53 protein-coding genes and 1 riboswitch (1 of these 54 only partly in view) are annotated in these 55,455 nt (G+C 68.4%); of the genes, 32 read left to right on the forward strand and 21 right to left on the reverse strand.

The features are described 5' to 3' along the window. Nucleotides 1-276: 276 nt before the first annotated feature. The 12 genes from AC1DMS_RS26400 (at nucleotide 277) to AC1DMS_RS26455 (ending at nucleotide 9,878) form a co-directional block, all read left to right on the forward strand. Nucleotides 277-1,014, forward strand: a complete 738-nt coding sequence (locus AC1DMS_RS26400) for an IclR family transcriptional regulator (RefSeq protein WP_307595618.1) — start codon at nucleotides 277-279, stop codon at nucleotides 1,012-1,014. Between the two features lie 8 nt (nucleotides 1,015-1,022). Continuing rightward, nucleotides 1,023-1,406, forward strand: coding sequence for a cupin domain-containing protein (locus tag AC1DMS_RS26405; RefSeq protein WP_412511967.1), 384 nt, complete (start codon nucleotides 1,023-1,025; stop codon nucleotides 1,404-1,406). A gap of 25 nt (nucleotides 1,407-1,431) precedes the next feature. Continuing rightward, a complete protein-coding gene (locus AC1DMS_RS26410) occupies nucleotides 1,432-2,445 on the forward strand; it encodes a Bug family tripartite tricarboxylate transporter substrate binding protein (RefSeq protein WP_412511966.1) in 1,014 nt (337 codons plus the stop codon). 130 nt (nucleotides 2,446-2,575) lie between these two features. Beyond that, the gene (locus AC1DMS_RS26415; protein WP_412511965.1) at nucleotides 2,576-3,802 is read left to right on the forward strand and encodes a CaiB/BaiF CoA transferase family protein; all 1,227 of its coding nucleotides are present in this window, start codon (nucleotides 2,576-2,578) and stop codon (nucleotides 3,800-3,802) included. Beyond that, nucleotides 3,799-4,968: an acyl-CoA dehydrogenase family protein gene (locus tag AC1DMS_RS26420; protein ID WP_015867473.1), complete on the forward strand. Its 1,170-nt coding sequence runs from the start codon at nucleotides 3,799-3,801 to the stop codon at nucleotides 4,966-4,968. The genes AC1DMS_RS26415 and AC1DMS_RS26420 overlap by 4 nt, the downstream gene beginning before the upstream one ends. A 13-nt stretch (nucleotides 4,969-4,981) precedes the next feature. Next, nucleotides 4,982-5,275, forward strand: a complete 294-nt coding sequence (locus AC1DMS_RS26425) for an acylphosphatase (RefSeq protein ID WP_412511963.1) — start codon at nucleotides 4,982-4,984, stop codon at nucleotides 5,273-5,275. Between the two features lie 139 nt (nucleotides 5,276-5,414). Continuing rightward, a complete protein-coding gene (locus AC1DMS_RS26430) occupies nucleotides 5,415-6,335 on the forward strand; it encodes a hydroxymethylglutaryl-CoA lyase (protein ID WP_018906166.1) in 921 nt (306 codons plus the stop codon). A gap of 4 nt (nucleotides 6,336-6,339) precedes the next feature. Beyond that, nucleotides 6,340-6,828 carry a YbaK/EbsC family protein gene (locus AC1DMS_RS26435; RefSeq protein WP_015867470.1) on the forward strand — a complete coding sequence of 163 codons (489 nt, stop codon included), beginning with the start codon at nucleotides 6,340-6,342 and terminating at the stop codon, nucleotides 6,826-6,828. Further along, nucleotides 6,825-7,103 (forward strand): DUF1289 domain-containing protein, encoded by a 279-nt coding sequence (locus AC1DMS_RS26440; protein WP_412511962.1) that lies wholly within the window; start codon nucleotides 6,825-6,827, stop codon nucleotides 7,101-7,103. Before AC1DMS_RS26435 ends, AC1DMS_RS26440 begins: the two co-directional genes overlap by 4 nt. Then, nucleotides 7,100-7,744: a 2-hydroxychromene-2-carboxylate isomerase gene (locus tag AC1DMS_RS26445; RefSeq protein WP_018906169.1), complete on the forward strand. Its 645-nt coding sequence runs from the start codon at nucleotides 7,100-7,102 to the stop codon at nucleotides 7,742-7,744. Before AC1DMS_RS26440 ends, AC1DMS_RS26445 begins: the two co-directional genes overlap by 4 nt. A gap of 166 nt (nucleotides 7,745-7,910) precedes the next feature. Further along, nucleotides 7,911-9,605: an MFS transporter gene (locus AC1DMS_RS26450; RefSeq protein ID WP_015867467.1), complete on the forward strand. Its 1,695-nt coding sequence runs from the start codon at nucleotides 7,911-7,913 to the stop codon at nucleotides 9,603-9,605. Between the two features lie 123 nt (nucleotides 9,606-9,728). Further along, nucleotides 9,729-9,878, forward strand: coding sequence for a hypothetical protein (locus tag AC1DMS_RS26455; protein WP_015867466.1), 150 nt, complete (start codon nucleotides 9,729-9,731; stop codon nucleotides 9,876-9,878). 22 nt (nucleotides 9,879-9,900) lie between these two features. Here AC1DMS_RS26455 and AC1DMS_RS26460 read toward each other — a convergent pair whose 3' ends face one another. Both AC1DMS_RS26460 and AC1DMS_RS26465 read right to left on the reverse strand, forming a co-directional pair. Continuing rightward, nucleotides 9,901-11,016 (reverse strand): ABC transporter substrate-binding protein, encoded by a 1,116-nt coding sequence (locus AC1DMS_RS26460; RefSeq protein WP_015867465.1) that lies wholly within the window; start codon nucleotides 11,014-11,016, stop codon nucleotides 9,901-9,903. A 135-nt stretch (nucleotides 11,017-11,151) separates the two neighbouring features. Continuing rightward, nucleotides 11,152-12,258, reverse strand: a complete 1,107-nt coding sequence (locus AC1DMS_RS26465; protein WP_018906170.1) for an ABC transporter substrate-binding protein — start codon at nucleotides 12,256-12,258, stop codon at nucleotides 11,152-11,154. Between the two features lie 169 nt (nucleotides 12,259-12,427). Between AC1DMS_RS26465 and uvrA the strand changes: the two genes are divergently transcribed. Beyond that, nucleotides 12,428-18,373 (forward strand): excinuclease ABC subunit UvrA, encoded by a 5,946-nt coding sequence (gene uvrA / locus AC1DMS_RS26470; protein ID WP_478181952.1) that lies wholly within the window; start codon nucleotides 12,428-12,430, stop codon nucleotides 18,371-18,373. A gap of 39 nt (nucleotides 18,374-18,412) precedes the next feature. On the opposite strand, the gene AC1DMS_RS26475 is transcribed toward uvrA, so the two are convergent. The 7 genes from AC1DMS_RS26475 to gabT form a co-directional block, all read right to left on the reverse strand. After that, on the reverse strand, nucleotides 18,413-19,891 hold the full coding sequence (locus tag AC1DMS_RS26475; protein WP_412511959.1) for an NAD-dependent succinate-semialdehyde dehydrogenase: 1,479 nt from the start codon (nucleotides 19,889-19,891) through the stop codon (nucleotides 18,413-18,415). 218 nt (nucleotides 19,892-20,109) lie between these two features. After that, on the reverse strand, nucleotides 20,110-21,066 hold the full coding sequence (gene speB, locus AC1DMS_RS26480) for an agmatinase (RefSeq protein WP_412511958.1): 957 nt from the start codon (nucleotides 21,064-21,066) through the stop codon (nucleotides 20,110-20,112). A 15-nt stretch (nucleotides 21,067-21,081) separates the two neighbouring features. Then, complete coding sequence (locus tag AC1DMS_RS26485) at nucleotides 21,082-21,900, reverse strand: ABC transporter permease (protein WP_015867460.1); 819 nt, start codon at nucleotides 21,898-21,900, stop codon at nucleotides 21,082-21,084. A 22-nt stretch (nucleotides 21,901-21,922) separates the two neighbouring features. Then, nucleotides 21,923-23,167 carry an ABC transporter permease gene (locus tag AC1DMS_RS26490; RefSeq protein WP_374987760.1) on the reverse strand — a complete coding sequence of 415 codons (1,245 nt, stop codon included), beginning with the start codon at nucleotides 23,165-23,167 and terminating at the stop codon, nucleotides 21,923-21,925. A 31-nt stretch (nucleotides 23,168-23,198) separates the two neighbouring features. After that, nucleotides 23,199-24,227, reverse strand: a complete 1,029-nt coding sequence (locus AC1DMS_RS26495) for an ABC transporter substrate-binding protein (RefSeq protein ID WP_319439598.1) — start codon at nucleotides 24,225-24,227, stop codon at nucleotides 23,199-23,201. 52 nt (nucleotides 24,228-24,279) lie between these two features. Beyond that, nucleotides 24,280-25,374 carry an ABC transporter ATP-binding protein gene (locus AC1DMS_RS26500; protein WP_015867457.1) on the reverse strand — a complete coding sequence of 365 codons (1,095 nt, stop codon included), beginning with the start codon at nucleotides 25,372-25,374 and terminating at the stop codon, nucleotides 24,280-24,282. A gap of 23 nt (nucleotides 25,375-25,397) precedes the next feature. Next, the gene (gabT, locus tag AC1DMS_RS26505) at nucleotides 25,398-26,690 is read right to left on the reverse strand and encodes a 4-aminobutyrate--2-oxoglutarate transaminase (protein WP_015867456.1); all 1,293 of its coding nucleotides are present in this window, start codon (nucleotides 26,688-26,690) and stop codon (nucleotides 25,398-25,400) included. A 163-nt stretch (nucleotides 26,691-26,853) separates the two neighbouring features. Here gabT and AC1DMS_RS26510 point away from each other — a divergent pair, with 163 nt between their 5' ends. From AC1DMS_RS26510 to AC1DMS_RS26525, 4 genes are all read left to right on the forward strand, one after another. After that, nucleotides 26,854-28,263, forward strand: a complete 1,410-nt coding sequence (locus tag AC1DMS_RS26510; protein WP_015867455.1) for an aminotransferase-like domain-containing protein — start codon at nucleotides 26,854-26,856, stop codon at nucleotides 28,261-28,263. 162 nt (nucleotides 28,264-28,425) lie between these two features. Then, entirely contained in the window at nucleotides 28,426-29,475 is a 1,050-nt protein-coding gene (locus AC1DMS_RS26515) for an ornithine cyclodeaminase (RefSeq protein WP_015867454.1), read from the forward strand. Between the two features lie 8 nt (nucleotides 29,476-29,483). Further along, nucleotides 29,484-30,533, forward strand: coding sequence for a histone deacetylase family protein (locus AC1DMS_RS26520; RefSeq protein ID WP_026284186.1), 1,050 nt, complete (start codon nucleotides 29,484-29,486; stop codon nucleotides 30,531-30,533). Nucleotides 30,534-30,633: 100 nt separating this feature from the next. Then, nucleotides 30,634-31,608, forward strand: coding sequence for a tripartite tricarboxylate transporter substrate binding protein (locus AC1DMS_RS26525; RefSeq protein ID WP_478181953.1), 975 nt, complete (start codon nucleotides 30,634-30,636; stop codon nucleotides 31,606-31,608). A gap of 30 nt (nucleotides 31,609-31,638) precedes the next feature. On the opposite strand, the gene AC1DMS_RS26530 is transcribed toward AC1DMS_RS26525, so the two are convergent. Then, the gene (locus AC1DMS_RS26530) at nucleotides 31,639-32,466 is read right to left on the reverse strand and encodes an HAD-IIB family hydrolase (protein ID WP_412511953.1); all 828 of its coding nucleotides are present in this window, start codon (nucleotides 32,464-32,466) and stop codon (nucleotides 31,639-31,641) included. A 100-nt stretch (nucleotides 32,467-32,566) separates the two neighbouring features. Between AC1DMS_RS26530 and AC1DMS_RS26535 the strand changes: the two genes are divergently transcribed. From AC1DMS_RS26535 to AC1DMS_RS26545, 3 genes are all read left to right on the forward strand, one after another. Then, complete coding sequence (locus AC1DMS_RS26535; protein ID WP_412511952.1) at nucleotides 32,567-33,562, forward strand: ABC transporter ATP-binding protein; 996 nt, start codon at nucleotides 32,567-32,569, stop codon at nucleotides 33,560-33,562. Next, nucleotides 33,559-34,401: an ABC transporter permease gene (locus AC1DMS_RS26540; protein WP_412511951.1), complete on the forward strand. Its 843-nt coding sequence runs from the start codon at nucleotides 33,559-33,561 to the stop codon at nucleotides 34,399-34,401. Before AC1DMS_RS26535 ends, AC1DMS_RS26540 begins: the two co-directional genes overlap by 4 nt. Before the next feature lie 312 nt (nucleotides 34,402-34,713). Then, entirely contained in the window at nucleotides 34,714-35,517 is an 804-nt protein-coding gene (locus AC1DMS_RS26545; RefSeq protein WP_412511950.1) for an ABC transporter permease, read from the forward strand. A gap of 6 nt (nucleotides 35,518-35,523) precedes the next feature. On the opposite strand, the gene AC1DMS_RS26550 is transcribed toward AC1DMS_RS26545, so the two are convergent. The 3 genes from AC1DMS_RS26550 to AC1DMS_RS26560 all read right to left on the reverse strand — a co-directional run bounded on the left by AC1DMS_RS26550 (nucleotide 35,524) and on the right by AC1DMS_RS26560 (nucleotide 38,504). Beyond that, nucleotides 35,524-37,152, reverse strand: coding sequence for a peptide chain release factor 3 (locus AC1DMS_RS26550; RefSeq protein WP_412511949.1), 1,629 nt, complete (start codon nucleotides 37,150-37,152; stop codon nucleotides 35,524-35,526). Between the two features lie 77 nt (nucleotides 37,153-37,229). Next, nucleotides 37,230-37,721: a TIGR01841 family phasin gene (gene phaP / locus AC1DMS_RS26555; RefSeq protein WP_015867446.1), complete on the reverse strand. Its 492-nt coding sequence runs from the start codon at nucleotides 37,719-37,721 to the stop codon at nucleotides 37,230-37,232. 135 nt (nucleotides 37,722-37,856) lie between these two features. Then, complete coding sequence (locus AC1DMS_RS26560; protein ID WP_412511948.1) at nucleotides 37,857-38,504, reverse strand: hypothetical protein; 648 nt, start codon at nucleotides 38,502-38,504, stop codon at nucleotides 37,857-37,859. 117 nt (nucleotides 38,505-38,621) lie between these two features. Then, nucleotides 38,622-38,690: riboswitch (S-adenosyl-L-homocysteine riboswitch) on the forward strand. Nucleotides 38,691-38,756: 66 nt separating this feature from the next. Between AC1DMS_RS26560 and ahcY the strand changes: the two genes are divergently transcribed. From ahcY to AC1DMS_RS26580, 4 genes are all read left to right on the forward strand, one after another. Beyond that, a complete protein-coding gene (gene ahcY, locus AC1DMS_RS26565; protein ID WP_412511947.1) occupies nucleotides 38,757-40,196 on the forward strand; it encodes an adenosylhomocysteinase in 1,440 nt (479 codons plus the stop codon). After that, complete coding sequence (locus tag AC1DMS_RS26570; RefSeq protein ID WP_015867443.1) at nucleotides 40,196-40,987, forward strand: TlyA family RNA methyltransferase; 792 nt, start codon at nucleotides 40,196-40,198, stop codon at nucleotides 40,985-40,987. Before ahcY ends, AC1DMS_RS26570 begins: the two co-directional genes overlap by 1 nt. A gap of 9 nt (nucleotides 40,988-40,996) precedes the next feature. Next, nucleotides 40,997-41,821, forward strand: a complete 825-nt coding sequence (gene metF / locus AC1DMS_RS26575; RefSeq protein WP_018906181.1) for a methylenetetrahydrofolate reductase [NAD(P)H] — start codon at nucleotides 40,997-40,999, stop codon at nucleotides 41,819-41,821. Nucleotides 41,822-41,910: 89 nt separating this feature from the next. Further along, nucleotides 41,911-42,510: a septal ring lytic transglycosylase RlpA family protein gene (locus tag AC1DMS_RS26580; RefSeq protein ID WP_015867441.1), complete on the forward strand. Its 600-nt coding sequence runs from the start codon at nucleotides 41,911-41,913 to the stop codon at nucleotides 42,508-42,510. Nucleotides 42,511-42,531: 21 nt separating this feature from the next. On the opposite strand, the gene AC1DMS_RS26585 is transcribed toward AC1DMS_RS26580, so the two are convergent. Continuing rightward, nucleotides 42,532-43,482, reverse strand: coding sequence for a 23S rRNA (adenine(2030)-N(6))-methyltransferase RlmJ (locus AC1DMS_RS26585; protein WP_278875037.1), 951 nt, complete (start codon nucleotides 43,480-43,482; stop codon nucleotides 42,532-42,534). A 216-nt stretch (nucleotides 43,483-43,698) separates the two neighbouring features. Between AC1DMS_RS26585 and rplM the strand changes: the two genes are divergently transcribed. The 4 genes from rplM (at nucleotide 43,699) to mdtD (ending at nucleotide 46,612) form a co-directional block, all read left to right on the forward strand. Continuing rightward, on the forward strand, nucleotides 43,699-44,130 hold the full coding sequence (gene rplM / locus AC1DMS_RS26590; protein WP_015867439.1) for a 50S ribosomal protein L13: 432 nt from the start codon (nucleotides 43,699-43,701) through the stop codon (nucleotides 44,128-44,130). Nucleotides 44,131-44,142: 12 nt separating this feature from the next. Further along, entirely contained in the window at nucleotides 44,143-44,535 is a 393-nt protein-coding gene (rpsI, locus tag AC1DMS_RS26595; protein WP_015867438.1) for a 30S ribosomal protein S9, read from the forward strand. A gap of 179 nt (nucleotides 44,536-44,714) precedes the next feature. Beyond that, nucleotides 44,715-45,080 carry an iron-sulfur cluster insertion protein ErpA gene (gene erpA / locus AC1DMS_RS26600; RefSeq protein ID WP_007827949.1) on the forward strand — a complete coding sequence of 122 codons (366 nt, stop codon included), beginning with the start codon at nucleotides 44,715-44,717 and terminating at the stop codon, nucleotides 45,078-45,080. Nucleotides 45,081-45,181: 101 nt separating this feature from the next. Beyond that, complete coding sequence (gene mdtD / locus AC1DMS_RS26605) at nucleotides 45,182-46,612, forward strand: multidrug transporter subunit MdtD (protein ID WP_278875008.1); 1,431 nt, start codon at nucleotides 45,182-45,184, stop codon at nucleotides 46,610-46,612. 16 nt (nucleotides 46,613-46,628) lie between these two features. Here the strand turns inward: mdtD and AC1DMS_RS26610 are convergent, their stop codons facing one another. Continuing rightward, nucleotides 46,629-47,756 carry an anhydro-N-acetylmuramic acid kinase gene (locus AC1DMS_RS26610; protein ID WP_015867436.1) on the reverse strand — a complete coding sequence of 376 codons (1,128 nt, stop codon included), beginning with the start codon at nucleotides 47,754-47,756 and terminating at the stop codon, nucleotides 46,629-46,631. 31 nt (nucleotides 47,757-47,787) lie between these two features. Continuing rightward, nucleotides 47,788-49,128 (reverse strand): M23 family metallopeptidase, encoded by a 1,341-nt coding sequence (locus tag AC1DMS_RS26615; protein ID WP_015867435.1) that lies wholly within the window; start codon nucleotides 49,126-49,128, stop codon nucleotides 47,788-47,790. 157 nt (nucleotides 49,129-49,285) lie between these two features. Between AC1DMS_RS26615 and tyrS the strand changes: the two genes are divergently transcribed. After that, nucleotides 49,286-50,518, forward strand: coding sequence for a tyrosine--tRNA ligase (gene tyrS, locus AC1DMS_RS26620; protein WP_015867434.1), 1,233 nt, complete (start codon nucleotides 49,286-49,288; stop codon nucleotides 50,516-50,518). 34 nt (nucleotides 50,519-50,552) lie between these two features. On the opposite strand, the gene AC1DMS_RS26625 is transcribed toward tyrS, so the two are convergent. After that, a complete protein-coding gene (locus tag AC1DMS_RS26625) occupies nucleotides 50,553-51,170 on the reverse strand; it encodes an OmpA family protein (protein WP_018906187.1) in 618 nt (205 codons plus the stop codon). Then, nucleotides 51,167-51,535 carry a FecR family protein gene (locus tag AC1DMS_RS26630; protein ID WP_259347697.1) on the reverse strand — a complete coding sequence of 123 codons (369 nt, stop codon included), beginning with the start codon at nucleotides 51,533-51,535 and terminating at the stop codon, nucleotides 51,167-51,169. Before AC1DMS_RS26630 ends, AC1DMS_RS26625 begins: the two co-directional genes overlap by 4 nt. A 272-nt stretch (nucleotides 51,536-51,807) precedes the next feature. On the opposite strand from AC1DMS_RS26630, the gene AC1DMS_RS26635 reads away from it, so the two are divergent. After that, entirely contained in the window at nucleotides 51,808-52,722 is a 915-nt protein-coding gene (locus AC1DMS_RS26635) for a cation diffusion facilitator family transporter (RefSeq protein ID WP_027730707.1), read from the forward strand. Beyond that, nucleotides 52,719-53,159, forward strand: coding sequence for a D-aminoacyl-tRNA deacylase (gene dtd, locus AC1DMS_RS26640; RefSeq protein ID WP_018906190.1), 441 nt, complete (start codon nucleotides 52,719-52,721; stop codon nucleotides 53,157-53,159). Before AC1DMS_RS26635 ends, dtd begins: the two co-directional genes overlap by 4 nt. 18 nt (nucleotides 53,160-53,177) lie before the next feature. On the opposite strand, the gene ybeY is transcribed toward dtd, so the two are convergent. After that, nucleotides 53,178-53,636: an rRNA maturation RNase YbeY gene (gene ybeY, locus AC1DMS_RS26645; protein WP_478181954.1), complete on the reverse strand. Its 459-nt coding sequence runs from the start codon at nucleotides 53,634-53,636 to the stop codon at nucleotides 53,178-53,180. Between the two features lies 1 nt (nucleotide 53,637). Beyond that, nucleotides 53,638-54,588, reverse strand: a complete 951-nt coding sequence (locus AC1DMS_RS26650; protein WP_018906192.1) for a PhoH family protein — start codon at nucleotides 54,586-54,588, stop codon at nucleotides 53,638-53,640. A 20-nt stretch (nucleotides 54,589-54,608) separates the two neighbouring features. Between AC1DMS_RS26650 and ruvA the strand changes: the two genes are divergently transcribed. Then, entirely contained in the window at nucleotides 54,609-55,181 is a 573-nt protein-coding gene (gene ruvA / locus AC1DMS_RS26655) for a Holliday junction branch migration protein RuvA (RefSeq protein WP_018906193.1), read from the forward strand. A gap of 22 nt (nucleotides 55,182-55,203) precedes the next feature. Here ruvA and AC1DMS_RS26660 read toward each other — a convergent pair whose 3' ends face one another. Then, nucleotides 55,204-55,455: the final stretch of a Bug family tripartite tricarboxylate transporter substrate binding protein gene (locus tag AC1DMS_RS26660; RefSeq protein ID WP_155247881.1), read on the reverse strand. It continues 741 nt past the right edge of the window; the window shows 252 of its 993 coding nt (coding positions 742-993); its start codon lies off the right edge, out of view — the gene reads right to left on this strand; its stop codon occupies nucleotides 55,204-55,206.

The following is a 55,455-nucleotide window of genomic DNA, read 5'->3' on the forward strand; positions in this document are numbered from 1 at the left end:
TGCCACATTCCGGGGTGCTCGCAGGACTGCGGGTCCAACTACTGAACGGGTTCGCAACACCAAGCAAACGCCGACCTCGTCAGCAGTGCCGAGCTCCATCCTATGACCATGCGTCATCGATCGCCAGCCACGACCCACGCTTCATGCCCCGGGGTCGGGCCTGCCCGATGACAAACTACTGACGACGGCATGCGTTACCGGCGACTACGCTGAAAGGAGGCGCAGCCAGGGGCAAACCCTGAGGCTTTTGTTTTTCACATACGCGAAAATTTCTTCATGGTTGTGAAAACAGCGTTTCGCGTGATCGAGATCGTCGAGCTCTTTGCCCGGGAGAAGCAGCCGCTGGCGCTGTCCGAGATGGCGCGCCTGCTCGAGATGCCGGTGTCCAGCTGCCTCGGGCTGATCCGCACGCTCGAAGAGCAGGGCTACATGTACGAGACCGGCCGCCGCCAGGGCTACTACCCGACCGGCCGGCTGCTGGCCATGGCGCAGGTCATTGCGGCGCACGACCCGGTGCTCGACCGCGTGCGGCCCGCGCTCGAGGAGCTGCGCGACGGTGCGCGCGAGACCGTGCTGTTCGGCAAGTTCCGCGACCCGAACACGGTCGTCTACCTGGAAGTGCTGAGCGCGCCGCAGAGCATCCGCTATTCGGCCGAAGCGGGCGAGACGCGCCCCGCCTACGCCAATTCGATGGGCCGCGCGCTGCTCTCCACGCTCGCGCCCGAGGTGCGCCGCAAGCTGCTGGCCGCCACGCCGCTGGCGCCGCTGACCGACGCCACGCTGACCACGCCCGAGGCCATCGAGCAGGAGCTCGAACGCTCGCCCGCGCGCGGCTGGTACGGCAACCTCGGCGAAAGCATCCCTGACCTGGTCGGCCTTGCATGGCCGTTGCGCATCGGCGGCGAGGCCTACGCCATCTCGGTGGCGGGTCCGCGCTACCGGCTCGAGCCGCGCATCGACGAGGCGGCCGCCATGCTGCGCTCCGCCTGCCTGGCCATCGAACACAAAGGCTGATCGAAACAATGACCTCCCCACGCTACTTCGTCCGCGAAAGCGACATCGCCGGCTACCACCCGGCCAACCACACCGGCACGCTCAACAAGCGGCTGATCGGCCCCGAGACCGTGGGCGCGAAGCAGCTCGAGGTGCTGGTCGGCCATATCCAGAAGGGCAAGGGCGCGCTGCCCCATTCGCACCCGGGCATCGAGCAGGTCTGCTACATGCTCGAAGGCCGCGCGGTCGCCGAGGTGGGTGGCCAGCGGCAGGAGCTGCACCCGGGCGACAGCTGCTTTTTTCCGGCCGATGCGATGCACACCTTCACGGTGGTGAGCGACGAGCCGGTGCGCGTGCTGGTCATCTACAGCCCGCCGTACGAGGAATCGCCGGAGCGCGTGATCCGGCCCTGAACGACAACCCCCGGAGACAAGAACCATGCAGACGATGAAGAACGCGACAACCACGGTCGCGGTGGCAAGCCGCCGCCGTTTCATTTCCATCGGCGCCGCCGCGGGCCTGGCCGGCGCGGCGCCCTGGGCCTTTGCGCAGGAGGGCTACCCGAAGCAGCCGATCAAGCTGATCGTGCCCTTCGCGGCCGGCAGCGGCACCGACGCGGTGGCGCGCATCACGGCGCAGATGCTGGGCGAGGCGCTCAAGGCCTCGGTCATCGTCGACAACCGCGCGGGCGCCAACGGCGTGATTGCCGCCGAGTTCGTGGCCAAGGCGCCGCCCGACGGCTACACGCTCTTCATGACCACCAACACCACGCACTCGGCCAATCCGAGCCTGATGAAGTCGCTGCCCTACGACCCGGTGAAGGACTTCGCGCCCGTGAGCCGCATGGGCAACCTGCCGTTCATGCTGGTGGTCAACAACGAGCTGCCGGTGAAGAGCGTGGCCGAGCTGCTGGCCTGGGGCCGCGCGCACCCCGGCAAGCTGACCTATGCGAGCGGCAACAGCACCGGCATCGTGAGCGGCGCCACGCTCTCGCGCATGAGCGGCGTGCCGATGCTGCACGTGCCCTACAAGAGCACGCCGCCCGCCATTGCCGACCTGATCGGCGGGCAGGTGTCGATGATGGTGGTCGACCTGGCCGCGGGGCTCGCCACCGTGAAGGCCGGCAAGATGCGCGCGATTGCCGTGACCACGCAGGAGCGCACCAAGCTGTTTCCGGAACTGCCGCCGCTGGCCGAGACGCCCGAGCTCAAGGGCTTCGACATCACCTCGTGGAACGGCGTGTTCGCGCCGGCCGGCACGCCGCGCGATGTGGTGCTGAAGCTCAACAAGGTGCTGTCGGAGATGGCGAATGGCGCGGCCTTCCGCGAGCGGGTGGCGAAACTGGGCTTCGATGCCTTCGGCAGCACGCCGGAAGAGCTGGGCGCGTTCACCGTGTCCGAACTGGCCAAGTGGAAGAAGCTGATCCAGGCTGCGGGCATCCAACCGGAATGAGCGTGCTGTTGAATTTGAATTCCTCCCTCCCCTCTCGGGGGAGGGCAGGGGTGGGGGCCAGCGGCGCCTCCATCGGGCGCCCTCCCTGCCCCCATCCCCACCTTCCCCCGGAAGGGGAAGGAGCAAAGACATGAGCACCGCTGGACCACTCGACGGCATCCGCATCCTCGACCTCACGGCCGTGGTGATGGGCCCCTACGCCACGCAGACGCTCGGCGACCTTGGCGCCGACATCGTCAAGGTCGAGCCGCCCACGGGCGACAACCTGCGCGCCGTGGGTCCGATGCGCCACGCCGGCATGGGCGCGATGGCGCTGCACCTGAACCGCAACAAGCGCTCGATCGTGCTCGACCTGAAGCAGCCCGAAGGCCGCGAGGCGTGCCTGCGGCTCGCGGCGGGCTGCGATGCGCTGATCTACAACACGCGCCCCCAGGCGATGGCGCGGCTCGGGCTCGGCTACGAGGCCGTGGCGGCGGCCAATCCGAAGATCGTCTATCTCGGCGCCTTCGGCTATGGCGAAGAGGGCCCCTATGCCGGCAAGCCCGCCTACGACGACCTGATCCAGGGCGCGGCCGGCGTCGCCTCGCTGTTCGCGCAGCAAAGCGGCGGCGCGCCGCGCTACGCGCCTGTCACGCTGGCCGACCGTGCCGTGGGGCTGCAGGCGGCCATCGCGCTGCTCGCGGCCGTGCTGCACGCGCAGCGCACGGGCAAAGGCCAGGCGGTCGAGGTGCCGATGTTCGAGGCGCTCTCGCAGTTTGTGATGGGCGACCACCTGGGCGGCCACAGCTTCGAGCCGCCGCTCGGCCCCACCGGCTATGCGCGCCTGCTCGCTGCGCACCGCAAGCCCTACGCCACGGCCGACGGCTACCTCAGCGTGCTGATCTACAACGACAAGCACTGGCAGGCCTTCTTCGACCTGATCGGCCGGCCCGAGCTGCGCGCCTCGCCGATGTTCGGCACGCACACGGCGCGCGCCGCGAACATCGGCGCGGTCTATGCGTTCGTGGCCGAGGTGATGGCCACGCGCGGCAGCGATGACTGGATGGCGGCGCTGGAAGCGGCCGACATTCCGGTCGCGCGCCTGCACAGCACCGAGAGCCTGATCGACGATCCGCACCTGCGCGCGGTCGATTTCTTTCCCGAGTTCGACCATCCGAGCGAAGGCCGCATCCGCACGCTCGCGCCGGTCGGACGCTACAGCGCCACGCCCGCGGGCATCCGCCGCATGGCGCCGCGCATCGGCGAGCAGAGCGTCGAGCTGCTGCGCGAAGTGGGCTATGGCGATGAAGCCATCGACCACCTGCTCGCGCGCGGCGTCACGCTGCAGCCGGCTCCACCCAAGGACAACGACGAATGAACTTCTCCCTCAATGAAGACCAGCGCTCGCTGGTGGCCGCCATCGAGCGGCTGTGCGAAGACTTTCCCGCCGACTACTGGCGCGACCACGACGACCGCGCCGCGTTCCCGCACGAGTTCCACCGCGCCGTGGCCGACAGCGGCTGGCTCGGCATCGCGATGCCCGAGGCGCAGGGCGGCGCGGGCCTGGGCATCACCGAGGCGGCGCTGATGATGCGTGCCATCAGCGCATCGGGCGCGGGCATGTCGGGCGCTTCGTCGGTGCACATGAACATCTTCGGGCTCAACCCGGTGGTGGTGTTCGGCAGCGAGGCACAGCGCCAGCGTTTCCTGCCGCCGCTGATCGCGGGCACCGAGAAGGCCTGCTTCGCCGTGACCGAGCCCGACGCGGGGCTCGACACCACCCGCCTCAAGACGCAGGCGGTGCGCCAGCCGAACGGCAGCTACCTGCTGCACGGCCGCAAGATATGGATATCGACCGCGCAGGTGGCCGACCGCATGCTGATCCTCACGCGCACCACGCCGCTCGATCAGGTGAAGAAGCCCACGCAGGGGCTCACGCTGTTCTACACGCCGCTGGACCGCGCCAAGGTCGAGGTGCGCGAGATCCACAAGCTCGGCCGCGCGGCGGTGGACTCGAACATGCTCTTCATCGACGGGCTCGAAGTGCCGGAGGAAGACCGCATCGGCGAGGAGGGGCGCGGCTTCGAATACATCCTGCACGGGCTCAACCCCGAGCGCATATTGATTGCGGCCGAAGCCATCGGCATCGGCCGCGCCGCGCTGCGCATCGCGGCGCAGTACGCGCAGGAGCGCGTCGTCTTCGGCCGGCCGATCGGCCAGAACCAGGGCGTGGCGCACCCGCTCGCGCGCGCCTGGGCCAACCTCGAGGCGGCCGACCTGATGGTGTTCAAGGCCGCCACGCTGTACGACGCGGGCGAGCCCTGCGGCATCGAGGCCAACGCCGCCAAGTACCTCGCGGCCGAGGCGGCGCACGACGCCTGCCAGAACGCGGTTCTCACGCTGGGCGGCATGGGCTATGCGAAGGAATACCATGTCGAGCGGCTGCTGCGCGAGAGCTACATTCCGCGCATTGCGCCGGTCAGTCCGCAGATGATCCTGAACTTCATCGCGGAAAAGGCGCTCGGCCTGCCCAAGTCGTACTGATGCTGCCCCTGCCATGAATCCATCCGCCGTTACCCGCCATCTCGTTGTCCGCGGCCTGGTGCAGGGCGTGGGCTATCGCTGGTCGATGGTGCAGGCCGCGCGGCGCCTGGGCGTGCGCGGCTGGGTGCGCAACCGCCGCGACGGCAGCGTGGAGGCGCTGGCCTCGGGCCCGGCCGCTGCGGTCGATGCGCTGGTCGCATGGGCCCGCAGCGGACCGGAGGGCGCGCGCGTGGATGCGCTCGATGCCGTGGAGGCGCCCGCGCCCGCCGAGCCGCCATCGGATTTCGTGCAGCGCGAAACGGCGTGAACCGCGGCGCTGGCGCGATCTGCAACGCCGCTGGCAGGCATTGCAACCCCTGCGGCGGGCGCGGCCGAGCATGCAAGACGCAGACGGCCGACAATCGGCGGACGCTCTTTCCTTTCTCCAGCGAACCCAGAGACATCCCATGAAACTCCCCGCCAAGGTCCAGATCATCGACGTCGGTCCGCGCGACGGACTGCAGAACGAGAAGCAACCGGTCTCCGCCGAAATCAAGATCGGCCTCGTGCACCGCCTGCAGGACGCCGGCCTGAAGGAGATCGAGGTCACCAGCTTCGTGAGCCCCAAGTGGGTGCCGCAGATGGCCGACAACGCCGAGGTGATGCACGGCATCAAACGCAAGCCCGGCGTGCGCTACTCGGTGCTCACGCCCAACATGAAGGGCTTCGAGGCCGCCATTGCCGCGCCGCGCGAGGAGTGGCCCGACGAGATCGTGGTGTTCGGCGCCGCGAGCGAGGCCTTCAGCCAGAAGAACATCAACTGCTCCATTGCCGAGAGCATCGAGCGCTTCGCGCCCGTGGTGGCCGCGGCGCGCGAGAAGGGCATCGATGTGCGCGGCGCCATGTCGTGCACGGTGGGCTGCCCGTATGAAGGCGAGGTCGCGCCCGAGCGCGTGGGCATGCTGGCGAAGTTGATGAAGGACATTGGCGTGCAGCGCGTGGACGTGGCCGACACCATCGGCGTGGGCACGCCGCGCAAGGTGAAGGCTGCCATCGAGGCCACGCTGGCGCACTTCGGCGTGGACCAGATCTCGGGCCACTTCCACGACACCTACGGCCAGGCGCTGGTCAACACGCTGGCCTCGCTGGAGCTGGGGGTCTGGAACTTCCAGTCGTCCTCCGCGGGCCTCGGCGGCTGCCCCTACGCCAAGGGTGCGACGGGCAACGTGGCCACCGAAGACGTGGTCTACATGCTGCACGGCATGGGCATCGAAACCGGCATCGACCTGGACAAGCTGATCGACGCCGGCGTGTACATCAGCGAGGCGCTGGGGCGCGAGCCGAACTCGCGCGCGTCGAAGGCCCTGCGCATCAAACGGGCGGGTTGAAACGATGTGCGGCGCTGAACTTCATTCGCTGCCCGAGGGCGTGCAGCGCGTCTCGCGCATGCTGCAGGACGCGGGCCACCCCCATTCGCCGCGCATGCTCGACGACGCCTGCCGCACCGCCCAGCAGGCGGCCGACGCGCTCGGCATTTTGGTCGGGCAGATCGCCAAGAGCATCATCTTCCGGCGCAAGAGCGACGACGCGGCGGTGCTGGTCATCACCTCGGGCGACAAGCGCGTCGACGAGAAGAAAGTCGATGCGCTGGTCGGCAAGACCGGCCGCGCCGATGCGGAGTTCGTGAAGGCGCGCACCGGCTTCACGATCGGCGGCGTGTCGCCGGTGGCGCATGCCACGCCGCCGGTGGTGCTGATCGACCGCGAGCTGTTCCGCTTCGAGGAGATCTGGGCTGCCGCGGGCCATCCGCATGCGGTGTTCCAGCTGCGCCCGCAAGACCTCGAGAAGCTCACCGGCGCGCCGGTGGCGGACGTGGTGTGAACGCCGAGGCCGCGCTGATGCTGGCCGAACGCGCCCAGGCCGTGCAGCGCCCGGCCGCCGGCGATGCGCCCGATGTGCCATCGCCCTGCACCTCGGTCTGCCGCATGGACAGCCGAAGCGGCTTCTGCGAAGGCTGCCTGCGCACCCTCCCCGAGATCGCGGGCTGGAGCCGGATGGACGGCGTGGCGCGGCGCGGCGTGTGGCGCGCGATCGAGCTGCGGGCGCGGGCCGGCCTCTGGCGCATTCCGGAACCCTCAGGAGACAAGCACGCATGAAGCACATCGACTTCTATCTCGACTTCATCTCGCCCTACGCGCACCTTGCGTTCGAGCACCTGCCCCAGGCGCTCGAGGGCCTGAGCTGCAGCGTGGCCTACAAGCCGGTGCTGCTCGGCGCCATCCTCAAGCACCACGGCCAGCTCGGCCCGGCCGAGATTCCCGCCAAGCGCAGCTGGACCTACCGCCATGTGCTCTGGCTCGGCCATGCGAACGGCATCCAGATCGAGATGCCGGCCTCGCACCCCTACAACCCGCTGCCGCACCTGCGGCTCGCGCTGTCGACCTCGGACGACGGCAGCATCAGCCGCCTGGTGGCCGAGACCATCCTGCGCAACGTGTGGCGCGGCGGCGAGGAAGCCGGCGATGCCGCGCGCCTGGCTGCGCTGGCGGCGCAGCTGGCACCGAAGCGCGACATGAACGGCGACGAGAACAAGGCGCTGCTCAAGCGCAACACCGACGAAGCGCTGCAGCTCGGCGTATTCGGCACGCCGACCTGCAGGGTCGACGGCCGCCTGTTCTGGGGCTTCGACGGCCTCGCGATGCTGCGCGCCTACCTCGCCGGCGACGCATGGTTCGACGGCCCGCAATGGGCCGCGGCCGACCAGCGACCGTCCTTGCTGCGAAGCAGCAAAAGCTGAGCAGAAGGCCGATTTCTTACAAGCTGAAACGGACCCCGCGGGTTTCACCTTAATCCGTAAGCGCCGATTCAGTTTCGCGAAAGGCTCGGGTCAGTCGCGCCTCCAAGAATGCTTCACGGTCCCGAATGCCGGGCCCGATCGAACGCATACACAGGAGACGACGCAAATGGCAGCAACACTGGATTCGAGGGGGATGCCGCATCCGGCCCCCCGGCCCATGTCCGCGGAGGAAAAGAAGGTCATCTTCGCTTCCTCCCTTGGCACGGTGTTCGAGTGGTACGACTTCTACCTCTACGGCTCGCTGGCCGCGATCATCGCGAAGCAGTTCTTCAGCGGCCTCGATGCCGGCGCAGCCTTCATCTTCGCGCTGCTGGCGTTTGCCGCGGGCTTCCTGGTGCGGCCGTTCGGCGCCATCGTGTTCGGCCGGCTCGGCGACATGATCGGGCGCAAGTACACCTTCCTGGTCACGATCCTGATCATGGGCCTGTCGACCTTCATCGTCGGCCTGTTGCCCAGCTACGCCACCATCGGCGTCGCGGCGCCGGTGATCCTGATCGCGCTGCGCATGCTGCAGGGCCTCGCGCTCGGCGGCGAGTACGGCGGTGCCGCCACCTATGTGGCCGAGCATTCGCCGCACGGCAAGCGCGGTGCCTACACCTCGTGGATCCAGACCACCGCCACGCTCGGGCTGTTCCTGAGCTTGCTGGTGATCCTGGGCGTGCGCGAATGGCTCGGCGAAGCGGTGTTCAACGACTGGGGCTGGCGCATTCCGTTCCTGGTGTCGATCCTGCTGCTGGGCGTCTCGGTGTGGATCCGCCTGTCGCTGAGCGAATCGCCCGCCTTCCAGAAGATGAAGGCCGAGGGCAAGACCTCGAAGGCGCCGCTGTCCGAGTCCTTCGGCCAGTGGAAGAACCTCAAGATCGTGATCCTGGCGCTGGTCGGCCTCACGGCGGGCCAGGCGGTGGTCTGGTATTCGGGCCAGTTCTACGCGCTCTTCTTCCTGACGGCGCAGCTCAAGGTCGACGCGACCACGGCCAACCTGATGATCGCGGCCGCGCTTTTGATCGGCACGCCGTTCTTCGTGGTGTTCGGCACGCTGTCGGACAAGATCGGCCGCAAGCCGATCATCATGGCCGGCTGCCTGCTGGCCGTGGTCACCTACTTCCCGGTCTTCAAGATGCTGACCGAGGCCGCCAACCCCGACCTCGCCAAGGCGCAGGCCACCGCCGGCGTCACCGTCACGGCCGACCCCGCGACCTGCTCGTTCCAGGGCAACCCGGTGGCGCGCGAGATCGACTTCAGGAGCTCCTGCGACATCGCCAAGCGCTACCTCGTGCAGAACTCGGTGAGCTATGAGAACGTGGCCGGCGCGCCGGGTTCGAAGGCGGTCGTGAAGATCGGCGACAAGTCGGTCGAGGCGCCCGTGGGCAACGTCGTGAACCTCAAGTTCGACGAGACCTCCGCCAAGGAAATCGCCGCCTTCAAGAAGGGCGTGGCCGAAGACCTGAAGGTCGCGGGCTACCCGGCCAAGGCCGACCCCGCCAAGATCAACAAGCCGCTGACGGTCGCGCTGCTGTTCTGGCTGGTGCTGCTGGTCACCATGGTCTACGGCCCGATCGCTGCCATGCTGGTGGAACTGTTCCCCACCCGCATCCGCTACACCTCGATGAGCCTGCCCTACCACATCGGCAACGGCTGGTTCGGCGGCCTGCTGCCGACCACTGCCTTCGCCATCGTGGCCTCGACCGGCAACATGTACAACGGCCTGTGGTATCCGATCATCATCGCGGGCGTCACGCTGGTGGTGGGCACGCTGTTCATCCGCGAAACCAAGAACGTCGACATCTACGCGAACGACTGACGCACGTTCGGCAGTGCAGGAGGGCGGCGGGAGCCGGCCCTCCGTTCAACAAAGGGGCTTCATGCCGTCGGCATGAGGCCTTTTTCTTGAACCCCCGCATTCCATCCCCAGGAGACAGAACCCATGTGGAAACTCGTTGTCGGCTTCGTCGTCTTTGCCGCCATTGCCCTGTACGTGATCTCGAAAGCCGGCGACAAGATCGACATGTCGGGCGAGAAGCATGGCGGGGACGCGGCGCAGCACGAGCCCGCGCCCGCCGCCGCACCCAAGTAGGCAAGCCGCCGCGCGGCGGCGATCAGCGCTTGAATCGGCCTTCGCTGATGATCGACAGGTCGACGTAGTCGATGCCCGTGTGGTCCGTCGGCGAATAGCTCACGTCGATGTTGCCGCCCAGGTCGTACTGGAAGCTGTTGAGCGTGGCAATCAGCCGGGCGCGCGTGGGCTTGGGGCCCGTGCGGCGCAGCGCCTCCACCATCACCTTGGTGGCGACGAAGCCTTCGAGCAGCGCGGGCGACAGCTCGGTCTGCCCCTTGGCCTTGGCGAGCGCCATCGCCTCCTTGATCAGCGGATGGCCGAACGAGCGCTCGTAGGGCAGCACCTGCGTGACGATCACGCCGGCGCTGGCCGAGCCCAGCTCCTTGATGAAGCCCGAAGCCGCATTGTTCGACAGCGTGATGATCTGTGCCGCCGAACCCGCGGCCCGCAGCGCCTTCACGCCTTCGGTCACCGCGGTGCCCGAGCCGATCCACAGCACCGCCTGCGCATTGGCCTTGACCAGCTGCGGCACGATCGCCGAATAGTCGGGCTTGCTGCGGTCGGCCAGCGCCAGCACCGCCGGTGCGAGCCCGGCCTTCTCGAAGCCCTTGCTCGCGCCTTCCATCGCGTCCTTGCCGAAGGAGTCGTCGGCCTGCACCACGGCAATGCGCTGGATGCCCGTGGTGTGCAGGTGCTGCACCGCTTTTTCAGCCTCGCGCTGGTAGGTCGAGCGCACGTTAAAGATGTTCTTCTGCAGCGGCTTGTGCAGCGCCATCGCGCCGGTGGAAGGGCCCACCAGCGCCACGCCGTACTTGTCGAGCAGCGGGATCACGGCCAGGGTGTTGGGCGTGCCGCGGTTGAGCAGCAGCGCCAGCACCTTCTTGTCCTCGATCAGGATGCGCGTGTTCTCCAGCGAGCGCTTCGCGTCCAGGCCGTCGTCGAGCCGGATCACCTCCACCTGCTCGCCGTTGATGCCGCCCTGGGCGTTGACCTGGTCGATGACCAGCTGCGAGCCCATGATGGTTTCCTTCACGCTGGCGGCCACCGGGCCCGACAGGTCGGCCGACTGGCCGATCACGATCTGCGCCGACGCGCCGAGCGCGGACAGGGCAAAGAGCAGCGCAGCAGCGCGGGACGTGGACAACATCTTCATCATCGAACAGCCTTTGGGCGAAGCGGATGCTTCTGTCAGAAGATGTGTAATGTGTTGCCGCAAGTGACAATCACTCGCTCGTGGAAACCCTGTCAAACCATAGTTGACAGTGCCCTGGCGCCGCCGCCGGCGCCGCGCTCAGCGCTTGAAGCGGCCGTCGCTGATGATCGCGAGGTCGGCGAAGTCGATGCCCGAATGGTCCTGCGGCGAGTAGCTGATCTCGAGCCCGCCGAGGTCGTAGCCGCGCAGGCTCTCGAGCGCCGCCAGCACCTTGGCCCGCGTCGGCTTGGGGCCGGCGCGGCGCAGCGCCTCGAGCAGCACCTTGGCCGAGGCAAAGCCCTCGAGCGCGGCCGGCGACAGCTCGGCCTGGCCCTTGGCGCGCGCCAGCGCCAGCGCTTCCTTGACCATGGGGTAGCTGATGGAGCGCTCGTTCGGGAACACCTGGGTCACGATCACGCCCTTGCTCGCATCGCCCAGCTGCTTGATGAAGCCCGACGAGGCGTTGTTCGACAGGGTGACCACCTGCGCGGCCGAGCCGGAGGCGCGCAGCGCCTTGATGCCCTCGACCACGGCAACGCCCGAGCCGATCCACAGCACCGCCTGCGCATTGGCGTCCCGGATGGCCGGCACGATGGCCTTGTAGTCGGGCTTCTCGCGGTCGGCCGGCACGGTCACGACGGGCTTGGCCTGCGCCTTGGCGAAGCCGGTCATGGCGCCCTCGAGCGCGTCCTGCCCGAAGGAATCGGTCACATGCACCACGGCGATGCGCGCGATGCCGGTGGTGAGCAGGTGCTGGATCGCCTTCTCGGCTTCGCGCTGGTAGGTGGCGCGCACGTTGAACACGTGCTTTTGCACCGGCTTGTGCAGCACCATGGCGCCGGTCGAAGGGCCGATCAGCGCCACGTCGTGCTTGTCGAGCCACGGGATGATGGCCTGCGAATGCGGCGTTCCGCGGCTCATGAAGAGCGCCACCACCTTCTTCTCCTCGAGCAGCACGCGGGCGTTCTCGGCGGCGCGCTTGACGTCGAAGCCGTCGTCCATGCGCAGCACCTCGATCTTCTCGCCGTGCACCCCGCCCTGGGCGTTCGCGGCGTCGATCAACAGCTGGGCGCCGCCGATGGTTTCGTTCACGCTGGCGGCCACCGAGCCGGTCATGCCCGCGGTCTGGCCAATCAGGACCTGGGCCGGCGCGGATGTCGCGGCCAGGGCGAGCAGGGCCGCGCAAAGAACGTGCAGCTTGTTCATGGATAACTTCAAGGGCGGTGTTGGAACGTAAACAAAGGTGCTATTTGTTACATAAAGTGTTATTTGCGGAATCCGTACAAACCCCTGCGCGGCCACAGACCATGTGACGGAGTGCACGAATACGTCACCGGCCACTCCCTAGAATGTTTGCCCCACCCCCAAGGCATTCATGACACAGGGCTCCATCCGGATTCGCGGCGCGCGCCAGCACAACCTCCAGAACCTCGACCTCGACATCCGCACCGGCGAGATGACCGTGGTCACCGGGCCCAGCGGCTCGGGCAAATCGAGCCTCGTGTTCGACACCCTCTATGCCGAGGGCCAGCGGCGCTACGTGGAGACCTTTTCCGCCTACGCGCGCCAGTTCCTGGACCGCATGGACAAGCCGGCCGTCGACAAGGTGGAGGGCGTGCCGCCCGCCATCGCCATCGACCAGACCAACCCGGTGCGCTCCTCGCGCTCCACGGTCGGCACGATGACCGAACTCAACGACCACCTGAAGCTGCTCTATGCGCGCGCGGCCCAGCTGTTCGACCGCGAGACTGCGCTGCCGGTGCGCCACGACTCGCCCGACAGCATCTATGCGCAGATCGCCGAGCGCGCGGCTGCGGCGGGCGATCCGCGGCTGGTGGTCACCTTCCCGGTCGAGCTGCCGGCCGGCACCTCGGCCGATGAAGTGACGCAATGGCTCTCGGCCAGCGGCTTCACGCGCGTGCAGTCCGAGCGCGAGGTGGCCACGCCCACCGGCCCGCGCAAGATGCTCGACGTGGTGGCCGACCGCTTCCGCATCTCGAGCGCCGAGCGCGCGCGCGTGGTGGAGGCCATCGAGGTGGCGCTCAAGCGCGGCAGCGGGCGGGTCACGGTGCATGCCACCGGCGCCGACGAGAACGCACCCGCGGACGTGTGGAAGTTCTCCACCGGCCTGCACTGCCCCGAAAGCGACATCCGCTACGCCGACCCGATCCCGTCGATGTTCTCGTTCAACTCGGCCGTCGGCGCCTGCGACACCTGCCGCGGCTTCGGCCGCGTGATCGGCGTCGACCTGGGCCTCGTGATTCCCAACGACAAGCTCACGCTGCGCGCCGGCGCGATCAAGACCATCCAGACCCCCGCCTGGAAGGAAGCGCAGGACGACCTCATGCGCCACGCCGAGGCGGCCGGCATTCCGCGCGACACGCCGTGGAACAAGCTCACCGACGAGCAGAAGCACTGGGTGATCGAGGGCACGCCCAACTACAAGGAGGGCAACTGGAACAAGCAGTGGTATGGCGTGCGCCGCTTCTTCGCGTACCTGGAGAGCAAGGCCTACAAGATGCACATCCGCGTGCTCTTGTCCAAGTACCGCAGCTACACGCCGTGCCCCACCTGCAGCGGCGCGCGCCTGAAGCTCGACAGCCTGATCTGGCGCATCGGCAGCAAGGAAGACGCGGACGCGGTGCTGGAGCCCGCCAAGCGCTTCATGCCGGCCGGCGTGAAGTGGACGCGCGCGCGGCTGGAGGCGCTGCCGGGGCTGTGCCTGCATGATTTGATGCTGCTGCCGATCGAGCGGCTGCGGCGGTTCTTCGACCGCATGGGCTTGGCTCCCTCCCCCGCCGGGGGAGGGCAGGGGTGGGGGCACGCGGCCTCTGCAAAAGCTGCGGCGGTGGTGGAGGCCGAGAGCCCCCATCCCGGCCTTCCCCCGGCGGGGGAAGGAGCAAGACAGGGCGAAGCCCAGGCGCTCAAGCTCCTCCATGAAGAAATCACCACCCGCCTGCGCTACCTGCACGACGTCGGCATCGGCTACCTCACGCTCGACCGGCAAAGCCGCACGCTGTCGGGCGGCGAGGTGCAGCGCATCAATCTCACCACCGCGCTCGGCACCTCGCTGGTCAACACGCTGTTCGTGCTCGACGAGCCCAGCATCGGCCTGCATCCGCGCGACATGAACCGCATCACCGAGGCCATGCTGCGCCTGCGCGACGCCGGCAACACGCTGGTGGTGGTCGAGCACGACCCGGCCGTGATGCTCGCGGCCGACCGCGTGATCGACATGGGCCCCGGCCCCGGCATCCGCGGCGGGCAGATCGTGTTCGACGGCAGCACCGACCAGCTGCGCGATGCCGACACGCTCACGGGCCAGTACCTGGGCGGGCGCAAGAAGATCGGCATGGGCTTCAAGCGGCTGGTGAGCGAGAACACGCACCGGCTCATCCTCGAAGGCGTGCGCGAGCACAACCTCAAGAACATCACGGTCGAGTTTCCGCTCGCGCGGCTGGTCTGCGTGACCGGCGTCAGCGGCTCGGGCAAGTCGACGCTGATCCAGGACGTGCTGGCACCCGCGCTCATGCGCCACTTCGGCAAGGCCACCGAAACGCCGGGCGCGCACGACCGCCTGCTGGGCGCCGATCACCTGGGCGATGTGGTCTTCGTCGACCAGTCGCCGATCGGCAAGACCGCGCGCTCCAATCCCGCGAGCTACGTGGGCGCATGGGACGCGATCCGCGAGATCTTCGCCACCGCCGCGCTCTCGCGCCAGCGCGGCTACACCGCGAGCAAGTTCAGCTTCAACTCCGGCGACGGCCGCTGCCCGACCTGCGGCGGCTCGGGCTTCGAGCACGTCGAGATGCAGTTCCTCTCGGACGTGTACCTGCGCTGCCCCGACTGCGACGGCAAGCGCTACCGCCCCGAGATCCTCGAGGTGAAGGTCGAACGCAAAGGGAAGAGCTACAACGTGGCCGACGTGCTCGATCTCACCGTGGCCGAAGCCGCGGCGGTGTTCGAGGCCGACCGCGACGTGCTGCGCGTGCTGCAGCCGATCTCCGACGTGGGGCTCGACTACGTCAAGCTCGGCCAGCCGGTGCCCACATTGAGCGGCGGCGAGGCCCAGCGCCTCAAGCTCGCGGGCTTCCTGGCCGAGGCGGCCAAGAGCGCAACGGCCAGCAAGCAGTCGGTCGCGCGCCGAGGCACGCTGTTCCTGTTCGACGAGCCCACCACCGGCCTGCACTTCGACGACATCGCGCGGCTGATGCGCGCGCTGCGCAAGCTGCTCGACGCCGGCCACTCGCTGATCGTGATCGAGCACAACCTCGACGTGATCCGCGCCAGCGACTGGTGCATCGACCTCGGCCCCGAAGGCGGCGAGGGCGGCGGCCGGGTGGTGGCCGAGGGCACGCCGGAGCAGTTGCGCGAGAACCGCGCCTCGCTCACCGGCGCGGCGCTGGCCGACTACGACCTGGCCATCGGCCCCGAGGCCTACAAGGTGGCCGAGCGCGCCGCGCGGCGCTACATCGCCAATGCCAAGACGGCGCCGGGCGGCCATGCGATCGAGATCGTTAACGCGCGCGAGCACAACCTGAAGAACCTCAGCGTGAACATTCCGCGCGGCAAGTTCAGCGTGGTGACGGGCGTGAGCGGCTCGGGCAAGTCGACGCTGGCCTTCGACATTTTGTTCAACGAAGGGCAGCGGCGCTATCTCGAATCGCTCAACGCCTATGCGCGCAGCATCGTGCAGCCCGCGGGCCGGCCCGAAGTGGATGCGGTCTACGGCATTCCGCCCACGGTGGCCATCGAGCAGCGCCTGTCGCGCGGCGGGCGCAAGAGCACGGTGGGCACCACCACCGAGGTCTGGCACTTTTTGCGCCTTCTGTACGTGAAGCTCGGCATCCAGCACTGCATCCACGACGGCGCGGCGGTGCAGCCGCAAACGCCCGACAGCATCGCCGCGCAGCTGATGCGCAACTTCAAGGGCCAGCACATCGGCCTGCTCGCGCCGCTGGTGAGCAACCGCAAGGGCGTGTACACCGAGCTGGCCGACTGGGCGCGGCCGCGCGGCTTCACGCACCTGCGCGTGGACGGCGACTTTTTGCCGACCACCGGCTTTCCGCGCATCGACCGCTTCAAGGAGCACAGCATCGAGCTGCCGGTGGCCAGCCTCGACGTGCTGCCCTCGAAGGAGACCGAGCTGCGCGAGGCGCTCACCAAGGCGCTCGAACACGGCAAGGGCGTGGTGCATGTGCTGAGCCAGCTCGACGGCCTCAAGGCCGCGATGATGGCCGGCGCACCGGCCTCGGGCATCGGCCGCGTCAACGTGTTCTCCACGCTGCGCGCCTGCCCGGTCTGCAGCACCAGCTACGCAGAGCTCGATCCGCGCCTGTTCAGCTACAACAGCAAGCACGGCTGGTGCCCCGACTGCGTGGGCACCGGCGTCAAGCTCAGCAAGGACCAGCGCAAGGTCTTCGACGACTCGATCCGCGACGACGACAACAAGGGCCGCGAACAGACCTTCGCCGAGCCCGAGATCGAAGACCTGGCCGATACCGCCTGCCCGACCTGCGAAGGCACGCGGCTCAATGCCACGGCGCGCGCGGTGGGCTTCGGCGCATCCGTCGCCGACGGCATGGGCGGCATCGGCATCACCGAGCTCGCGCGCATGAGCGTGACCGAGGTGCGGCAGTGGTTCGAGGGCCTCGCGCTCACGGGCCGCGAAGCCGAGATCGCGCGCGACCTGGTGCCCGAGATCAGGAGCCGTCTCGAATTCCTCGAAGAAGTGGGCCTGGGCTACCTCACGCTCGACCGCGGCGCGCCCACGCTGAGCGGCGGCGAGGCGCAGCGCATCCGCCTGGCCGCGCAGCTCGGCAGCAACCTGCAGGGCGTGTGCTACGTGCTCGACGAGCCGACCATCGGCCTGCATGCACGCGACAACCAGATCCTGCTGGACGCGCTGCACAAGCTCGGCGACAAGGGCAACACGCTGGTGGTGGTGGAGCACGACGAAGACACCATCCGCCGCGCCGACCACATCATCGACATCGGCCCGAGCGCCGGCAAGCGCGGCGGCCGCCTCGTGGCCGAGGGCTCGGTCGCCGACATCCAGAAGGCGGGCGATTCGCAGACCGGGCGCTACCTGCGCGATGCGATCAAGCATCCCTTGCACGAACGGCGATTGGTTCCTCTCCCTCCCCTTCCGGGGGAGGGCCGGGGATGGGGCACAACGGCCTCGAAGAAGACCGCTGGCCGTGCAAACGCCGCGAGCCCCCACCCCTCCCCTCCCCCGGGAGGGGAGGGAGCGAGTGCCAATGCCTGGCTCACGGTGCACGGCGCCGATCTGCACAACCTGCAGGACGTGACCGCCACGCTGCCGCTGCACCGCCTGGTGGTGGTGACGGGCGTGAGCGGCTCGGGCAAGTCCACGCTCGCGCGCGACGTGCTGCTGGCCAGCGTGCATGGCATCGTGGTCCAGCGCATGACCAAGGCCGGCCGCGACGCCGACGCCGCGGGCAAGCGCCCGGCCTGGTCCGGCTGCGAGCGCGTCGAAGGCTACGAGAGCATCGACCGCGTGCTCGAGGTCGACCAGACCCCCATCGGCAAGACGCCGCGCAGCTGCCCGGCCACCTACATCGGCTTCTGGGACACCATCCGCAAGCTGTTCGCCGACACGCTCGAAGCCAAGGCGCGCGGCTACGGCCCGGCACGCTTCAGCTTCAACACCGGCGAAGGCCGCTGCCCCGGCTGCGACGGCGCCGGCGTGCGCACCATCGAGATGAGCTTCCTGCCCGACGTGAAGGTGCCCTGCGAGGTCTGCCATGGCGCGCGCTTCAATCCCGAAACGCTGGCCGTGAGCTGGCGCGGCAAGAGCATCGGCGAGGTGCTGCAGATGGAGGTGGACGAGGCGGTCGAGTTCTTTGCGGCCATGCCCAACATCAGCCATCCGCTGCAGCTGCTGAAGGACGTGGGGCTGGGCTACCTCACGCTGGGCCAGCCTTCGCCCACGCTCTCGGGCGGCGAGGCGCAGCGCATCAAGCTGGTGACCGAACTGAGCAAGGTGCGCGACGACGTCACGCGCCGTGGCCAGAAGGCGCCGCACACGCTGTACGTGCTCGACGAGCCGACCGTGGGCCTGCACATGGCCGACGTCGAGAAGCTGATCCACGTGCTGCACCGGCTGGTGAACGGCGGCCACAGCGTGGTGGTGATCGAGCACGACCTCGACCTGATCGCCGAGGCCGACTGGATCATCGACCTCGGGCCCGAGGGCGGCAACGCCGGCGGGCGCATCGTGGCCGCGGCGCCGCCGGAGGAAGTGGTGCGGCTCGGCACGCACACCGGCGTGGCCCTGGCGCCGGTGCTGGCGCGGTAGCGGGCAGGGCGGGGCGCGGGCCCCGCCTTTCCTCGCTTCCTATTTCTGGATGTCGCCGAGGCAGAGATACTTGATCTCGACGTAGTCGTCCATGCCGTGGTGCGAGCCTTCGCGTCCCAGGCCCGACTGCTTCACGCCGCCGAAGGGCACATGCTCGGTGGCGATCACGCCGGCGTTGATGCCCACCATGCCGTATTCCAGCGCTTCCGCCACGCGGAAGATCCGGCCGACGTCGCGGGTGTAGAAGTAGCTCGCGAGGCCGAACTCGGTGTTGTTCGCCGCATCGATGCCCTCCTGCTCGGTCTTGAAGCGGAACACCGGCGCGAACGGCCCGAAGGTTTCTTCGCGCGCGCACAGCATGTCGGCGGTGGCGTCGGCAATCACGGTGGGCTCGAAGAACTGGCCCTGCATCCGATGGCCGCCTGCCAGCACGCGGCCGCCCTTGGCAACGGCGTCGGCCACATGCCGCTGCACCTTGTCGATGGCCGCGTCCTCGATCAGCGGGCCCTGCACCACGCCATCTTCAAAGCCGTTGCCGACCTTCAGCGCCTTGACCTTGGCCGCGAACTTCTCGACGAAGGCATCGTAGATGCCTTCCTGCACATACAGCCGGTTCGCGCACACGCAGGTCTGGCCGGCGTTGCGGTACTTGCTGGCCATGGCGCCTTCGACGGCCGAATCCACGTCCGCATCGTCGAACACCAGGAAGGGCGCGTTGCCGCCCAGTTCCAGCGACAGCTTCTTGACCGTCGGCGCGCACTGGCTCATGAGGATGCGGCCCACTTCGGTGGAGCCCGTGAAGCTCAGGTGGCGCACGACGCCGCTCTCGCATAGCTCCTTGCCGATCGCGATGCTGTTGCCGCTGTCGGCCGTGAGCACGTTGAGCACGCCCGCCGGAATGCCGGCGCGCATGGCCAGTTCGGCGGCGGCCAGCGCCGTGAGCGGCGTGAGCTCGGCCGGCTTGATGACCACCGTGCAGCCCGCGGCCAGCGCCGGCGCCACCTTGCGCGTGATCATGGCGAGCGGAAAATTCCACGGCGTGATCGCCGCGCACACGCCGATGGGCTGCTTCATCACCAGGAGGCGCCGGTTGTTGTCGAACTGCGGCAGCACCTCGCCGTTCACGCGCTTGGCTTCCTCGGCAAACCACTCGACGAAGCTCGCGCCGTAGACGACCTCGCCCTTGGCCTCGGCAAAGGGCTTGCCCTGCTCGGCGGTCATCAGGCGGCCGAGGTCTTCGGTGTTGGCGATCAAGAGATCGAACCACTTGCGCAGCACGATGCTGCGCTCCTTGCCGGTCTTGCCGCGCCAGGCGGCCAGGGCCTTGTCGGCGGCGGCAATGGCATGCGCGGCATCCGCGCGCGTGAGATTGGCCACGTCGACCAGCTTGCGGCCGGTGGCCGGGTCGTTCACATCGAAGCGGCTCGCGCCCGCTGTCCATTCGCCAGCGATCAGCGCATCGGTCTTGAGCAGGGTCGGATCGTTCAGCAGTGCGAGGGGAGAGGTCTTCATGTTCATGGTGTCAGGCCTTGTCAATGTTCTATTTGGGTTGGAGTGAAGGTCAGGGCGCGGTACTCGAGCGGCCAGCAGAACGACCGCGCCCATGTGCGAATGGCATCGGGTGCTCCCCGCAGCGAAATTAAGGAGGAGCCCGAAGGGCGGGGGACATTCGCGGAGGGGAGTACCCGGTGGCCTTTGCACGCGCCCTGAAAACAGCAGCGTCCACGCAAAGCCCCTCACCGATAAGGCACCCCGGGCAGCACACACAACATCTCATACAGAAGATTGGCCCCGAGCAGCGCGGTGTTCCCGCTGACGTCGTAGGGCGGACTCACCTCCACCAGATCGGCCCCGACGACGTTCAAGCCCCGACAGCCGCGCACGATCTCCAGCGCCTGTGGCACGGTGAGCCCGCCGATCTCGGGCGTGCCGGTGCCGCCGGCAAACGAAGGGTCGATGCCGTCGATGTCGAAGCTGATGTAGACCGGGTGCGCCGGCCCGATGCGCTCGCGCACCTGCGCCATCAGCGGCGCCAGCGACTGGTACCAGACCTCGTGCGCCTGCACCACCGTGAAGCCCTGCTGGCGCGGCCAGTCGAAATCGTCCGCCGCGTAGCCGGTGCCGCGCAGGCCGATCTGCCAGACCTTGTCGCAGGCCAGCAGGCCTTCCTCGACCGCGCGCCGGAACGGTGTGCCGTGGGCAATGCGCTCGCCGAACATGTCGTCGTTGACGTCCGCATGCGCATCCACATGCACCAGCGCGACCGGGCCATGCTTGCGCGCCACCGCGCGCAGGATCGGCAGCGCAATGGTGTGGTCGCCGCCGAGCGTCAGCGGCGCGCAGCCGGCGGCCAGCACCGCGCCGTAGAAGTCCGAGATGATGTCGATCGATTTTTCGAGCGAATAGGTGTTGATCGGCACGTCGCCCAGGTCGGCCACGTTCAGCTTGTCAAAAGGCGCGGCGCCGGTGGCCATGTTGTAGGGCCGCAGCAATGCCGATTCGGCGCGGATCTGGCGCGGCCCGAAGCGCGCGCCCGGCCGGTTGGAGGTGCCGATGTCCAGTGGCACGCCGATGAAGGCCGCGTCCAGCCCCTCAGGCGAAGTTGCGGACGGCAGCCGCATCATCGTGCCGGGGCCGGCGAAGCGCGGCATCGTGTTGCCGCCGAGCGGCTGGTTCGGTGAGGCGGTGGGCATGGTGCGTGTGCGGGTTCAGCGCCGCCGGCCGCGCAGCCATTCGAGCGCGAGCAGCAGCGTGGTGGTGAAGACGATCAGCAGCGTTGCCACGGCGGCGATGGTGGGCGAGATGTTCTCGCGGATGCCGGTGAACATCTGGCGCGGCAGCGTGACCTGGTCCGGCCCCGCGAGGAACAAGGTGACCACCACTTCGTCGAACGAGGTGGCAAAGGCGAACAGCGCGCCCGAGATCACGCCCGGCGCAATCACCGGCAGCGTGACGCGCATGAAGGTTCTGAACGGCGTTTCGCCCAGGCTCAGCGATGCGCGCACCAGGTTGTGGTTGAAGCCGGCCAGCGTGGCCAGCACGGTGGTCAGCACAAAGGGCGCACCCAGCGCCGCATGCACCACGATCAGCCCGATGTAGGTGTCAGCCAGCCCGAGCGGCGCGAAGTAGAGATACGTGGCGACGCCCACCACCACGATCGGCACCACCATCGGCGAGATCAGCACGCTCATGAGCAGGCCCTTGAAGGCGAAGCTCGTGCGCGACAGCCCCACCGCCGCCAGCGTGCCCAGCACGGTGGCCAGCACCGTGGCGGCGGGCGCAACGATGAAGCTGTTGCGTGCCGCGCGCCCCCACTCGGGCGAATCGAAGAGGTTGCGGTACCACTGCAGCGACCAGCCCCGGATCGGGTAGGCCAGGAACGAGCTGTCGGAGAACGACAGCGGAATCACCACCAGGATCGGCGCCAGCAGGAAGGCCAGCACCGCGATGCAGCCCGCGCGCACCGCCCACCAGCCGAGCTTGTCGGCGAAGGTGGCATAGGCCGGGAATTGGGGAAGCTTGAACATGCGTGTGTGTCCTTCGTGCCGCTCAGCCGAGGCTCAGCTCGGCCTTGCCGATGCGGCGGTACACGGCATACAGCACCAGCGTGGCGGCGAGCAGCACGGCGCCCAGCGCGCAGGCCATGCCCCAGTTGATTTCCACGTTGGTGTAGCGCGCGATGTAGTAGCTCAGCATCTGGTCGTCCGCGCCGCCGAGCAGCGCCGGCGTCACGTAGTAGCCGATGGCCAGGATGAACACCAGCAGCGCGCCGGCACCGATGCCCGGATAGGTCTGCGGCACGTACACGCGGAAGAAGGCCGCCAGCGGCGAGCTGCCCAGCGAGACGGCCGCGCGCAGGTAGGTGGGCGGCACGCTCTTCATCACGCTGTAGAGCGGCAGGATCATGAAGGGCAGCAGGATGTGCACCATCGCGATGATCACGCCGGTGCGGTTGAACAGCAGCGCCAGCGGATGGTCGATCAGGCCGATGCCCATGAGGCCGCGGTTGACCAGCCCCTCGGACTGCAGCAGCACGATCCAGGCCGCCACGCGCACCAGGATGGAGGTCCAGAACGGCACCAGCACCAGGATCATCAGCACGTTGGCCTTGCGCGCCGGCAGCGTCGACAGCCACCAAGCCAGCGGATAAGCCAGCAGCAGGCAGAAGAAGGTGACCACCGCGCTGATGTTGAAGGTGCGCAGCAGGATGCCGGCAAAGGCGCGCTGGTCGGCGGGCATGCGCTCCACCTCGCCGGCCACGTCGCGCCGCAGGTCGACCGAGGCGAGCAGGTAGTCGGGCGTCCAGCGCGAACCGTTCTTGGCAATCGCCTGCCAGAACGGCAGCTCGCCCCAGCGCGGATCGATCTCCAGCATGCGCGCCTTGACCTCGTCCGGCGTACCGGCGATCGGCAACGCCCGGAAGGTGCCCATCACCAGCGAGCGGGCGCCGGCGATTTCGGTGTTGAGGCGGCGCGCCAGGGCGCCCGCGTCGGAGCTGTCGGGCAGCTGGGCGAGGTCGGCCGCGATGGCGGCATAGGCCGCGGGCGCGGGTGCCTCCTTGCGGTTCCAGCCGTCGAGCGCGCGCACGGTGCGCGGCAGCGCGTTGGCGACCTCGGGGTTCTCGACCGCGCGCTGCAGCAGCGCCACGATCGGCACCAGCAGCGTCAGGAGCAAAAACACCAGGAGCGGCGCCGTGAGCGCAAAGGCGCGCCACTTGCGGCGCGACTCGGCGCGCGCCAGCGCACGCCGGAGCTCGCCCGGCGGCGCCTCTGCGAAGGCCTGGGGGACAGGCATTGCCGCTTGCATGGCCTCTTGCCTTGCGCGCTTACTGCGTGGCCCAGGACGCGAAGCGCTTCTCGAGCGCCTCGCCCTGGTCGGCCCAGAAGCCGACGTTGAACTGCAGCGCGTCCTTGGCGTTGGTGGCCGAGGTCGGCAGGTCGGCCAGCACCTTGGGGCTCAGCGAAGCCAGCGCCTTGGTGTTGGTGGGGCCGTAGGCGATGTTCTGGGCATAGACCGCCTGGTTGGCCGGCTGCATCGCGAACTGGATGTACTTGAGCGAGGCTTCCTTGTTGGGCGCGCCCTTCGGGATCACCAGGTAGTCGAGGTCGTAGATGCCGCCGGGCCAGTAGATCTTGAGGTCGCGGCCTTCGCGGTTGGCCGCGTCGATGCGGCCGTTGTACACGGTGGTCAGCACCACGTCGCCGGCCACCAGGAACTGCGGCGGCTGGGCGCCGGCTTCCCACCACTGGATGTTGGGCTTGAGTTCGGTGAGCTTCTTGAACGCGCGCTCGGCGCCGTCCTTGGTGGCGAGCACCTTGTAGACATCGGCCGGCTTCACGCCGTCGGCCATGAGCGCGAATTCGAGGTTGTAGCGCGCGCCCTTGCGCATGCCGCGCTTGCCGGGGATCTTCTTCACGTCCCAGAAATCGGCCCAGCTGGTGGGCGCGGTCTTGAGCTTCTCGCCGTTGTAGGCCATCACGGTCGACCACACGAACAGGCCGACGCCGCAGTCGGTGACCGCGGCCGGCAGGAAGTCGGCCTTGCTGCCGATCTTCGAATAGTCGAGCTTCTCGAACAGGCCCTCGTCGCAGCCGCGGGCGGCGTCGGGCGACTCGACCTCGACCACGTCCCAGGTGACCTTCTTGGTCTCGACCATGGCCTTGATCTTGGCCTGCTCGCCGTTGTATTCGACCGGGATGATCTTGGTGCCGGTCTTTTCGTAGGGCTCGTAGTAGGCCTTCTTCTGGGCGTTGGCGTTGGCACCGCCGAAGTTGACCACGGTGAGCTGCTGCTGGGCCAAGGCCGGCAGCGCGAAACCGGCGGCGGCGATGCAGGCGAGAAGGGTCTTTTTCATGATGGGAATCTTCCTGGGTGATGAAAGGAAACGGGGGAACAACGAGCCGGATTCAGTGGGCATAGATGCGCGCATGCGCCATCGGGAATTCGAGCACCACCGCTTCGCCGGCCTGCGGTGCGGCGGTGCCGCCCGCGCCATCGAGCGGCAGCTTCACGGTGGCGTCGGCCTGGCCGTCGCCCACGCTGCACAGCAGCCGCAGGTGGTCGCCGAAGTAGATGACGCGCGACACCTGGGCGGCGAGCATGTTGGCGCCCTGTGCGGCCGGGCCGCGGTGCAGCACCACGCGCTCGGGGCGGATGCAGGCCTCCACAGCCGCGCCCGCGGCCGCACCGCCGACGTTGAGCCCGTGCAGCACGCGGCCGTCGGGCAGCGTCATCTCGGCGCGCTCGCCGCCGCGGCCCAGCTGGCCCTTGAGCACCGTGCTGTCGCCGACGAAGCCGGCCACGAAGCGGTTGGACGGCGTCTCGTACAGCCCGTCGACCGTGTCCAGCTGCTGGATCACGCCTTCGTTGAACACCGCGACGCGGTCGCTCATGGTGAGCGCCTCGCCCTGGTCGTGCGTCACGTAGACGAAGGTCACGCCCAGCTGGCGGTGCAGGTCCTTGAGCTCGAGCTGCATGTGCTCGCGCAGCTGCTTGTCGAGCGCGCCGAGCGGCTCGTCCATCAGCACCAGCTGGGGCTCGAACACCAGCGCGCGCGCCAGCGCCACGCGCTGCTGCTGGCCGCCCGAGAGCTGGCCGGGCAGGCGGTCGGTCATGCCGCGCAGCTGCACCATGTCGAGCGCGCGCTGCACGCGGCGCTGCTGCTCGGCCCTGGGCACCTTGCGCACGGTCAGTGGATACGCCACGTTCTGCCCCACGCTCAGGTGCGGAAACAGCGCGTAGTTCTGGAACACCATGCCGAAGTTCCGCTTGTGCGGCGGCGTGCCGGTGATCGGCTTGCCGTCGAGCAGGATCTCGCCCGAGGTCGGCGACTCGAAGCCCGCCAGCATCATCAGCGTGGTGGTCTTGCCCGAACCCGAAGGGCCGAGCAGGCTCAGGAACTCGCCGCGGTGGATGTCCAGGTCGAGCTGGCGCACCACCAGGTGCTCGCCGTCGTAGGTCTTCTGGACACGCTGGAAGCGCACCAAGGGTTCTGCTGTCATGGAAGATTTCAGGAAAGGGTCGGTCAGCGCAGCGCGGCGAAGCTGTCCGCGAGAAGCGCCAGGCCTTCGTCCACAAGCAAGTCGGATGCCGTGAGCGGCACCAGCACGCGAATTACATTGCCATAGGTGCCGCATGACAGCAGGATTAACCCGCGCCGCGCCGCCTCCGCGACCACCCGGCGGGTCAGCCCGGCGTCAGGCCGCGCGGTGTCGCCGTCTTCGAACAGCTCGATCGCCACCATGGCGCCGAGCCCGCGCACGTCGCCGATGGCCGGCACCCCGGCGGCGATGCGGCGCAACCCGGCCGTGAGCCGCCCGCCCAGCGCCCGGCTGCGCGCCAGCAACTGCTCGTCATCGAACACCTTGAGCACCGCGAGCGCCGCGGCGCAGCCGATGGGGCTGCCCGCATAGGTGCCGCCCAGGCCGCCGGGCGCGGGCGCATCCATCACCTCGGCGCGGCCCACCACGCCGGAGATCGGAAAGCCGCCCGCCATCGACTTGGCGGTGGTGATCAGGTCCGGCGCCACCGGCCACTGCTCGCTCGCAAACCAGGTGCCGGTGCGCCCGGCGCCGGTCTGCACTTCGTCGGCGATGATCAGGATGCCGTGGCGGTCCGCCAGCGCGCGCAGGCCCTCGACGAAGTCGTTGGGCGCCACGTAGAAGCCGCCCTCGCCCTGCACCGGCTCCAGGATGAAGGCCGCCACGCGCTCGGGCTCGATGTCGTTCTTGAACAGCAGCTCGACCGAATGCAGTGCATCGTCCACGCTCACGCCGTGCAGCACGTTCGGGTACAGCGCATGGAACACCTCGCCCGGGAACGGGCCGAAGCCGAGCTTGTAGGGCGCCACCTTGCCGGTCAGGCCGAGCGTCATCATGGTGCGGCCGTGATAGCCGCCGTTGAAGGCAATGACGCCGGGCCGCCGGGTGTGGGCGCGGGCGATCTTGACCGCGTTCTCGACCGCCTCGGCGCCGGTGCTCAGGAAGATCGACTTCTTCGCGAAATTGCCCGGCGCCAGCGCGTTCAGGCGCTCGGCCAGCTCCACGTAGGGCTCGTAGGCCAGCACCTGGAAGCAGGTGTGCGAATAAAGATCGACCTGCGCCTTCACGGCGGCGCTGATCTCCGGATGGCAGTGGCCGGTGTTGAGCACCGCGATGCCGCCGGCAAAGTCGATGTAGCGTCGCCCCTCGACGTCCCACACTTCCGCGTTGGCGGCGCGGCTGACGAAGATCTCATGGGCCTGGCCGACGCCGCGGGCCACGGCCGCATTGCGGCGGGCCATGAGGGCGGCATTGCTGAGGTGGGGTTCGCGTTGCATGGGTGCGGCCTGTGCTTTGAAGAAGGAATGCCGGCACTCTAGGTCCCACGAATCGATCCAGCCATGTACACCGGAAGTGATCGCCCGGAAGACTGTACTGGTCTTGTATCCTGTACATACTTTCCTCAATATGGTGCAGGCCGGACTGCTGCAGACGCCCCCGATGCTCATTCTTCGCCCCGAACAGCCGACGCCGCTGGTCAGCCAGATCGTGGAAGGGTTACGCGGACTGATCGGCTCCCAGAAGCTCAAGGCCGACAGCAAGTTGCCGTCGATCCGCGCCTTTGCCGCGACCCACGGCGTCAGTGTGTTCACGGTGGTCGAGGCCTACGACCGGCTGGTGGCGCAGGGCCTCCTGGTCTCGCGCGCCAACGCCGGCTTCTTCGTCAAGCGGCGCATCGAGGACAGCGCCGCCGGCGCGGCCAGTGCGCCCCGCCCGGACCCCCGCTTCGACGCCCGCTGGTACCTGCAGCAGATCTTCGAGAACCGCAACCTGCCGCTCAAACCCGGCTGTGGCTGGCTGCCGCACGACTGGCTGTTCGAGGACGGCATGCGCCGGAGCCTTCGCCACCTGGCTTCCGAAGGCGCCGACATCGGCGGCTACGGCCTGCCCTTCGGCCACATGGCGCTGCGCATGGCGACGGCCGAGGCGCTCTCGGAGCAGCAGATCGTGGTCGACGCCGCCCAGGTGCTGCTGACCCAGGGTTCCAGCCAGGCGCTGGACCTGGTGGCGCGCCGCCTGCTCAAGCCGGGCGATTCGGTGCTGGTGGACGACCCGGGCTATCCGAACCTGATGTTCATGCTCCGCTTCCTGGGCGTGGAGATCGTCGGCGTGCCGCGCATCCCCACGGGCTACGACATGCCGGCGCTCGAGGCGCTGCTCGCGGCGCATCGGCCCAAGGCTTTCTTCACCCAGCCCCGGCTGCAGAGCCCGACCTGCTCGATGGCCTCGCTGCCGCAGCTGGTGCAACTGCTGCAGCTCGCGCAGGCACACGACTTCACGCTGGTCGAGAACGACATCTATGCCGAGATGGACGCCTCGATGCGCCCCTCGCTCGCCAGCCTGGGACAGCTGCGCCGCGTGGTCTACGTGGGCAGCTACTCGAAGACCATCTCGCCCAACATCCGCGTCGGCTACGTGGTCGCCCGGCCGGAGCTGCTCGAAGAGCTGGCGCAGCTCAAGATGATCTCGGGCCTGACCTCGTCCGATATCACCGAGCGGCTGGCCTTCGGCATCGTGACCGATGGCCGCTGGCGCAAGCACCTCAAGTCGCTGCGCGAGCGCCTCGCGCAGGCGCAGGGCAGCGTCGCGCGGCGGCTGGACGGGCTGGGCTTCGAGCTGTTCCACGAAGCCGCGGCCGGCATGTACCTGTGGGCGCGGCACCCGGACATTGCCGACAGCGCCGAGCTCTCGCGGCGCGCCGCGGCCGAGGGCATCATGCTCGGCCCGGGCCAGCTGTTCCTGGTCAATCCGCATCCCACCGGCTGGCTGCGCTTCAACGTGGCCTTCAGCGAAGACGAGCGGCTCTGGCGCTTCCTGGAGCGCAGCATCGAAGAGCACAGGCACGACTGAAGCCGTGCTTCCGCCAGGACCCGGCGGGGGCTCGCCATGGCCTGCAAGCAGGCGCACAATGGCTGCAACCCCTGGCGCAGGCGCATCCTGGATCAGCCATGGTGGAGTGAGAACACTTGAAGGAATGAAGCGCCGCGTCCGGGCTACGCAAGGAGCCGCGCCATGACCCGCTTCATCGATGTTCACAGCCTGGTTCGCCTGGTGGACGAAACCGGCGTTCCGCAATTCCTCAAGGCCCTGGCCGACGCGCTGCGCGACGACTTCCTGCGCTGGCGCGAGTTCGACAAGAAGGCGCGCGTGGCCAGCCACTCGCACCTCGGCGTGATCGAGCTGATGCCGGTGGCCGACGACGGCGCCTACGCCTTCAAGTACGTCAACGGCCATCCGCACAACACGGCCGTGGGGCTGCCCACGGTCATGGCCTTCGGCGTGCTGGCCGAGGTCGACACGGGCTACCCCGTGCTGCTGTCCGAGCTCACGCTCACCACCGCGCTGCGCACCGCCGCCACTTCGGCCATGGCGGCGCAGGCGCTGGCGCGGCCCGGCTCGCGCAGCATGGCGCTGATCGGCAACGGCTCGCAGAGCGAGTTCCAGGCGCTGGCCTTCCATGCGCTGCTGGGTATCGAGGAGGTGCGCGTGTTCGACATCGATCCGCGCGCCACCGACAAGCTGGTGCGCCACCTGTCGGCCTGCACGCCGCTCGAGGTGGTGCGCGCGCCATCGGTCGCCGACGCGGTGCGCGGCGCCGACATCGTGACCACGGTCACGGCACACCAGGGCCACGCGGTCGTGCTTTCGCCCGGCATGATCGAGCCGGGCATGCACATCAATGCGGTGGGCGGCGATTCCCCCGGCAAGACCGAGCTGCATCCCGACGTGCTGCGCCTCGCCCGCGTGTTCGTCGAGTACGAAGCCCAGACCCGCATCGAGGGCGAGATCCAGCAGCTGCCGGCCGACTTTCCGGTGCACGAGCTCTGGAAGGTGCTGCTCGGCAGCGTGCCGGGGCGCGAGAGTGCCGAGCAGGTCACGGTGTTCGACTCGGTCGGCTTTGCGCTGGAGGACTACACGGCGCTGCGCTACATCCACCAGCTGTCGCTGGAGCGCGGCATCGGCCAGCAGATCGCGCTGGTGCCCGAACTCGACGACCCGAAGGACCTGTTCGGGCTGACGGCGTCCGGCCGGCGCCGGGCGGTGCTGCGGCGTGCGGCATGATGGGCGGCATGCTCACCATCTACAACGACCAGCACGCGCTGCACCAGGGCAAAGTCGAGATGTTCCGCGGCGAACTGGTGCCGTGCTTCGAGGTGCCCGCCCGCGTCGACCATGTGAAACATGAACTGGAGCGCCGCGGCCTGGGCCCGCTGCAGGTGCCCGATGCCTTCGACGAGGCGCTGTTGGCCAGGGTGCACGCGCCGCGCTACCTGGACTTCATTGCGCATGCCTGGGACGAGTGGGTGGCGCTCGATCCGTCGAACGCATCGCGCGATGCGCTGCCTTCGTACTGGCCCACGCGCGGCATGCGCACCGACGTGCTGCCGAAGAGCTTTCCTGCGCGCATGGGGCTGTTCTCCTTCGACGCGGGCACGCCGCTCATGGCCGGCAGCTGGGCCGCCGCGCGCCACGGCGCCGCCTGCGCCTGGACCGCGGCGCAGCGCGTCATCGGCGGCGAGCGCGCCGCCTTCGCACTCACGCGGCCGCCCGGCCACCATGCGGGCGCCGATTTCTTCGGCGGCTACTGCTTCGTCAACAACGCTGCCGTGGCCGCGCAGGCGCTGCGCGATGCGGGCGTGGAGCGGGTGGCGGTGCTCGACGTGGACTACCACCACGGCAACGGCACGCAGGCCATCTTCTATGAGCGCAGCGACGTGCATTTCGCGAGCCTGCATGGCGATCCGCTGACCGACTATCCCTACTACCTGGGCCATGCCGACGAGCGCGGCGCGGGCGCCGGGCTCGGCTTCAACCACAACCTGCCGCTCGCGCGCGGCACCGGCTTCGCCGCATGGCGCGCGGCGCTGAAGGCCGCGCTCGACGGCATTGCCGCGGTGCGCGCGGGCGCGCTGGTGGTGTCGCTCGGCGTCGACACCTTCGAAGGCGACCCGGTCGCGGGCTTCCGGCTCCGGAGCGACGACTACCTGCGCATGGGCGAAGACCTGGCGCGCGCCGGCCTGCCGACGGTGTTCGTGTTCGAGGGCGGCTACGCGGTGGCCGAGGTGGGTGTCAACGCGGTCAACGTGCTGCAGGGATTCGAGCAGCAGGCCGCGGGCTGAGCCGCAGGCGACAGCAGTCGGGTGAGCACCGATTGCCGCCGCGCCAAGGGCAGGGCCCAATGCGCCCTTTGCTTTTTTCCCGTTCCAGGAACCCGCCACCATGTCCCGCCGATCCCTTTTCCGTGCCGCCACGCTCGCTGCAGCCTGCGGGCTTCTTCTTTCACCGCTGGCGGCGCTCGCGCAGGCCTTTCCCTCCAAGCCGGTCAAGCTGGTCATCGCGTTTCCCGCGGGCGGGCCCACCGACATCACGATGCGCCAGCTGGCCGACAACGCCAGCAAGATCCTCGGCCAGCCCGTCATCATCGACAACAAGCCCGGCGCCGGCGGCACCCTGCCTGCGCAGGCGCTGCAGACCGCGCAGCCCGACGGCTACACCGTCGCGCAGATCCCGCTCGGCGTGTTCCGCCTCGGCTACACCACCAAGATCAACCGGGATCCGCTCAAGGACATCAGCTACGTGCTCAACGTCACGGGCTATGCCTTCGGCATCGTGGTGCCGGCCGACAGCCCGTTCAAGACCTGGGCCGACTTCGTCGCCTACGCCAAGGCCAACCCGGGCAGGCTCACCTACGGCTCCACCGGCAACCTCACGAGCCCGCACCTCACGACCGAGATCATTGCGCAGAAGGCCGGCATCCAGCTGCAGCACGTGCCCTACAAGGGCAGCGCCGACCTGATGCTCGCGGTGGTCAGCGGCCAGCTGATGGCCGCCGCCGACAGCACCGGCTTTGCGCCGCAGGTCGAGGCCGGCAAGCTGCGCGTGCTCAACACCTGGGGCGAGAAGCGCCTCGCCAAGTTCCCCGACGCCCCGACGCTGAAGGAACTGGGCTACGACATCGTGCAGAACTCGCCCTTCGGCATCGGCGCCCCCAAGGGCACGCCGCCCGAGGTGGTGAAGAAGCTGCACGACGCCTTCAAGCAGGCGATGGAAGAGCCGAGCTACGTGGCGTCGCTCGGCCGCTACGACATGCTGCCCAACTACATGAGCTCGGCGGCCTACACCAAGTTTGCGCAGGACACGGTGGTGCGCGAGAAGGCGGTGATCGAGAAGCTGGGGCTGGCGAAGGAGAAGTGAGCCGGCGGCAGGGGTGGCGCGACGGGCCGGTCAGCGGACCGACAGTACAGCGCGCGCCGCCTCGGCAAAGCCCGCGCCGCGCTCGCCCTCGGTCACGTAGCGCGGCAGGTGCTCCAGCTGCGGCACGAAGCGCGCGACGTTGGCCACGCCGATGCTGCTCGCGAAGGTGCGGAACATGAGCTGGTCGTTGGTGGAGTCGCCCACGTAGGCCCAGCGGTCGAGTTCGTCGTCGAGCGTGCGGCCCCAGAGCTCGCGCACGATCCAGCGTGCGCCTTCGAGCTTGTCGTTGTCGCCGTACCAGCCGTTGATGTGGATGCTGCTCACGGTGGCGTGCATGCCTTCGCTGCGCATCAGCGCGACGACCTGTGCGATGGTTTCTTCGCCCAGCTGCACGAACTCGCTGTGGTCGATGGCGATGTCGGTCTCGCGGCCCGGTGAATCGGTGGCGCGCTGCGCGCCCGGGATCTCGCGCTCGATGCGCGCCAGCACGGCCTGCATGCGCTCGAAGTTGGCGCTGCGCGTGGGCGCATCCTGCATGTAGCGCTTCTCGATCCTGCCATCGGCCGCGGGCAGCAGCGCCACCGCGCCGTTCTCCGCCACGATCGCATCGACCGGCCAGGTGTTGACGAAGGGCAGGCTCCAGCCGACGGGCCGGCCCGTGATCGCCACGATGGCAAGGCCCGCGGCCTTGAGAGCGCCGAGGGCCTGCAGTGCATCGGGCGTGATCGCGCCCTCGGTGGTGAGCGTGTCGTCGATGTCGGTGAACACGCCGGCGAGCGCATGGCGCGTGGGCGCGGCCCAGCGGTCCAGCGGCAGCAGGTGGGTGGGCGAGGGCGGAAGGGAAGTCGGCGAGGGCATGGCGGGCGGGCAATCTCTGCAGAGCCCGTGATCGTACCGGCGGTTTCGTGTAGCATCCCGCCCCCGCCGCGCGTTCACGCCGGCGCGGCGCTTTTTTTCCATGCCCCACATCCTCGTCGACCAACTCCTCAAGAGCTACCGCATCTCCGAGCGCGACCCGGGCGTGATGGGCGCGCTGCGCGGGCTCGTGCAGCGCCGCCACCGCACGGTACAGGCGCTGTCGGGCGTGTCGTTCTCGCTCGAGCGCGGCGAGCTGCTGGGATTCATCGGGCCGAACGGCGCGGGCAAGTCGACCACCATCAAGATCCTCTCGGGCATCCTGCGGGCCGACGGCGGGCGCGTGGAGATCGACGGACGCGATCCCTTCGCGGACCGCGAGCGCCACGTGGCGCGCATCGGCGTGGTCTTCGGCCAGCGCACGCAGCTGTGGTGGGACCTGCCGGTAGGCGACGGCTTCGACCTGCTGCGCGACATCTATCGCGTCGAGCCGGCGCGCTATCGGCGCACGCGCGACGAACTGGTCGCGCTGCTGAACCTGGAGCGCGTGCTCGGCCAGCCGGTGCGCCAGCTCTCGCTGGGCCAGCGCATGCGCGCAGAGATCGCGGCGGCGCTGCTGCACGAGCCGGACATCCTGTTTCTCGACGAGCCGACCATCGGCCTCGACGCGCCCTCGAAGCTCGCGGTGCGCGACTTCGTGCGCCGTGCCAACCGCGAGCGCGGCACCACCGTGCTGCTGACCACGCACGACATGCACGACATCGAGGCGCTGGCCGAGCGCGTGATCGTCATCGGCCATGGCCGCGTGCTGGCCGACAGCCCGGTCGAGGCGCTGCGCGCGCAGGTGATGGCCGAGCGCCGGCTGGTGGTCGACTTTGCGCAGGACGCGGCGCTGCCCGACCAGGTGCCCGGCGCCACGGTGCACATGCGCAACGGCCAGACGCTGGTGCTCGACTTCGATCCCGCGCTGACCTCCGCCCCCGCGCTGATCGCGCGCATCGCGGCCGAACACGCGGTGGAAGACATCCGCCTCGAAGGCATGGCCATCGAGGCCGTGATCGCTCGCTTCTATGCCATGCACGGAGCGGCCGAAGCGTGAGCCCGCGCGAGCTGCTGCGCCCCTATGCCGCGGCCTTCGTGTCGCGCTTCATGCAGATGCTGCAGTACCGCACGGCGGCGCTCGCCGGCTTTGCCACGCAGTGCTGGTGGGGCGGCATCAAGGTGATGGTGTTCGCGGCGTTCTACGGCGGCAGCGCCGTCGCAGGCGCGGCGTCGCCGATGTCGCTCGCCCAGGCCGTCAGCTACACCTGGCTCGCACAAGGCCTGCTGGTGCTGCTGCCCTGGCTCGGCGACCCGGAGGTGGCGCAGGCCGTGCGCACCGGCGCGGTCGCCTACGACCGTTTGCGGCCGGTGGATGCGTACGCGCTGTGGTTCGCGCGCAGCGCCGGCTGGATCGCAGCGCGGCTGTTGCCGCGCGTGGCGCTGATGGCGGCCTTCGCGGCGGTCGCGCTGCCGCTGGCGGGCCTCGGCGAATGGGCCTGGCAGCCGCCCGCGAATGCGATGGCCGGCCTGGCGTTCCTGTTGTCGATCGGGCTCGCGCTGCTGCTGTCCACCGCGATGGTGATGCTGCTCAACGTGGCGGCCACGGCGGCGCTCAACGAGCGCGGCATCAGCGCGGTGGCCACCCCCGTGGTCATCGTGTTCTCGGGCAACCTGCTGCCGCTGGCGCTGCTGCCCGACGCCTGGCAGGCCGCGCTGCTGGTGCAGCCGCTGGCGGGGCTGTTCGACATTCCGGCGCGGCTGTACTTCGGGCAGTTGAGCGGCTGGCATGCCATGGGTGCGTTGGGGCTGCAGTGCTTCTGGATCGCCGTGCTGGTCGCGTTCGGCCGCCTGGCAATGGGGCGCACGATGCGCAGTCTGCAGGTGCAGGGGGGTTAGGGTGACTTGCTGTTCCTTCACGATACGTCATTGTTCGGGGCGCGCTCCCGCCGACGGGGTACCTTGCTCCGCGAATGTCCCCCGGCCTGCGGCCTCCTCCTTAATTTCGCTGCGCAAGGCACCCCATCGACGTGAGCGTTGGGCAGTGCGGTCGTTGATCGATCAGCACAACGACCGCGCTAGGTGTGCACAGGACACTGGGTGCTTCCCGCAGCGAAATCAAGGAGGAGGGCGAAGCCCGGGGGACATTCGCGGAGGGAAGTACCCGGTGGCCTGTGCACGTGCCCTGAACAGCGGCGAGGGCCACTGAAGATGGGCGCCCTCCCTCTCTTCTTCCGCCTCATGGCCGCCTCCATCAGCGGCCAGGCCAGGTACCCGGCGTCCGCCCTGCTGCTGACCCTGGGCCAGTTCCTCGGCACAGGCATCGAGGTGGTTGGCGTCTGGGCGCTGTTCCATCGCTTCGGCGAAGTGCAGGGCTGGGCCATCGGCGAAGTGGCGCTGTTCTACGGTCTGGTCAACTGCATGTTCGCGATTGCCGACGCGCTGGGGCGCGGCTTCGACGTGCTGGGCACCGAGTTCCTGCGCACCGGCACCTTCGACCGGCTGCTGCTGCGCCCGCGCCCGCTGGCGCTGCAGCTCATGGGGCACGACGTGCGCATCAGCCGCCTGGGCCGGCTGCTGCAGGGCCTGAGCGTGCTGGTGTTCGCGACCGTGCAGGCCGACATCGCATGGACGCCCGGCGCCGTGGCCGTCGCGCTGTTCGCCATGGCCGGCGGCATCGCGCTGTTCCTCGGCATCCTGGTGCTGCAGGGCACGCTGTCGTTCTGGACCGTCGAGAGCCTGGAGATCGCCAACGTGCTCACCTACGGTGGCGTGCAGGCGGCGCAGTACCCGCTGGCGCTCTATGCGCAGTGGTTCCGCCGCGTGCTGACCTTCATCGTGCCGCTGGCCTGCGTGGCGTACTACCCGGCGCTCGTGATCCTCGGCAAGCCGGATCCGCTGGGCGCGCCCGCCTGGGTGGGCATGGTGTCGCCGCTCGCAGGCTTCGCGTTCCTCGCGGCGGCTTTCGGCGCATGGCGCATCGGGCTGCGCCACTACGCCTCGACCGGAAGCTGAGCCCCTTCAGCCCGCGTTCTGCAGCGCCAGCCCCGCGTGCTCCCGCAGCGGATGGAAGTGGATCTTCGGAAAGCGCTCCTGCGCCAGCCGCACGTCGTAGGGCGAAGTGCACAGGAAGGCCAGCGTATCGGCCGCGTCCTTGGCCATGCGCTGCGGGTACGCGTTGACGAACTCGCGCAGCTCGGCCGGCGAATCGGCGGTGATCCAGCGTGCGCCGGTGTACTGGCAGCCTTCGAGCCGCACGTCGGCGTCGTACTCGGCCTTCAGGCGGTGCTGCACCACCTCGAACTGCAGCTGCCCGACGGCACCCAGCAGCATCGGCCCGCCGATCTCGGGGCGGAACACTTGAATGGCGCCTTCCTCTCCGAGCTGGGCCAGGCCCTGCTGCAGCTGCTTGGTGCGCAGCGGGTTCTTCAGGATCACCGTCATGAACAGCTCGGGCGCAAAGAAGGGCAGGCCGGTGAACTGCAGGCTCGCGCCGTCGGTGATGGTGTCGCCCAATTGCACGCCGCCGTGCGTGGTGAAGCCCACGATGTCGCCGGCGTACGCCTCCTCGACCGCCTCGCGGCGCTGGCTCATGAAGGTCACGACGCTGGTCGGCCGCAGTTCCTTCGACGTGCGCTGCACCTTGAGCTTCATGCCCGGCGTGTACTTGCCCGACGCCATGCGCACGAAGGCGATGCGGTCGCGGTGGTTGGCGTCCATGTTGGCCTGCACCTTGAACACCACGCCCGCGAAGTCCCGGTCCTCGGGCTGGATCTCCTTCACCACGGGCTGGCGGTTGACCATCGTGGTGCTGGTGCGCGACTGCGGGGAGGGCGCAAGGTCGACCAGCGCATCGAGCACCTCCATCACGCCGAAGTTGTTCACGCCCGAGCCGAAGAACACCGGCGTCTGCTTGCCGGCCAGGAAGGCCTCGCGGTCCCAGGTGGGCGAGGCGCCGGTGGCCAGTTCCATGCTGTCCATGGCGGATTCGAAGTCGGCGCCGAAGCGCTTGGTGAGCGTGTCGCGCTCCGTGAGCGCGATGGTCTCGAAGTCGTGCGGCAGCCGTTCGCTGCCCGACTCGAACACCGTCATCGCCTGCGTGCGCAGGTTCATGATCCCGCGGAAGCTCTTGCCCTGGCCGACCGGCCAGGTCATCGGCACGCAGGGCATGCCGAGCTCGCGCTCCACTTCGTCGAGGATGTCGAGCGGCTCGCGCACTTCGCGGTCCATCTTGTTGACGAAGGTGATGATGGGCGTGTCGCGCTGGCGGCAGACCTCGATCAGCCGGCGCGTCTGCGCCTCCACGCCGTTGGCCGCGTCGATCACCATCAGGGCCGAGTCGACCGCCGTGAGCACGCGGTAGGTGTCTTCCGAGAAGTCCTTGTGGCCGGGCGTGTCGAGCAGGTTGATCACGTGGTCGCGGTACAGCATCTGCATGACCGACGAAGCCACCGAAATGCCGCGCTGCTTCTCGATTTCCATCCAGTCGGAGGTGGCGTGGCGCGAGGCCTTGCGCGCCTTCACCGAGCCGGCGATCTGGATCGCGCCCGAGAACAGCAGCAGCTTCTCGGTCAGCGTGGTCTTGCCGGCGTCGGGGTGGGAAATGATCGCGAAGGTGCGACGGCGGCGGGTTTCGGAGAGAAAAGACAAGATGGGGCAATCTGCGGGGGGATGGCCCGATTTTAGAAGGCAGCCCCGAGCCGCCTGCCCGACCCGCCGAAAACGCCTTACTTGCGCTGCAGCAGCTTCGTCACTTCATCCACATTGGCCTGGATCCGCTGGCGCACCAGCTCGAACGCATCGGCCTGCGACTTGGCGGCCAGGTTGGCCAGCTCCTTGATGTCGTCGATGGCGCGCTGGAACGACTGGCGGCCGAGTTCGTCGAGCTTGGCGAGGTTGGCCTTGGCGTCCTTGCCGGGCATTTCCTTGGCGGCCGTCTGCCATTCGGCGATGGCGCTCTTGATCATCTCGGTCTGCCGCTGCACCACGGTCTGCAGGCCCTGGTAGGACTTTTGGTTCGCCTGCATCAGCGCCTGGAGGTCCTTTTGGCCGCTCTCGAGCAGCTTGCTCGCGCCGCCGGTCAGGTTGAGATCCTGCAGGCGGTCGGTCATGGCCTTGAGATTCTTCATGGGGTCGAGCATGTCGGCGGCGTCGGGAGCCGCCCGGGTGCTGCTGCTGGCGGTGGTCTTCTTCGCGGCGGCTTTCTTGGCAGTGGCCATGGTGCGGTATCTCCTGTGTCGGGTGAGGAACGGGTGAATGGCAAGGACCGGCGGGCCGGGCCTCGCCACGATACGCCGGGGCAGCCCGCCCGCGGCGCCGCGGCGGCAGGATTTGCCTGCGGGATTTCCCTTGGGCTACATCGGCGGCGCGAAGCCGTTGCGCCCGGCGGTGACGCGCAGCGCGGTAGGCACGCCGTTCCTTTCCTGCGCATTGACCAGCACCTTGGCGCCGGGCACCAGCAGCGCCTCGGTACCGGGGCGGAAGGTCACGACCGGCACGTCGGGCGGCACGATGACGGTTTTTTCGCCGCCCTTGTAGGTCAGCCGCAGCTGCTGCCCGCCGCGCACGGTTTTCGGCGCCGCGGCCAGGTCGGCCACGGTGGCGTTGGTCATGGTGCTCTGCGGCAGCAGGTCCCAGGGGCGGTGGCCTTCGCCTGTGCCGCGCGCGGCCTCGGGGAACACCACCACCTCGAGCGCCTTCTGCGTGCCGTCGGCCTGCGGCATGGCGGCGGTGCCGATGAAGCTGCCCTGCCTGATGTCGGACAGCTTGATCGGGTAGACCTCCGACACGGCCATGTCGGCCGGCCGCGCCAGGCTGACGACCTCGCCGCCGCGGTCCTGGACCACGAGGGCCTTGGCGTCGACGCGCACGATGGTGCCGCGGACGCGCACCGGATCGGAGGCGGCCTGCGCAGAGGCCGGGACCGGCGCGCCGGCGGCAAGAAGAAGGAAGGCGGCCGAGGCCAGCAGGGCAGGGGCAGTGGAGAGTCTGGACAAGCGCATGGGCGGAACTTCCGGGGTTGGGGTCAAGTCAATGTACGCCCCGGATGCGAATTGCGCTTTCCGGCATGTGGGATGCCCCGGCGGTTGGCTCGCCTTGGCGCCCCGTCTACAATCCGCGGTTCCGAGGAGCGTTGCAGCGCCGCCAGGCGTGAGGCTCGGACCACATCGCAACCACGCTCACCCGCTGTTCTCGCGGTGAGTCTTTTCCCCGAACGCAGTGGCACCTTTCAAACTAGCTTTGTTGGAGTTCTCATGAGCGCTGTTCTCAAGCCCACCCCCGTTTCCACCGCCGACCAGGCGATTGCCGACCTTTCCCTGGCCGCCTGGGGCCGCAAGGAAATCAAGATTGCGGAAACCGAGATGCCCGGCCTGATGGCCATCCGCGAGGAATTCTCGAGGGCGCAGCCGCTCAAGGGCGCGCGCATCACGGGCTCGCTGCACATGACGATCCAGACGGCCGTGCTGATCGAGACGCTGCAGGCGCTCGGCGCCACCGTGCGCTGGGCTTCGTGCAACATCTTCTCGACGCAGGACCATGCCGCCGCCGCGATTGCCGCCGCCGGCACGCCGGTGTTCGCGATCAAGGGCGAGTCGCTGAAGGACTACTGGGACTACACCCACGCCATCTTCGACTTCGGCCCCAAGGGTTCGCAGGGCGAAGGCCCCAACATGATCCTGGACGACGGCGGCGACGCCACGCTGCTGATGCACCTGGGCCAGCGCGCCGAGAAGGACCTGGGCGTGCTCGCCAAGCCCACCAGCGAGGAAGAACGCATCCTCTACGCCGCCATCAAGGCCAAGCTGGCGGTCGATCCGACCTGGTACACCCGCAAGTCGGCCGAGATCATCGGCGTGACCGAGGAAACGACCACCGGCGTGCACCGCCTGAACGAGATGAGCGCCAAGGGCAAGCTGCTGTTCCGCGCCATCAACGTGAACGACTCGGTCACCAAGAGCAAGTTCGACAACCTCTACGGCTGCCGCGAATCGCTGGTGGACGGCATCAAGCGCGCGACCGACGTGATGATCGCCGGCAAGGTGGCCTGCGTGGCCGGCTACGGCGACGTGGGCAAGGGCTCGGCCCAGGCGCTGCGTGCGCTGAGCGCGCAAGTGTGGGTGACCGAAATCGACCCCATCAACGCGCTGCAGGCCGCGATGGAAGGCTACAAGGTCGTCACCATGGAATATGCCGCCGACAAGGCGGACATCTTCGTGACCACCACGGGCAACCGCGACGTGATCCGCCACGAGCACATGGCCGCCATGAAGGACCAGGCCATCGTCTGCAACATCGGCCACTTCGACAACGAGATCGATGTTGCGTCGATCGAAAAGTACGAGTGGGAAGAGATCAAGCCGCAGGTCGACCACATCACCTTCCCCGACGGCAAGAAGATCATCCTCCTGGCCAAGGGCCGCCTCGTGAACCTGGGCTGCGGCACGGGCCATCCGAGCTTCGTGATGTCGTCGTCGTTCGCCAACCAGACCATCGCCCAGATCGAGCTCTTCACCAAGCCCGACGCCTACCAGGCCGGCAAGGTCTATGTGCTGCCGAAGCACCTCGACGAGAAGGTCGCGCGCCTGCACCTGAAGAAGGTCGGCGCGATGCTGACCGAGCTGACGGACGAGCAGGCCGCCTACATCGGCGTGAGCAAGAACGGCCCCTACAAGCCGGACACGTACCGGTACTGATGCGCGCCGACCAATTGCTGGTGGAGCGTGGCCTGGCCGCGTCGCGTTCGCAGGCCGTGCGGCTGATTGCCGGCGGCATGCGCTGGCGCGATGCGGGCAGCGCGGACGCGTGGCGCTCGGTGGTGAAGAACCGCGACGAGGTGCCCGAGTCCGCCGAGGTCGAGCTCGACGACGCGGCCGAGGCGCGCTACGTCTCGCGCGGCGGGCTCAAGCTCGAAGGCGCGCTGGCGGCGAGCGGCGTCAGCGCCGCCGGCAAGCTGTGCCTCGACGTGGGCCAGTCGACCGGCGGCTTCACCGATTGCCTGCTGCAAGCCGGCGCGGCGAAGGTGGTGGGCGTCGACGTCGGCCACGGGCAGCTGCATCCGAAGCTGCGCGAGGACGAGCGCGTGGTGGCCATCGAAGGCGTCAATGCGCGTGCGTTGTCGCCGGACGACCTGCAGGAAGAAGAAGGCGAAGCGCCTTCCGACCTGCGCTTCGACCTGATCGTCGGCGACCTGTCGTTCATCTCGCTCACGCTGGTGCTGCCGGCCGTGGTGCCGTTCCTGGCCGGCGACGGCCAGCTGCTGATGCTCGTCAAGCCGCAGTTCGAGCTGCAGCCGGGGCAGGTCGGCAAGGGCGGCATCGTGCGCGACGCGTCGATGTACGCCGTGGTCGAGAAGCGCCTGCGCGACGCCTGCGAGGCGCTCGGGCTGCGCGTGCTGCGGTGGTTCGACAGCCCCATTGCGGGCGGCGACGGCAACCGCGAGTTTTTCATTCACGCCGTTCGCGCGGACACTGCGAACGGTTCCTAGGAGACGCAGGTGCGCCTTCCATTGAGTTTCGAGTTCTTTCCGACCAAGACGCCCGAAGGCGCGGTCAAGCTGCGCGCGGTGCGCCAGCAGCTGTATGCGCGCAAGCCCGAGTTCTGCTCGGTGACCTACGGCGCGGGCGGCTCCACGCACCAGGGCACTTTCGGCGCGGTGCAGGAGATCCTGTCCGAGGGTGTCGATGCCGCCAGCCACTTCTCGTGCATCGGCGCCACGCGCGCCACGGTGCGCGAGCAGTTGGCCGAGCTCAAGGCGATGGGCGTGAAGCGCCTGGTCGCCCTGCGCGGCGACCTGCCGAGCGGCTACGGCATCGGCGGCGAGTTCCAGTACGCGAGCGACCTCGTGGCCTTCATCCGCGAGGAGACCGGGCGCGACTTCCACATCGAGGTGGCCTGCTATCCCGAGGTGCATCCGCAGGCACGTTCGCCCGAGGCCGACCTGCAGGCCTTCGCCGCCAAGGTGAAGGCCGGCGCCGACTCGGCGATCACGCAGTATTTCTTCAGTCCCGAGGCGTACTTCCGCTTTGTCGACGACAGCCGCAAGCTCGGGCTCGACCTGCCGATCGTGCCGGGCATCATGCCGATCACCAGCTCGACGCAGCTCATGCGCTTCTCGGATGCCTGCGGCGCCGAGATCCCGCGCTGGATCCGCCTGCGGCTGCAGGGCTTCGGCGACGACACGGCCTCCATCAAGGCCTTCGGACTCGACGTGGTGACCGACCTGTGCGCGCGCCTGCAGGGTGGAGGCGCACCGGCGCTGCACTTCTACACGATGAACCAGTCGGCGGCCACGCTGGCTGTACTGGAGCGCCTCGGTTGAAGGGGTGGCGTCCTGGGGCAGGCCATCGGCTGCTCACTTCGCTTCGCATTGCGCTGGTCGCGGCCACCTGCGTGCTGGCCGGCTGCGCCATGCCGCCGGCCACCGAGGGCGGGCCGGCCGACAAGGAGGACGCCAAGCTGCTGCCCCTGCCGCGCAAGCTGGCGGTGCCGCCGGGCGCCCCGGCCCGCTCGAGCGTGCCGTCGGTGCGCTACGACCTCGCGGTATCGGGAATTGGCGAGGCCGACGACGGCGTGCCCGGGGACAGCGGCCCGCGCGAAATCTTCGAGCGCGGCGGGGCCTCGTGGTACGGCATCCAGTTCCACCAGCGCAAGACCGCGAGCGGCGAGCGCTTCGACATGATGGCCATGACGGCGGCCCACAAGACCTTGCCGTTCAATACCCGCGTTTGCGTGCGCAGCCTCGTCAACGGCAGCGAGGTGCTGGTGCGCATCACCGACCGGGGGCCCTATGCGCAGGGCCGCATCATCGACCTGAGCCGCGGCGCGGCCGAGCGCATCGGTCTGATCGGGCTCGGCATCAAGCAGGTGGCGCTGACGATCATCGACCGCGAGGGCATGCGCTGCGGCGGCTCCGAGGTGGAGGAAGACGTGGCGCAGGCCCAGGCGCCGGCGGCTGCGCCCGCACCCGCGCGCCGCCAGGTGAAAGTGCCACAGCGCCGCCGCCGCTGAAGCAGCGAAAGACCGCCGGGACTAGCCGCCCGCGTCGAGCGAGAAGGTGGCGTTCCGGTCCTGCGCCAGCCGCTCCGCCAGCTGGGGCAGCGCGGCCGCCAGCAGCGGCTTCAGCGTGTAGGGCGGGTTGATCAGGAACATGCCGCTGGCCGGCAGGCCCGGACGCTGGGTTTCACCCGTGGGCGTGGTGGTCAGCTTGCTCGACTTGACCGTGAGCGTGGCGTGCAGCCAGGGCTTGCCTGCCTTGGTGGCCAGGGTCTTGAGCCGGCGCGGCAGGTCGTGCGCCTCGGGGCGCGGAATGATCGGATACCAGATGGCGTAGGTGCCGGTGGCAAAGCGCTTGAGCGCCTCGGCCGCGAAGTCGAGCACGCGGCCGTAGTCGCTCTTGATCTCGTAGCTCGGGTCCATCAGCACCAGCGCGCGGCGCGAGGGCGGCGGCAGGAACTTGGTGGCGCTGCCGAAGCCGTCCTCGCGCAGCACCGCGATCTGCCGGCCCGCCTCGAGCTGGGCGATGTTGGCGTCCAGCGTGCGGGCATCGGTGGGGTGCAGCTCGAACAGCTTGAGCTTGTCGTGGTCGCGCAGCAGGTGCTGCACGATGAAAGGCGAACCCGGATAGATGCGGGCGCCGCCCTTGGGGTTGAAGTCGTGGATCACGCTCAGGTAGCGCGCAATCGCATCGGCCAGGGGCGCCTCGGCTTCGGGGGCGGCCTTCTTGGCGGCGGATTTGGCGGCAGGGGCCGGGGCGGCAGGTGCTTTCTTGTCCGCCAGCAGGCGCAGCACGCCTTCGGCGGCCTCGCCGCTGGTGCCGGCGTAGTCGCCGTCCAGGCGGTACAGGCCGGCGCCGGCGTGGGTGTCGACCACGGTCAGCGCTGCTTCTTTTTCGAGCAGGTGGTCGAGCGTGGCAATCAGCACCGTGTGCTTGAGCACGTCGGCGTGGTTGCCGGCGTGGAAGGCGTGGCGGTAACTGAACATGGGGTCGATGGTAACGGCTTGGACGGCCGCTGGGCCCAAATTTGCCCCGATTGGCCGATTCTTCGTATAATCGCGGGCTTCGCAGCGTTTTTGTAGCCCCGCGGCGGAGACACATTACCGCCCTGCGGGCATGTGCAAACCCACCTAAGAGATTCCCGTCAGAGGAACGCCGACCGTGGAAAAGGGCTCGCCAAACCCTCTTTATAGAGAAAACTCATGACCAAAACGTTCAGCGCCAAGCCCGCTGACGTGACGCACGAGTGGTTTGTGATTGACGCGACCGACAAGGTCCTCGGACGAGTAGCCAGCGAAGTTGCTCTCCGTTTGCGCGGCAAACACAAGGCCATTTACACGCCTCACGTCGATACCGGTGACTTCATCGTCATCATCAACGCAGCCCAGCTGCGCGTCACCGGCGCCAAGCCGATCGACAAGGTCTACTACCGTCACTCGGGCTACCCGGGCGGTATCACGGCCACGAACTTCCGCGACATGCAAGCCAAGCACCCGGGCCGCGCCCTGGAAAAGGCCGTCAAGGGCATGCTGCCCAAGGGCCCGCTCGGCTACGCGATGATCAAGAAACTCAAGGTGTACGGTGGTGCAGAGCACCCGCATACCGCCCAACAGCCCAAAGTGCTGGAACTGTAAGGAGCCTTGAGAATGATTGGTGAATGGAACAATGGCACCGGCCGTCGCAAATCGAGCGTCGCCCGTGTGTTTCTGAAAAAGGGCACCGGCAAGATCACGGTCAACGGCAAGGACATCCAAGAGTTCTTCGGCCGCGAAACCTCGATCATGATTGCCAAGCAGCCTCTGGTGCTGACCAACAACCTCGAAGCATTCGATGTCATGGTCAACGTCAATGGCGGCGGCGAATCGGGCCAGGCCGGCGCAACGCGCCACGGCATCACCCGTGCGCTGATCGACTACGACGCAAGCCTCAAGCCGGTGCTGAGCCAGGCCGGCTACGTCACGCGCGATGCACGTGAAGTCGAGCGCAAGAAGGTCGGTCTGCACTCTGCACGCCGCCGCAAGCAGTTCAGCAAGCGCTGATCCTGTTCATTGCGAACAAAAGCCGCCTCCGGGCGGCTTTTTCATTGCCGCGGCCTTGGCGGATGTGCGTTCGACCCCACTTGCGTTGGGTGCTCGCTGCCATCCGCCAGCCAGGAATGCGGCATTGCAGTAGCATTGGTTCATTGGCCGCATGTACGGCCCCCAAGGAGTTATCCCCCATGAGCGCTGTTGCCGAAAACATCCAGACCCAGATGCCCGAACCGATCGTCTTCACCGACAGCGCGGCTGCCAAGGTGGCCGACCTGATCGCCGAAGAGGGCAATCCCGACCTCAAGCTGCGCGTGTTCGTGCAGGGCGGCGGGTGCTCGGGCTTCCAGTATGGTTTCACCTTCGATGAAATCACGAACGAAGACGACACCACCATGACCAAGAACGGCGTGTCGCTGCTGATCGATGCCATGAGCTACCAGTATCTGGTCGGCGCCGAGATCGACTACAAGGAAGACCTGCAGGGCGCCCAGTTCGTGATCAAGAACCCGAACGCCACCAGCACCTGCGGCTGCGGATCGAGCTTCTCGGCTTGATGCCGGGCTGATGCTGCCCCCGCCAGCATTCGTTCCTTGAAAAAAGCCGCCTTCGGGCGGCTTTTTGCTGCCTGCCGCTTTTCCTTCCCCCTCGCTGCCCCATGACATCCGCCGCCACGGCCATCGATCCTGCCCGCAAGAGCCTGCTCTGGCTCGTGGCGATCGGCTTCTTCATGCAGACGCTCGACGCCACCATCATCAACACCGCGCTGCCCGCCATGGCCGCGAGCCTTGGCGAAAGCCCGCTGCGCATGCAGTCGGTAGTGGTGGCCTACGCGCTGACCATGGCAATGCTGATTCCGGCCTCGGGCTGGATCGCCGACCGGTTCGGCACGCGGCGCGTGTTCTTCTCGGCCATCGTGCTGTTCGTCGTCGGCTCCGTCCTGTGCGCCTTGTCGGTGGGCGTGGGGCAGCTGGTGGCTGCGCGGGTGGTGCAGGGCCTGGGCGGCGCCTTGCTGCTGCCGGTAGGGCGGCTGACGCTGCTGCGCACGGTGCCGCGCGGGGAGTTCCTGCAGGCGATGAGCTTCGTTGCCATTCCGGGGCTGATCGGGCCGCTGCTCGGGCCCACGCTGGGCGGCTGGCTGGTGCAGTACGCCTCCTGGCACTGGATCTTCCTGATCAACGTGCCTGTGGGGTTGGCGGGCTGCCTGGCAACGCTGCGCTTCATGCCCGACCTGCGCGGGGCCATCCAGCGGCGCTTCGATGGCGCGGGCTATGCGATGCTGGCCTTCGGCATGGTTGCGATCTCGCTGGCGCTCGACGGTGTCTCGGGCGCGGGGCTGCGCCAGGTCAGCGTGCTGCTGTTGCTGGTGTTCGGCTTTGCGAGCGTGGTGGCCTATTGGCTGCATGCCGCGCGCCGGCCCGAGCCGCTGTTCTCGCCCTCGCTGTTCGGCGTGCCCACGCTCAGCATCGGCTTGCTCGGCAACCTGTTCTCGCGGCTCGGCAGCAGCTGCATGCCGTTCATGGTGCCCTTGCTGCTGCAGGTGTCGCTGGGCTATTCGCCGCTTCGGGCGGGGCTCATGATGCTGCCGATCGCGCTGGCCGGCATGGCCATGAAGCGTTTCGCGACCCCGCTGATCACGCGCCACGGCTACCGCAAGGTGCTGGTGGCCAACACCGTGCTGGTGGGCCTGGCGATGGGCAGCTTCGGCCTGACCGGGCCGGACCAGCCGGCCGCGCTGCACATCCTGCAGTTGCTGGCCTTCGGCGCCGTCAACTCGCTTCAGTTCACGGCCATGAACACCATCACGCTGAAGGACCTGGACGGCAGCATGGCCAGCAGCGGCAACAGCCTGCTCTCGATGGTCCAGATGCTTGCAATGAGCCTTGGCGTGGCGGCCGCGAGCGCAGTGCTGGCCGGCTACAACGGTGTTTTTGGCCTCGAAACGGCAAAGCAGACGCTCGATGCCTTTCAGGCCACTTTTGCCACCATGGGGCTCGTCACGATCGCTTCTGCGCTGATCTTCTGGCATTTGCCAGCAGAAGTGCGCGCCGCCCATCCCGCCCAGCCCGAAGTTTCAGGCCAGGGGTGAGGGCAACTCCGCCCGGTCAGGCCGGATAGATCGCCCCGAGCACGCGCCCGCCTCTTGCGCCTGTCACGCTGGCCAGGTTGCCGGCTTCGCGCCGCAGGGTGCTGCGGGCCAGCCAGGCAAAGGCCGCGGCCTCGACCTGCAGCGGAGGCAGGCCGTGGGCCGTGGAGGCGGCCACTTCCACGCCGGGCAAGTGCGCGCGCAGGCGCTCGATCAGATGGTCGTTCAGCGCTCCGCCGCCGCAGACGATCAGCAGCTTGCTATCGCTTCCATAGCGGAGGACGTCGGCTGCACATACGCTGGCGGTGAATTCAGTCAGGGTGGCCTGCACGTCGGCGGGCGCCGCGCCGATGGCCGGGGCCAGGCAGGCGGAAAGCCATGCGGGATTGAACAGGTCGCGCCCGGTGCTCTTGGGAGGCGCCTTCGCAAAATACGGATCGGCCTGCAGCCGTGCGAGCAGGCCGGGCAGTACCTGTCCGCTGGCGGCCCACCGGCCGCCGCGGTCGAAGGGCTGGCCGGTGTGAAGCTGGCTCCAGTGGTCCATCAGGGCATTGCCGGGGCCGCAGTCGAAGCCGAGCACCGCCGGCTCTCCCGGCGCATCGGCCGCGGGCAGCAGGCTCAGGTTGGAAATGCCGCCGATGTTCAGCACCGCCACGGGTTGGCCCGCGCGCGCGAACAGTGCGCGGTGGAAGGCCGGCACCAGCGGCGCGCCCTGTCCGCCGGCGGCCAAGTCGCGGCTGCGGAAGTCCGCCACCACGTCGATGCCGGTCAGCTCGGCCAGCAGCGAGGGGTTGTTGATTTGCAGGGTGTAGCCGACGCCGTCGAACTCGGTGGGCCGGTGGCGCACCGTCTGTCCGTGCGCGCCGAGGGCCGCCACCTGGCTGGCGGGAGTGCTGCTGTCCGCCAGCAGCTGGCTGGCGACGCCGGCATAGAGCCGGGCCAGGCCGTTGCCGGCCAGCGCGGCGCGATGGAGTTCGTTGTCGCCGGGGGTGTTGAGCGCCATCAGCTCGGCGCGCAAGGCGGCCGGAAAGGGCGCCGTGGCATAGGCCCGCACGGCGATGCGGCCATCCGCGAAATCGGCCAGCACGCCGTCGACCCCGTCGAGCGAGGTGCCGGACATCAGGCCGATGAACAGTTCGCCGGCCACGTCGATGGGAAGGCGAGCCGCGCGCCGGGGCTCAGTCCGCGCTGGCCTGGATGACCGAGAAGGCGGCCGCCAGCTCGGTGCGCGCGCCGACCGCAATGCGCTCGAAGGCCGGGCGCAGGGACGCCGTGATGGGCGCGCCGCCCTCCTGGGCGATGGAGGTCGGATCCTGGTATTCGCCGTTCACGCGGAATTCGAAGTGCAGGTGCGGGCCGGTGGCCCAGCCGGTGGAGCCCACGGCACCGATCGTCTGGCCCTGGGTGATGCTCTCGCCGGCCTTGACGTTGATGCGGCTCAGGTGGGCGTAGGCCGTCTGCTGGTTGTTGCGGTGCTTAATGATGACGATGTTGCCGTAGCCGCTTTGCGTGCCGGCGAAATCGACCGTGCCGTCGCCGACGCTGCGCACCGCGGTGCCCGTGGGGGCTGCGAAGTCGATGCCGTTGTGCTGGCGCCAGCTGTTGAGGATCGGGTGCATGCGCATTGCGAAGCCGCTCGACACGCGCGAGAACTCGACCGGCGAGCTCAGGTAGGCCTTGCGCAGGCTATCGCCGTTCGGGCGGTAATAGCTGCCCTTTTGGCCCTGGGGCTGGAACCACACGGCCTGGTGCACCTTGCCGCCGCTCTCGAACTCGGCCGAGAGCACGCGGCCGCTGCGCAGCGCCTGGCCGTCGGCCTCGAAGGTTTCGTAGACCACGGCGAAGCGGTCGCCCTTGCGCAGCGCGCGCACGTCGACGTCGCCCGCGAAGATGTCGGCCAGCTGGCTGGCGACCGCGTCGGGCACGCGGGAGTCGTCGGTGGCGGCGAACAGCGAGGTGCGGATGACGCCGCTGGCCAGGCGCGTGCCCGGCGTCAGCGTGTCGCGCTCGGTGAGCGCCACGAAGCCGACCGGCGTGCGCTCGATGACGAAGCGCTTGAAGCCGCCGTCGCCATCGGGAATCCAGCGGGCACTCAGCTTCTTGAGCTGGTTTTCCTGCGTGGCTTCGGCCGTGACGGTGCGCCCGGCGCGGGCGAACAGGGCATTGCGGGCCTCGCTGCTGCCGCGCACGAAGGCGGTGGCGGCCGGGTCGGAGATGCCCAGGCGCTTCAGCAGGGCCTCGGCCGTGTCGCTGGAGCGCGTGATGTCGGTGCGAAACAGCGTGAAGCTGAAGTTTTCCAGCGATTCGCTCTGTTCGGCGAAAGACAGCGGAGCGGTCGCTTCGAGGACCTGCTGCACCGGGAGGTCGGCGGCGTCGGGGCCCAGGGAGGCCACCGCCAGGGTTCCGGCGCTCAGCAAGGCAGCCGCGATGAGCGCGGTGATCTGCTTGGGATAGGTCCGGAATGTATAGGCCACGCGAGAAGCCAAAAGCTCCTCGGCGGCGAGAATGCCGTTGATCAAACTATGAATTCCAGCTCAGGTTCTGCAAATCCGCGCTGCAAAGCCCAGGTCGGACGGGGCGGCAGGGCGGTGCGGAAAAAGCGCCGCTTAGAATTCGGCGCTAGAAAAGTCGGGCTGAGTATAGCTTCGGCAACCTGAAAATCAGCTAAAAAAGCCTATGAATGCCGAATCTGTTACATCCACAAGCCTCTCGGATGGTGTAAGACGAGCGCTCGAAATATCGCTCAGGGGCACCGACGAACTGCTGCCGCAGGATGAATGGGTGCGCAAGCTGCAGCGCTCGGAAGCCAGCGGGACGCCGCTGCGCATCAAATTGGGGCTCGACCCGACCGCCCCGGACATCCACATCGGCCACACGGTGGTGCTCAACAAGATGCGGCAGCTGCAGGATCTGGGGCACCGGGTCATCTTCCTGATCGGCGACTTCACGACCACCATTGGCGATCCCTCGGGCCGCAACAGCACCCGCCCGCCGCTGACCCGCGAGCAGATCGAGGCCAACGCCCAGACCTACTACCGGCAGGCCAGCCTGGTGCTGGACCCCGAAAAGACCGAGATCCGCTACAACTCCGAGTGGAGCGACCCGCTGGGTGCCCGCGGCATGATCCAGCTGGCCGCCAAGTACACGGTGGCGCGGATGATGGAGCGCGACGACTTCAACAAGCGCTTCAAGGCCGGCCAGTCGATCTCGGTGCACGAATTCCTCTACCCGCTGATGCAGGGCTACGACTCGGTGGCCCTGAAGAGCGACCTCGAGCTGGGCGGCACCGACCAGAAGTTCAACCTGCTCGTCGGCCGGCATCTCCAGCAGGAATACGGCCAGGAACCGCAGTGCATACTCACTATGCCGTTGCTGGAAGGGCTCGATGGCGTCGAGAAGATGTCCAAGAGCAAGAACAACTACATCGGCATCAGCGAAGACGCCAACACCATGTTCGCCAAGGTGCTGTCGATCTCCGACGAGCTGATGTGGCGCTGGTACACGCTGCTGAGCTTCCAGTCGCTCGCGCAGATCGAGGCGCTCAAGGCCGAGATCGCGGCCGGCCGCAATCCCAAGGATGCGAAGGTGGCGCTGGCCAAGGAAATCACCGCGCGCTTCCACAGCGCGGCCGCCGCCGAGACCGCGGAACAGGATTTCATCAACCGCAGCAAGGGCGGCGTGCCCGACGACATTCCCGAGCTGTCGCTGGGCGGGGCCCCGCTGGGCATTGCGCAGCTGCTCAAGCAGGCCGGGCTCGCGCCTTCGGCCTCCGAAGGCAACCGGCTGATCGACGGCGGCGGCGTGCGCGTCGACTCCGTGGTGATCAGCGACAAGGCGCTCAAGCTGCCCGCCGGCCGCTACGTGGTGCAGGTCGGCAAGCGCAAGTTCGCGCGCGTGACCCTCGGCTGAGGGGCCGCCGGCCGGCGCACCGCGCGCCTGGCTGTCAGCGGACTTCGATCGTGACGCGCCGGTTGCGCGGCTCGTCCACCTCGTCGGCGGTGGGTACCGCGAGTTCGCGCTCGCCGCGGCCCACGGCCTCGATGCGCTTGGCCGGGAACTGCCGTTCCACGAAAAGCTGCACCACTTCCTGCGCGCGCCGCTGCGAGAGCATGTCGTTCTGCTCGAGCGCGCCCTTGGTGTCGGTGTGCCCGGTCACCACGATGTCGCTGCCGCTGCGGCTTTGCGCGGCCATCAGCGCTTCGTTCATGACCTGCTGCGACGCAGGCGTGAGCGTGGTGCCGCCCACTTCGAAGTACACCGTGTAGCGCTGCGGCGCGGGCGGCCGCATGTCGAACAGGATCTTGTGGTCCGCCTGCACCTTGGCCGGGTCGGCCTGGTCGACCACCGGTGCGCCGGAGGCGCCTACCGCAGCGGTTGCGCGCTGATAGGGCTTGGAAAGAACTTCCTCGCCGTCCTTTGCGCGCACGATCACGGCAGAAGGCTTGTCGTCCGCCTGGGGCAGCAGCACCACGCGGGTGCCCGGCGTCGAACATGCGGCCAGCAGCGCAGTGGCCAGCGTGGCAGCAAGAAGAAAGGCCCGGTCCGTCGTCGTCTTCCTCATGGCTGGCCGTCGCTCTGCACGATGAAGTCGGTTCCGCGAATGCCGATGGTGGCGGTCTGCGTCTCCACCCGTATCGCGTCGGGGTTGGTCTTGCCGATCAGCCCGGTGATCATGCGCATCGAGCCGCGCAGCAGCGAGACCAGCACGCCGCCTTCGTGCGTGGTGGCGTTGAAATGGAATTCCTTCAGGTCCAGCCGCGACGAAGGCCCGACCACCAGCGTGGTGTCGTCGCGCAGGACCACGGAGGCGGAAGAATCGGGGCCGGTCACGATGCGGTCCACGGCGGCCAGCGCATCGCCCGCATTGGCCGCGCGGGGCGTGCCGGCGGTACTGAGCAGCTGCACGTTGCCCCGCACCGATTTCACAAACCCTGCCTGTGGTTCTGCAGTGGGCATGGAGCCTGCAGGACGCGCAGGCGCAGGCGCCTGCGCCTGAGCCAACGCCGCTGCGCCCCAGAAGGCGAAGCCTCCCACGGCGATCAGGATTTTTTTCATCATCGTTCTTCTGCGAATGTCTCGCGGTGCCACAAATATTAAATACATGGAGTCGGCAGATGGAGGCCGCGCTCGATAATTCGATCGCGGATGCGGACCTTTGCCGCATTCTTGCCGACTTTTATCGCCAACGCCTTTCCTGCATGACTTTCACGCCCAAGACGCTGCTTCGTGTTTCCGTGGTGGTTGCGCTCGTCACCATCCTGCTCAAGGGCCTGGCGGGCTATGTGACCAACTCGATGGGCCTGATCTCCGATGCGATGGAGTCCTTCGTCAACCTTGCCAGCGCGATGTTCGCGCTGGGCATGGTGACCATCGCCTCGCGGCCGGCCGATGAAGACCATCCCTACGGCCACCACAAGGCCGAATATTTCTCTTCGGGCTTCGAGGGCATCCTGATCGTCGGCGCGGCGGCCGCCATCCTCTGGGTCTCGGTGCAGCGGCTGCTTGCGCCGCAGCCGCTCGAGCAGCTGGGCTGGGGGCTCGGGCTCTCGGTGGTCAGCTCGGGCTTCAACGCGGCCCTGGCTTTTGCGCTGTTCCGCGCCGCGCGGACGCACCGCTCGATTGCGCTCGAAGCCGATGCGCGGCACCTGATGACCGACGTGTGGACCTCGGCCGGGGTGGTGATCGGCATCGTGGCCGTGCACTTCAGCGGCTGGCTCTGGCTCGACCCGGTGCTGGCCATTGGCGTGGCGCTCAACATCGTGCGCGAAGGCGTCAGGCTGGTGTGGCGCTCGTCGCAGGGGCTGATGGACGAGGCGCTCGACGCAGAGACCATTGCCACGCTGCGCGCCACGCTCGACCAGTTTGCCGCACGCATGCCGGAAGGCACGCGCATGCGCTTCGACGACATGGTGACGCGGCGCGCGGGCCAGCGCCGCTTTGCCGACCTGCACATGCATGTGCCCGGCGAGTGGACGCTGCAGCATGCCGCCGCGATGCGCGACGAGCTGGAGCAGGCATTGATGGACGCCGTGCCGGGCCTGCGCGTGACCATCCAGCTGCTGCCGCTGGGCATGGAAGCGCGCGGGCCGCGCATCGAGGAAGAAGCCGCATGAAAGCCATCGTCCAGCGCGTGGCCAGTGCGCGCGTCGACATCGCAGGGCAGACCGTCGGCGCGATCGGCGCCGGCCTGCTGGTGCTGCTGTGCGCCGAGCGCGGCGATGCCGATGCCATGGCCGACCGCATGCTTGCCAAGCTCCTGAAGCTGCGCATCTTTTCGGACGAGGCGGGCAAGATGAACCGCAGCGTGCAGGACATCGGCGGCGGCCTGCTGGTCGTGAGCCAGTTCACGCTGGCGGCCGACGTGAGCGGCGGCAACCGGCCCAGCTTCACGCAGGCGGCCGCGCCCGACGAGGGGCGGCGGCTCTACGACTATTTCGTGGACCGGGCTCGCGCCGCCCATCCGGTGGTGGCCACCGGCGAGTTCGGCGCCGACATGCAGGTGCACCTGGTCAACGACGGGCCGGTGACCATCCCGCTGCAGATGGCGTAGCGCCGCCGCGCGCGGGTCTCAGCGGCCGTACGGATTGCGGATGCCGACGCCCGCGAGGATCTCGATCTCGCGCGCTTCCATGGCCTCGGCGTCGGCCTCGCCGGTCTCGTGGTCCCAGCCCTGCGCATGCAGCGTGCCGTGAACCAGCAGGTGCGCGTAATGCGCGGCCAGGGTCTTGCGGTGCTCCTTCGCCTCGCTCGCGACCACCGGCGCGCACAGCACCAGGTCGACCATCACCATCGGGCTCTGGGTGTAGTCGAAGGTCAGAACGTTGGTGGCGTAGTCCTTGCCGCGGAACTCGCGGTTCAGGCGCTGGCCTTCCTCGGCATCGACGATGCGCACCGTGATCTCCGCGTCGATCTCGAGTGCATGGCGGATCCAGCGCGCGACGCTGTGGCGCGGCAGCGCGGCACGGTGCCGCTCGACGCCCTTGAAGCGCGCGAACTGCAGCGAAAGGGACAGTGCGGGCAATGCCATCTCAATGCGCCCCGCCGCGTTTGCGCTGCCCGTCGTAGGCATCGACGATCTTGGCCACCAGCGGATGCCGCACCACGTCGGCGCTGGTGAAGTGCGTGATCGAGATGCCGTTCACGCGCCTGAGCACGCGCTCGGCATCGATGAGGCCGCTCAGCTGCTGCTTGGGCAGGTCGATCTGGCTCACGTCGCCCGTCACCACCGCCTTGGCGCCGAAGCCGATGCGCGTGAGGAACATCTTCATCTGCTCGACGGTGGTGTTCTGCGCCTCGTCGAGGATGACGAAGGCGTTGTTCAGCGTGCGCCCGCGCATGAAGGCCAGCGGCGCGATCTCGAGCGCATTGCGCTCGAAGGCCTTCTGCACCTTCTCGAAGCCCATCAGGTCGTAGAGCGCGTCGTACAGCGGGCGCAGGTAGGGGTCGACCTTCTGCGTCAGGTCGCCCGGCAGGAAGCCGAGCCGCTCGCCGGCTTCCACCGCCGGCCGCGTGAGCACGATGCGCTGCACCGCGGCGCGCTCCAGCGCATCGACCGCGCAGGCCACCGCGAGGTAGGTCTTGCCGGTGCCGGCCGGGCCGATGCCGAAGGTGATGTCGTGCTTGGCGATGTTGTCGAGGTACAGCGCCTGCGTGGGCGTGCGCGCGCGCAGGTCGGCGCGGCGGGTGACGAGCAGGGCCGAGTCCTCGTCGCTCATCGAGCCGTCGCCCGCGAGCGTGAGCTGCACCACGGCCGGATCGATCGGGCGCTGCGCGATCTCGTAGAGCGCCTGCAGCACGTCCATGGCGCGCTGCGCGGCGGCCTTGGGGCCGTCGACCTTGAACTGCTCGTGGCGGTGCGCGATCTTCACGCCCAGGGCCTCCTCGATGCGGCGCAGGTGCGCGTCCAGCGGGCCGCACAGGTGGCCCAGGCGCGAGTTGTTGGGGGGAGCAAAGGTGTGTCGCAGAATCACGCCGGACATTTCAAGGAAAAAGGGCACCCATGATAGGCAAACTCACCGGCATCCTGGCCGAGCGCAACCCACCGCAGGTGGTGGTGGACTGCAACGGCGTCGGCTACGAGGTCGATGTGCCGATGAGCACGTTCTACAACCTGCCCGGCACCGGAGAGCGCGTTTCGCTGCTCACGCACTTCGTGGTGCGCGAGGACGCGCAGATTCTCTACGGTTTCGGCACCGCCGAGGAGCGTGCGGCCTTTCGGCAACTCATCAAGATCAGCGGCGTGGGCCCGCGCACCGCGCTCGGCCTGCTGTCGGGCATGAGCGTGGGCGAGCTGGCGCAGGCGATCACCACGCAGGAGCTCGGCCGGCTCGTGAAGATCCCGGGCATCGGCAAGAAGACCGCCGAGCGGCTGCTGCTCGAACTCAAGGGCAAGCTGGGCGCCGACATCGGTCTGCCCGCCCATGCGGCCACCGACGCGCAGGCCGACATCCTGCAGGCGCTGGTCGCGCTGGGCTACAGCGACAAGGAAGCCGCGCTGGCGCTCAAGGCGCTGCCCAAGGACGCGACGGTGAGCGAGGGGATCAAGCTGGCGCTGAAGGCATTGGCGAAATAACCGGGCGCGTGCGCGGCGCCGGTCATTCGGGCGTCAGCCCGATCTCCTTCACCAGCGCGCCCCAGTCGCGCATGTCCTTCTGGATCGTCGCCGCGAACTGCTCGGGCGTGTTCTGCGGCAGGTCGTTGAAGTTCAGCTCGTACATGCGGCGCACCACCGCAGGGTCGCGCAGCACCTGGTTCACGGCTTCGTTGAGCTTCTTCACGACGGCCACCGGCGTCTTGGCCGGCGCCAGCAGGCCGTACCAGGCGTAGGTGGTGAAGGGGTAGCCGCT

Source organism: Variovorax sp. 05T418, from assembly GCF_056396385.1.

Coding starts and splice junctions, on each gene's coding strand:
- AC1DMS_RS26400 (WP_307595618.1), top strand. CDS start 277: ATGGTTGTGAAAACAGCGTTTCGCGTGATCGAGATCGTCGAGCTCTTT.
- AC1DMS_RS26405 (WP_412511967.1), top strand. CDS start 1,023: ATGACCTCCCCACGCTACTTCGTCCGCGAAAGCGACATCGCCGGCTAC.
- AC1DMS_RS26410 (WP_412511966.1), top strand. CDS start 1,432: ATGCAGACGATGAAGAACGCGACAACCACGGTCGCGGTGGCAAGCCGC.
- AC1DMS_RS26415 (WP_412511965.1), top strand. CDS start 2,576: ATGAGCACCGCTGGACCACTCGACGGCATCCGCATCCTCGACCTCACG.
- AC1DMS_RS26420 (WP_015867473.1), top strand. CDS start 3,799: ATGAACTTCTCCCTCAATGAAGACCAGCGCTCGCTGGTGGCCGCCATC.
- AC1DMS_RS26425 (WP_412511963.1), top strand. CDS start 4,982: ATGAATCCATCCGCCGTTACCCGCCATCTCGTTGTCCGCGGCCTGGTG.
- AC1DMS_RS26430 (WP_018906166.1), top strand. CDS start 5,415: ATGAAACTCCCCGCCAAGGTCCAGATCATCGACGTCGGTCCGCGCGAC.
- AC1DMS_RS26435 (WP_015867470.1), top strand. CDS start 6,340: ATGTGCGGCGCTGAACTTCATTCGCTGCCCGAGGGCGTGCAGCGCGTC.
- AC1DMS_RS26445 (WP_018906169.1), top strand. CDS start 7,100: ATGAAGCACATCGACTTCTATCTCGACTTCATCTCGCCCTACGCGCAC.
- AC1DMS_RS26450 (WP_015867467.1), top strand. CDS start 7,911: ATGGCAGCAACACTGGATTCGAGGGGGATGCCGCATCCGGCCCCCCGG.
- AC1DMS_RS26455 (WP_015867466.1), top strand. CDS start 9,729: ATGTGGAAACTCGTTGTCGGCTTCGTCGTCTTTGCCGCCATTGCCCTG.
- AC1DMS_RS26460 (WP_015867465.1), bottom strand. CDS start 11,016: ATGATGAAGATGTTGTCCACGTCCCGCGCTGCTGCGCTGCTCTTTGCC.
- AC1DMS_RS26465 (WP_018906170.1), bottom strand. CDS start 12,258: ATGAACAAGCTGCACGTTCTTTGCGCGGCCCTGCTCGCCCTGGCCGCG.
- uvrA (WP_478181952.1), top strand. CDS start 12,428: ATGACACAGGGCTCCATCCGGATTCGCGGCGCGCGCCAGCACAACCTC.
- AC1DMS_RS26475 (WP_412511959.1), bottom strand. CDS start 19,891: ATGAACATGAAGACCTCTCCCCTCGCACTGCTGAACGATCCGACCCTG.
- speB (WP_412511958.1), bottom strand. CDS start 21,066: ATGCCCACCGCCTCACCGAACCAGCCGCTCGGCGGCAACACGATGCCG.
- AC1DMS_RS26485 (WP_015867460.1), bottom strand. CDS start 21,900: ATGTTCAAGCTTCCCCAATTCCCGGCCTATGCCACCTTCGCCGACAAG.
- AC1DMS_RS26490 (WP_374987760.1), bottom strand. CDS start 23,167: ATGCCTGTCCCCCAGGCCTTCGCAGAGGCGCCGCCGGGCGAGCTCCGG.
- AC1DMS_RS26495 (WP_319439598.1), bottom strand. CDS start 24,227: ATGAAAAAGACCCTTCTCGCCTGCATCGCCGCCGCCGGTTTCGCGCTG.
- AC1DMS_RS26500 (WP_015867457.1), bottom strand. CDS start 25,374: ATGACAGCAGAACCCTTGGTGCGCTTCCAGCGTGTCCAGAAGACCTAC.
- gabT (WP_015867456.1), bottom strand. CDS start 26,690: ATGCAACGCGAACCCCACCTCAGCAATGCCGCCCTCATGGCCCGCCGC.
- AC1DMS_RS26510 (WP_015867455.1), top strand. CDS start 26,854: ATGCTCATTCTTCGCCCCGAACAGCCGACGCCGCTGGTCAGCCAGATC.
- AC1DMS_RS26515 (WP_015867454.1), top strand. CDS start 28,426: ATGACCCGCTTCATCGATGTTCACAGCCTGGTTCGCCTGGTGGACGAA.
- AC1DMS_RS26520 (WP_026284186.1), top strand. CDS start 29,484: ATGCTCACCATCTACAACGACCAGCACGCGCTGCACCAGGGCAAAGTC.
- AC1DMS_RS26525 (WP_478181953.1), top strand. CDS start 30,634: ATGTCCCGCCGATCCCTTTTCCGTGCCGCCACGCTCGCTGCAGCCTGC.
- AC1DMS_RS26530 (WP_412511953.1), bottom strand. CDS start 32,466: ATGCCCTCGCCGACTTCCCTTCCGCCCTCGCCCACCCACCTGCTGCCG.
- AC1DMS_RS26535 (WP_412511952.1), top strand. CDS start 32,567: ATGCCCCACATCCTCGTCGACCAACTCCTCAAGAGCTACCGCATCTCC.
- AC1DMS_RS26545 (WP_412511950.1), top strand. CDS start 34,714: ATGGGCGCCCTCCCTCTCTTCTTCCGCCTCATGGCCGCCTCCATCAGC.
- phaP (WP_015867446.1), bottom strand. CDS start 37,721: ATGGCCACTGCCAAGAAAGCCGCCGCGAAGAAGACCACCGCCAGCAGC.
- AC1DMS_RS26560 (WP_412511948.1), bottom strand. CDS start 38,504: ATGCGCTTGTCCAGACTCTCCACTGCCCCTGCCCTGCTGGCCTCGGCC.
- ahcY (WP_412511947.1), top strand. CDS start 38,757: ATGAGCGCTGTTCTCAAGCCCACCCCCGTTTCCACCGCCGACCAGGCG.
- AC1DMS_RS26570 (WP_015867443.1), top strand. CDS start 40,196: ATGCGCGCCGACCAATTGCTGGTGGAGCGTGGCCTGGCCGCGTCGCGT.
- AC1DMS_RS26580 (WP_015867441.1), top strand. CDS start 41,911: ATGCCGCCGGCCACCGAGGGCGGGCCGGCCGACAAGGAGGACGCCAAG.
- AC1DMS_RS26585 (WP_278875037.1), bottom strand. CDS start 43,482: ATGTTCAGTTACCGCCACGCCTTCCACGCCGGCAACCACGCCGACGTG.
- rplM (WP_015867439.1), top strand. CDS start 43,699: ATGACCAAAACGTTCAGCGCCAAGCCCGCTGACGTGACGCACGAGTGG.
- rpsI (WP_015867438.1), top strand. CDS start 44,143: ATGATTGGTGAATGGAACAATGGCACCGGCCGTCGCAAATCGAGCGTC.
- erpA (WP_007827949.1), top strand. CDS start 44,715: ATGAGCGCTGTTGCCGAAAACATCCAGACCCAGATGCCCGAACCGATC.
- mdtD (WP_278875008.1), top strand. CDS start 45,182: ATGACATCCGCCGCCACGGCCATCGATCCTGCCCGCAAGAGCCTGCTC.
- tyrS (WP_015867434.1), top strand. CDS start 49,286: ATGAATGCCGAATCTGTTACATCCACAAGCCTCTCGGATGGTGTAAGA.
- AC1DMS_RS26625 (WP_018906187.1), bottom strand. CDS start 51,170: ATGAGGAAGACGACGACGGACCGGGCCTTTCTTCTTGCTGCCACGCTG.
- AC1DMS_RS26635 (WP_027730707.1), top strand. CDS start 51,808: ATGACTTTCACGCCCAAGACGCTGCTTCGTGTTTCCGTGGTGGTTGCG.
- dtd (WP_018906190.1), top strand. CDS start 52,719: ATGAAAGCCATCGTCCAGCGCGTGGCCAGTGCGCGCGTCGACATCGCA.
- ybeY (WP_478181954.1), bottom strand. CDS start 53,636: ATGGCATTGCCCGCACTGTCCCTTTCGCTGCAGTTCGCGCGCTTCAAG.
- AC1DMS_RS26650 (WP_018906192.1), bottom strand. CDS start 54,588: ATGTCCGGCGTGATTCTGCGACACACCTTTGCTCCCCCCAACAACTCG.
- ruvA (WP_018906193.1), top strand. CDS start 54,609: ATGATAGGCAAACTCACCGGCATCCTGGCCGAGCGCAACCCACCGCAG.